Annotated in this window: 31 protein-coding genes (1 of these 31 running past the window's edge); 15 read left to right on the top strand and 16 right to left on the bottom strand. The window is 71.3% G+C overall.

Features of this window, described 5'->3' with window-relative positions; translation table 11 throughout:
- Positions 1 to 149: 149 nt before the first annotated feature.
- Genes ACZ41I_RS38075 through ACZ41I_RS38055 form a run of 5 tightly spaced genes read right to left on the bottom strand, consistent with a single transcriptional unit; the run spans position 150 to position 5811 of the window.
- On the bottom strand, positions 150 to 1460 hold the full coding sequence (locus ACZ41I_RS38075) for a DUF58 domain-containing protein (protein ID WP_468516299.1): 1311 nt from the start codon (positions 1458 to 1460) through the stop codon (positions 150 to 152).
- Positions 1460 to 2449 (bottom strand): AAA family ATPase, encoded by a 990-nt coding sequence (locus ACZ41I_RS38070; protein ID WP_363213829.1) that lies wholly within the window; start codon positions 2447 to 2449, stop codon positions 1460 to 1462. The genes ACZ41I_RS38075 and ACZ41I_RS38070 overlap by 1 nt, the downstream gene beginning before the upstream one ends.
- Positions 2449 to 3645, bottom strand: coding sequence for a DUF4350 domain-containing protein (locus ACZ41I_RS38065; protein WP_468516298.1), 1197 nt, complete (start codon positions 3643 to 3645; stop codon positions 2449 to 2451). Before ACZ41I_RS38065 ends, ACZ41I_RS38070 begins: the two co-directional genes overlap by 1 nt.
- Entirely contained in the window at positions 3642 to 4421 is a 780-nt protein-coding gene (locus ACZ41I_RS38060) for a DUF4129 domain-containing protein (RefSeq protein ID WP_468516297.1), read from the bottom strand. Before ACZ41I_RS38060 ends, ACZ41I_RS38065 begins: the two co-directional genes overlap by 4 nt.
- Before the next feature lie 4 nt (positions 4422 to 4425).
- The gene (locus ACZ41I_RS38055) at positions 4426 to 5811 is read right to left on the bottom strand and encodes a glycerophosphoryl diester phosphodiesterase membrane domain-containing protein (RefSeq protein WP_468516296.1); all 1386 of its coding nucleotides are present in this window, start codon (positions 5809 to 5811) and stop codon (positions 4426 to 4428) included.
- A 140-nt stretch (positions 5812 to 5951) separates the two neighbouring features.
- Here ACZ41I_RS38055 and mtnA point away from each other — a divergent pair, with 140 nt between their 5' ends.
- The 7 genes from mtnA to ACZ41I_RS38020 all read left to right on the top strand — a co-directional run bounded on the left by mtnA (position 5952) and on the right by ACZ41I_RS38020 (position 14665).
- A complete protein-coding gene (gene mtnA / locus ACZ41I_RS38050; protein WP_468516295.1) occupies positions 5952 to 7094 on the top strand; it encodes an S-methyl-5-thioribose-1-phosphate isomerase in 1143 nt (380 codons plus the stop codon).
- Positions 7095 to 7098: 4 nt separating this feature from the next.
- Complete coding sequence (gene mtrA / locus ACZ41I_RS38045; protein ID WP_191870552.1) at positions 7099 to 7788, top strand: two-component system response regulator MtrA; 690 nt, start codon at positions 7099 to 7101, stop codon at positions 7786 to 7788.
- Between the two features lies 1 nt (position 7789).
- Complete coding sequence (mtrB, locus tag ACZ41I_RS38040; RefSeq protein WP_399768470.1) at positions 7790 to 9904, top strand: MtrAB system histidine kinase MtrB; 2115 nt, start codon at positions 7790 to 7792, stop codon at positions 9902 to 9904.
- A complete protein-coding gene (locus ACZ41I_RS38035) occupies positions 9894 to 11726 on the top strand; it encodes an LpqB family beta-propeller domain-containing protein (RefSeq protein ID WP_468516294.1) in 1833 nt (610 codons plus the stop codon). The genes mtrB and ACZ41I_RS38035 overlap by 11 nt, the downstream gene beginning before the upstream one ends.
- A gap of 125 nt (positions 11727 to 11851) precedes the next feature.
- Positions 11852 to 12712 (top strand): ComF family protein, encoded by an 861-nt coding sequence (locus ACZ41I_RS38030; RefSeq protein WP_399768474.1) that lies wholly within the window; start codon positions 11852 to 11854, stop codon positions 12710 to 12712.
- A 312-nt stretch (positions 12713 to 13024) separates the two neighbouring features.
- On the top strand, positions 13025 to 13717 hold the full coding sequence (gene hpf, locus ACZ41I_RS38025) for a ribosome hibernation-promoting factor, HPF/YfiA family (RefSeq protein ID WP_399768476.1): 693 nt from the start codon (positions 13025 to 13027) through the stop codon (positions 13715 to 13717).
- A gap of 201 nt (positions 13718 to 13918) precedes the next feature.
- Complete coding sequence (locus tag ACZ41I_RS38020; protein ID WP_363213839.1) at positions 13919 to 14665, top strand: response regulator transcription factor; 747 nt, start codon at positions 13919 to 13921, stop codon at positions 14663 to 14665.
- A 29-nt stretch (positions 14666 to 14694) separates the two neighbouring features.
- On the opposite strand, the gene ACZ41I_RS38015 is transcribed toward ACZ41I_RS38020, so the two are convergent.
- Both ACZ41I_RS38015 and ACZ41I_RS38010 read right to left on the bottom strand, forming a co-directional pair.
- Positions 14695 to 15897 carry a winged helix-turn-helix domain-containing protein gene (locus ACZ41I_RS38015; protein ID WP_468516293.1) on the bottom strand — a complete coding sequence of 401 codons (1203 nt, stop codon included), beginning with the start codon at positions 15895 to 15897 and terminating at the stop codon, positions 14695 to 14697.
- A gap of 52 nt (positions 15898 to 15949) precedes the next feature.
- The gene (locus ACZ41I_RS38010) at positions 15950 to 16519 is read right to left on the bottom strand and encodes a GNAT family N-acetyltransferase (protein WP_468516292.1); all 570 of its coding nucleotides are present in this window, start codon (positions 16517 to 16519) and stop codon (positions 15950 to 15952) included.
- Between the two features lie 252 nt (positions 16520 to 16771).
- Between ACZ41I_RS38010 and secA the strand changes: the two genes are divergently transcribed.
- Positions 16772 to 19582: a preprotein translocase subunit SecA gene (secA, locus tag ACZ41I_RS38005; protein ID WP_363213842.1), complete on the top strand. Its 2811-nt coding sequence runs from the start codon at positions 16772 to 16774 to the stop codon at positions 19580 to 19582.
- Positions 19583 to 19704: 122 nt separating this feature from the next.
- On the opposite strand, the gene ACZ41I_RS38000 is transcribed toward secA, so the two are convergent.
- On the bottom strand, positions 19705 to 20292 hold the full coding sequence (locus ACZ41I_RS38000; protein WP_399768483.1) for an Rv3235 family protein: 588 nt from the start codon (positions 20290 to 20292) through the stop codon (positions 19705 to 19707).
- A 330-nt stretch (positions 20293 to 20622) separates the two neighbouring features.
- Between ACZ41I_RS38000 and ACZ41I_RS37995 the strand changes: the two genes are divergently transcribed.
- Together ACZ41I_RS37995 and ACZ41I_RS37990 are read left to right on the top strand one after the other, a co-directional pair.
- On the top strand, positions 20623 to 21135 hold the full coding sequence (locus ACZ41I_RS37995; protein WP_468516291.1) for a DUF6912 family protein: 513 nt from the start codon (positions 20623 to 20625) through the stop codon (positions 21133 to 21135).
- Positions 21136 to 21192: 57 nt separating this feature from the next.
- The gene (locus ACZ41I_RS37990; RefSeq protein WP_363213846.1) at positions 21193 to 21861 is read left to right on the top strand and encodes an HAD family hydrolase; all 669 of its coding nucleotides are present in this window, start codon (positions 21193 to 21195) and stop codon (positions 21859 to 21861) included.
- A 132-nt stretch (positions 21862 to 21993) separates the two neighbouring features.
- Here ACZ41I_RS37990 and ACZ41I_RS37985 read toward each other — a convergent pair whose 3' ends face one another.
- Complete coding sequence (locus tag ACZ41I_RS37985; RefSeq protein ID WP_363213847.1) at positions 21994 to 22560, bottom strand: DJ-1/PfpI family protein; 567 nt, start codon at positions 22558 to 22560, stop codon at positions 21994 to 21996.
- A 692-nt stretch (positions 22561 to 23252) separates the two neighbouring features.
- Here ACZ41I_RS37985 and ACZ41I_RS37980 point away from each other — a divergent pair.
- From ACZ41I_RS37980 to ACZ41I_RS37970, 3 genes are all read left to right on the top strand, one after another.
- Positions 23253 to 28190, top strand: a complete 4938-nt coding sequence (locus ACZ41I_RS37980; RefSeq protein WP_468319865.1) for an NAD-glutamate dehydrogenase — start codon at positions 23253 to 23255, stop codon at positions 28188 to 28190.
- 137 nt (positions 28191 to 28327) lie between these two features.
- Positions 28328 to 28807: a GtrA family protein gene (locus tag ACZ41I_RS37975; protein ID WP_363213849.1), complete on the top strand. Its 480-nt coding sequence runs from the start codon at positions 28328 to 28330 to the stop codon at positions 28805 to 28807.
- Positions 28788 to 30299, top strand: coding sequence for a hypothetical protein (locus ACZ41I_RS37970; RefSeq protein WP_468516290.1), 1512 nt, complete (start codon positions 28788 to 28790; stop codon positions 30297 to 30299). Before ACZ41I_RS37975 ends, ACZ41I_RS37970 begins: the two co-directional genes overlap by 20 nt.
- Positions 30300 to 30403: 104 nt before the next feature.
- Here the strand turns inward: ACZ41I_RS37970 and ACZ41I_RS37965 are convergent, their stop codons facing one another.
- From ACZ41I_RS37965 to ACZ41I_RS37950, 4 genes are all read right to left on the bottom strand, one after another.
- Positions 30404 to 32083 carry a glycosyltransferase family 2 protein gene (locus tag ACZ41I_RS37965; RefSeq protein WP_468319861.1) on the bottom strand — a complete coding sequence of 560 codons (1680 nt, stop codon included), beginning with the start codon at positions 32081 to 32083 and terminating at the stop codon, positions 30404 to 30406.
- Complete coding sequence (locus ACZ41I_RS37960; protein WP_363213851.1) at positions 32080 to 34299, bottom strand: CDP-glycerol glycerophosphotransferase family protein; 2220 nt, start codon at positions 34297 to 34299, stop codon at positions 32080 to 32082. Before ACZ41I_RS37960 ends, ACZ41I_RS37965 begins: the two co-directional genes overlap by 4 nt.
- Positions 34300 to 34449: 150 nt before the next feature.
- Entirely contained in the window at positions 34450 to 35271 is an 822-nt protein-coding gene (locus ACZ41I_RS37955; RefSeq protein WP_363213852.1) for an ABC transporter ATP-binding protein, read from the bottom strand.
- Positions 35264 to 36178 carry an ABC transporter permease gene (locus ACZ41I_RS37950; protein WP_363213853.1) on the bottom strand — a complete coding sequence of 305 codons (915 nt, stop codon included), beginning with the start codon at positions 36176 to 36178 and terminating at the stop codon, positions 35264 to 35266. The genes ACZ41I_RS37955 and ACZ41I_RS37950 overlap by 8 nt, the downstream gene beginning before the upstream one ends.
- Before the next feature lie 218 nt (positions 36179 to 36396).
- On the opposite strand from ACZ41I_RS37950, the gene ACZ41I_RS37945 reads away from it, so the two are divergent.
- Entirely contained in the window at positions 36397 to 37023 is a 627-nt protein-coding gene (locus ACZ41I_RS37945) for a TetR/AcrR family transcriptional regulator (protein WP_363213854.1), read from the top strand.
- Positions 37024 to 37077: 54 nt separating this feature from the next.
- Here the strand turns inward: ACZ41I_RS37945 and galE are convergent, their stop codons facing one another.
- The 3 genes from galE to ACZ41I_RS37930 all read right to left on the bottom strand — a co-directional run bounded on the left by galE (position 37078) and on the right by ACZ41I_RS37930 (position 41125).
- Positions 37078 to 38058 carry a UDP-glucose 4-epimerase GalE gene (gene galE, locus ACZ41I_RS37940; protein WP_399768498.1) on the bottom strand — a complete coding sequence of 327 codons (981 nt, stop codon included), beginning with the start codon at positions 38056 to 38058 and terminating at the stop codon, positions 37078 to 37080.
- A 99-nt stretch (positions 38059 to 38157) separates the two neighbouring features.
- On the bottom strand, positions 38158 to 39813 hold the full coding sequence (locus ACZ41I_RS37935; protein WP_468516289.1) for a glycosyltransferase: 1656 nt from the start codon (positions 39811 to 39813) through the stop codon (positions 38158 to 38160).
- A 43-nt stretch (positions 39814 to 39856) separates the two neighbouring features.
- Positions 39857 to 41125: a glycosyltransferase 87 family protein gene (locus ACZ41I_RS37930; RefSeq protein WP_468516288.1), complete on the bottom strand. Its 1269-nt coding sequence runs from the start codon at positions 41123 to 41125 to the stop codon at positions 39857 to 39859.
- 241 nt (positions 41126 to 41366) lie between these two features.
- On the opposite strand from ACZ41I_RS37930, the gene ACZ41I_RS37925 reads away from it, so the two are divergent.
- Positions 41367 to 41429, top strand: partial view of a glycosyltransferase family 39 protein gene (locus tag ACZ41I_RS37925; RefSeq protein ID WP_468516301.1) — the 5' portion only. The gene runs 1572 nt beyond the window's last position; the window shows 63 of its 1635 coding nt (coding positions 1-63); the start codon lies at positions 41367 to 41369; the stop codon falls past the right edge of the window.

Genomic DNA, 41429 nt, shown 5'->3' with positions numbered 1-41429 from the left:
TGGTACTGCAGGGGGGACCCTGTGGGAGAGTAGGACGCCGCCGAACAAATTTTGAGAAAACCCCCGCACCACACGGTGCGGGGGTTTTCTGCGTTCAGAACGCATACTGATGCATCCCCGAAGGGCGGCATAGCCGGAGCGATCAGTGATCAGAGCCGGCCCGCTGCCTTCAGAGACAGATACGCGTCCGCCAGAGCCGGTGCCAGCTCCTCCGGTGTCGCGTCCACGACCGTCACCCCGTGCCGTCGTAGCTGCTCCGCGGTGCGCTGACGTTCGCTCTGTGCCTGAGCCGCTGCCGCGGCCTCGTACACCGCCTCCGCGTTTCCTCGGGCCTCAGCCATGCGTGCGATGTACGGGTCGGCCACCGAGGCGACCAGGAGGGTGTGCCGCTGTGCGAGCTGCGGGAGTACGGGGAGCAGCCCCTGTTCCACCGGGGCCGCGTCGAGCGCCGTGAGCAGCACGATCAGGGAACGGCGAGGTGCCGTGCGCAGAGCCGCCGCGGTGAGCCCGCGGGCGTCGGTCTCGACGAGCTCCGGTTCCAGTGGCGCCATCGCGTTCACCAGGCCCGGCAGTACGTCTCCCGCTGAGCGGCCCTGGACCAGGGCCCGTACACGGCGGTCGTACGCCAGAAGAGCCACGCGGTCGCCGGCACGGGAGGCCAGTGCCGCGAGGAGGAGCGCGGCGTCCATGGAGGCGTCGAGGCGCGGGGCGTCGCCCACACGGCCGGCCGAGGTGCGGCCGGTGTCCAGGACGAGCAGGATGTGCCGGTCCCTTTCCGGGCGCCAGGTGCGGACGGCGACGGCGGACTGGCGGGCGGTGGCTCGCCAGTCGATCGAGCGGGTGTCGTCTCCGGGCACGTACTCGCGCAGGCTGTCGAACTCCGTTCCCTCACCGCGTGTCAGAACGCTGGTGCGGCCGTCGAGTTCACGCAATCGGGCGAGTTTCGACGGGAGGTGCTTTCGGCTGGTGAACGGGGGCAGAACTCGTACCGACCAGGGCAGTTTGTGGGCGCCTTGGCGGGAGAACAGACCGAGGGGGCCGTAGGAGCGGATCGTCACGCGGTCGGCCTGGCGGTCGCCGCGACGGGTCGGCCGCAGTCTGGTCGTCACGCGCCTGCGTTCGCCCGGCGGGACGGTCAGACGGTGGCGGGAGGCCTCGGTCTCGGTGCCGGGCTGCCAACTGCTGGGCGGCCAGGCGTCCCGCAACTGTGCCCGCATCAGGCGCCGGGAGGGGTTGGTGATCGTGAGCGTGACGTCGGCGGTCTCGCCGAGACGGGTGGAGGTGTCACCGGAACGGGACAGGACGAGCCGTCGTACGGGGGCGGCGAGTGCGTAGTCGCAGGCGCAGGCGAGGGCCAGTGGGCCGTTGACCGCGAGGATCCCCGTCCAGCCGGGTTCGAGGATGCCGACGGGGATGGAGCCGAGGGCCGCGAGGAGGGCGGCGCGTCCGGTGAGGGCCATCAGCGGGGGACCGGGACGTGGGCGAGGATGGCGTTGATGACGGAGTCTGCTGTCACGCCTTCCATCTCCGCCTCGGGGCGCAGCTGGACGCGGTGGCGCAGCGTGGGCAGGGCGAGGGCTTTGACGTCGTCGGGGATGACGTAGTCGCGGCCCGTCAGCCAGGCCCAGGCGCGCGAGGTGGCCAGGAGGGCGGTGGCACCGCGCGGCGAGACGCCGAGGGTGAGGGAGGGCGACTCGCGGGTGGCGCGGCAGATGTCCACGACGTAGGCGGTGATCTCTGGGGACACGGTCGTCTTGGCGACGGCGGCGCGGGCGGCTTCCAGCTCGGCGGGGCCGGCGACGGGGCGTACGCCGGCGGCGCGCAGGTCGCGTGGGTTGAAGCCGGAGGCGTGGCGGGTCAGGACGTCGATCTCGTCCTGCCGGGAGGGCAGAGGGACCGTCAGTTTGAGGAGGAACCGGTCCAGTTGGGCTTCGGGGAGGGGGTAGGTGCCCTCGTACTCGACCGGGTTCTGTGTCGCGGCGACCAGGAACGGTTCGGGGAGCGGGCGGGGGGTGCCGTCGACCGTGACCTGCCGTTCCTCCATGGCTTCGAGGAGGGAGGACTGGGTCTTGGGTGGAGTGCGGTTGATCTCGTCCGCGAGAAGGAGGTTGGTGAAGACCGGGCCTTCCTGGAAGGAGAACTCGGCGGTGCGGGTGTCGTAGACGAGGGAGCCGGTGACGTCGCTCGGCATCAGGTCCGGTGTGAACTGGACGCGTTTGGTGTCGAGTTCGAGGGCGGATGCGAGGGCGCGGACGAGCAACGTTTTGGCGACTCCGGGGACTCCTTCAAGGAGAACGTGTCCGCGGCAGAGGAGGGCGACGACGAGGCCGGTCACGGCGGGGTCCTGGCCGACCACGGCTTTGGCGATCTCGGCGCGCAGGGCTTCCAGGGATGCGCGGGCGGTGCCCGTGTCCCCGGTGTTCCCGGCGTTGTCAGTGGTCGGGTCCATCATGAACGGCGTACCTCTCTTTCGAGGGCGTCGAGTTGATCGGTCAGTGCGATGAGGGCCGCGTCGTCGCCGGGCGGCGGTCCGAAGAGGAGTGAGTGCAGGGCCTGTCCGTCGCCGGAGAGGTGGGCGGACAGAGCGGGGAGCAGGGCCTCGGGCGTGTGTGCCTGGGTGGCGGGGACGCCGACGAGGGGGGCGAGGCGGGTGCGGGTGCGGGAGCGAAGTGCGGCGGCGGCGCGGTCGCGGGCGTTGGCCTTGCGATAGAGGCGGGCGCGGCCTTCGGCGGTCTCGGAGGCGCGGATCGCGACGGGGAGTCGTTCGGGCACGAGGGGACCGAAACGGCGGGCCCGCCAGAAGGCGGCGAGGACCGCTGCGACGAACAGTTGCAGGGTGCCCCAGAGCCAGCCCGAGGGGAGCAGGTCGAGGAAGTCCTTCCGGTCGCCGGTGTCGGTGGCCGAGGCGTCGGAGAGCGAGGGGAGGTACCAGACCAGATGTGGGCGGGAGCCGAGGAGTTGGAGGGCGAGCGAGGCGTTGCCCTGCTTGTCGAGGCGGTCGTTGTAGAGGATGTCTGGCGCGCCGAGCACGACGGTGTCACCGCCCGCGGATGCCTCGGGGATGCGGAGCAGGGTGGCGAGGCGTGCGCTGAAGTAGCAGGAGTCGGCGTCGAGGTGGGTGGTGGTGTAGCGGATCCCGCCGGTGTCGGCGCTGCCCGCGCGCCGGGCTTCGGGCAGGGCGCAGTCGGGAGCGAGTGTCGTGCCGGTGCTGGTGGCGGGGTCCGCTGTCACTCCTGGAACCAGTCGCTGCACGGACGGGCTGCCGGCCGCGACGAGGACGGTGCGCCCGCCGGAGGCCGCGGTGGCCTTGTGCAGCTGGTCCTGCTGACGAGGGGCCAGCAGGTCGGGCACGGCGACCAGGAGGGTGGTGTCGGGGCCGGCGGCGGCGCGTGCCGCGCCGAGCGTGGTGACCACACGCGTGGAGACGCCTCGGTCGGAAAGGAGCCGGGCGACAGCGCGGCTGCCGTAGGGGTCGGCGGAGCGCGGGTCGAGTTCGCCGTGCCGGGCGGTGGAGCGTACGGCCGCCATGGCGACGGCCCCGGCCAGGATCAGCACGACGGCGAGGGCGATGCCTCGTGCACGCGTCCAGACCTGGCGGGCGGTGGGCGCGGTGGAGGTCGTCGGCAGCGTGGCCTCGGCGGTCACTCGGCGGCCCCCTGGTCGGTGCTGGGGGCCGTGCCGGCGGTGCTGTGGGCGAGGGCGGGCCTGGTGCGTTCCAGGTCGCGGTCGAGTTCGGCGATGCGGAGGTACGACTGCTCACCGGCCGTGCGTCCGCCGTATGTCACGTCGTCGAACTCGCGGGCAGCAGCGCGCAGCCGGTCCCTGTGCGCGGGCAGGGTACGGCCGGCTTCGTGGGCTGCTTCGTCGGCGGTGCGACCGGGACGGGCGTCGAGGAGTGTCCGCTCCTCCAGGGAGCGGACGATGGCCCGCATGCGTTCCTGCACGGCCTGGTTCCAGTGGCCCTGGGCGGCGTGCGCCTCGCTGGCCGCGCGGTGTTCGGCGGCGCTGCGGGGGCGGTCGTCGAACAGGACGGCGGCGGAGCCGGGTTGCCGGCGGGGGGTGCCGAGGCGCCACCACAGGGCGGCCAGGACGGCGACGACGAACAGGACGACGACGATCAGGCCGACCGTGCCGCCGGGTGTCGCGGAGGCGGCCGAGTTGAGCAGCCGGTCGAGCCAGTGCCAGAACGCGTTCAGTGCGCGCTGGAACAGTCCGGGGTCGTTCTCGTGGTACATCCGCTTGGACAGCTCGCGGCGGGCCGCATCCCGCGCGGGATCACGCGGGATGGTCACGGGCGGCTCGTCTCCCGAGCCGCCTGCTGCGCGGACGGTCGTGTCGGCAGCGCGCAGCAGGCCTCGTACGACCGTTTCAGCGGCGCCGGACGAGGCCGCCGCCGTGAGTACTCCCCCCGTGAGGCTCACCGCATCAGCTCCCCGGGACGGGACCGGGCGAGCCGGTGGCGGAGGCCTGGACGCCGGCGGCACGGGCCAGTTCGAGGTCGAGGGCCTCGCGGCGGATGCGCTGGTCGATGTAGAGGAGCACGGTGACGCCGGCACTGATCGGCAGGGTGAGTGCGCTGCCGATCAGGGTGCCGATTCCCTGGATGACCAGGGCCGTCCAGCCGGGGTGTCCGCCGCCGGTGCCGAGCAGGTTGTTGATGCCGTCGCCGCTCACGGCGGCTCCGACGACGGTGAAGGGGATGGCGATGAGCGCTTGCACGATCCGGACGATGAGTCCGGTGAGCAGCAGGATGCCGAATGTGCGCCACCAGGAGCCGCGTACCAGCTTCGCGGAGCGGCTCATGGCCTTCACGATGCTCTGCCGTTCCAGCATCAGGGCGGGAGTCGACAGACAGAATCGGATCACCAGCCACGTCGTGACGACGGTGGCTCCGAGGAGGCCCAGGAACAGCAGGCCCGCCCCTGCGACCACGTCGTCGCCGGCGAACATGACGAGGATGCCGGGCAGTGTCCCGGCGCACATGACTCCGACGACGATCAGTCCCAGCAGGAGGATCAGGCCGAACAGCCTCGGGAGTTGCGGGCGGGCGTCGCGCCAGGCCTCGCCGAGGGCGACCGGCCTGCCGAGGACGGCGCGGCTGGTGATGGTCGTGAGCAGGGCGGTCGCGATGATCACGGCGATCGTGGAGATCACAGCGACGATGCCGGTGCCGGCCATGACGTCGGGCAGGGCACGGAACACGTCGTCGGGGTTGGCGTCACGGCTGCCCAGTTGCACCTGGGCGAGGGCGTCGTTCAGGACGAAGCCCTGCATGAGGACGAGGGCGGTTGTCGTGACCAGAGCGACCCCGAGCGAGACGCCGAGCACCGTGCGCCAGTAGGTGCGCATGGTGGAGACGGCGCCGTCGAGGATCTCGCCGACGCCGAGCGGACGCAGCGGGATGACACCGGGCTTGGCAGCGGGCGGGGGGCCGCCCCAGCCGCCGCCCCAGGCTCCGTAGCCGCCGGGGGTGCCGTAACCGCCGTAGCCGGGCGGAGGGCCTGCGTAGCCGCCTCCGTGGCCGCCGGGCCCCGGGCCCATGGGCGGCCGGCCGCCCCAGCCCGGACCGGGCGGCGGGGGCGGAGGGGTCTGGTTCGGGCTGGGGGCACCGGTGGGCGCGGACCACTGGCCGGGGGGCGGCTGCTCCGTGGACCACTTCACGCCCGGGCTCTGCGCGTTCCCGTCCGCCTGCGGTGCGGGTGGGGTGTCGCCGGGGCGGTCTGCAGGCTCGGCGGGACGGGACGCGCCGGGTTCCCGTCCCTCGGACGACGGGGCGGATCCGGGCGAGGCCCAGCCCGGAGTGTCTGTCATCGAAGCTCCTTCTCGGTGCCCGTCCGCGGTCGCGGCGGCAGGTTGGCAGACATCGTGCCATGGGGTGGTCACCGGGGGATGGGCCGCGGTGGGCGCTGGATCCCTTCAATTGTCCGCCGGATCCGGGGCAGACTGACCGCATGGCTGATCAGCAGGCGCGAACCGACGGGGACAGGCGGCCGACCGAGATACCTGCGATCCGATGGGAGGAACCACCCGAAGGCCCTGTGCTGGTCCTTCTCGACCAGACGCGGCTGCCGGCCGAGGAGGTCGAGCTGGTGTGCACGGACGCGCCGGCGCTGGTGGAGGCGATCCGTTCGCTCTCCGTGCGCGGTGCGCCGCTGCTGGGGATCGCGGGCGCGTACGGTGTCGCGCTCGCCGCCGCGCGCGGCTTCGACGTGGCCGAGGCGGCAGGGGCGCTCGAGGGCGCCCGGCCCACCGCGGTGAACCTGTCCGTCGGCGTGCGCCGGGCCCGGGCCGCGCATCAGGCGGCGCTGGCCAGGACCGGGGATCCCACGGAGGCGGCCGCGGCGGCGCTGGCCGCGGCGCGGGCGCTGCACCGGGAGGACGCCGAGGCCAGCACCCGGATGGCGGCGCACGGTCTGGCGCTCCTGGACGAGTTGCTGCCCGGCGGCGGGCACCGGATCCTCACCCACTGCAACTCCGGTTCGCTGGTGTCGGGCGGCGAGGGCACGGCCTTCGCGGTGGCCCTGGCGGCGCATCGCGAGGGGCGGCTGCGGCGGCTGTGGGTGGACGAAACGCGTCCGTTGCTGCAAGGTGCTCGCCTGACGGCGTACGAAGCGGCCCGCAGCGGCATGGCGTACACCTTGCTCACCGACAACGCGGCGGGGTCCCTGTTCGCGGCGGGTGAGGTGGACGCGGTGCTGATAGGGGCGGACCGGATCGCGGCCGACGGTTCGGTGGCGAACAAGGTGGGGAGCTATCCGCTCGCTGTGCTGGCGAGGTACCACCATGTGCCGTTCATCGTGGTGGCGCCGGTGACGACGGTCGATCCGGACACCCCTGACGGGGCGTCCATCGAGGTCGAGCAGCGACCCGGCTTCGAAGTGACGGAGGTCACAGCACCCCAGGTGCCGGTGACAGGAGCAGGAGGCGGGATTCCGGTGGCACCCCTGGGGACCCAGGCGTACAACCCGGCGTTCGACGTGACGCCGCCCGAGCTGGTGACGGCCATCGTCACCGAGGAGGGAGCCGTTTCACCCGTGACGGCCGAGGCTCTTGCGGAGCTGTGTGCCAGGTCACGCCAGGTAACGATTAGCTAATGGGATGATGTCGTTTATGAAGGGACGAGTCCTTGTCGTCGACGACGACACCGCACTGGCCGAGATGCTCGGGATCGTGCTGCGTGGTGAAGGTTTTGAGCCGTCTTTCGTAGCCGACGGCGACAAGGCGCTGGCTGCTTTCCGGGAGACCAAGCCCGATCTGGTGCTGCTCGACCTGATGCTGCCCGGGCGGGACGGCATCGAGGTGTGCCGGCTGATCCGGGCGGAGTCCGGGGTGCCGATCGTGATGCTCACGGCGAAGAGCGACACCGTCGACGTGGTCGTGGGCCTGGAGTCGGGCGCCGACGACTACATCGTCAAGCCGTTCAAGCCGAAGGAGCTGGTCGCCCGGATCCGGGCGCGGCTGCGGCGGTCGGAGGAACCGGCGCCGGAGCAGCTGACCATCGGTGACCTGGTCATCGACGTGGCCGGGCACTCGGTGAAGCGGGACGGGCAGTCGATCGCCCTGACCCCGCTGGAGTTCGACCTGCTGGTCGCGCTCGCCCGTAAGCCGTGGCAGGTGTTCACGCGTGAGGTGCTGCTCGAGCAGGTGTGGGGCTACCGGCACGCTGCCGACACGCGGCTCGTGAACGTGCACGTCCAGCGGCTGCGTTCCAAGGTCGAGAAGGACCCGGAGCGGCCGGAGATCGTGGTGACCGTCCGTGGTGTCGGTTACAAGGCCGGGCCGAGCTGACATGTCCGGGGACAGCGCCGCTTCGGCCCCCGGCCGGTCCGGGGCCCGTCCGGGGCGGTCTGTCGGCCGGACGGCGGGTGCCCGGTTCAGGGGTCTTTTCGAGGGTGGGCTGCTCGAGGGCGGGGTCCACGGCAGCCCGGTCATCAGGCTGTTCCTGCGCTGGGTGCGCCGTCCGCTGCTGCCGGTGATGCGGCTGTGGCGGCGCAACATCCAGCTGCGGGTCGTCGCCACGACGCTGGTGATGTCGCTGGGCGTGGTCCTGCTGCTCGGCTTCGTCGTGATCGGGCAGGTCCGCAACGGCCTGCTGGACGCGAAGGTGAAGGCCTCGCAGAGCCAGGCCACGGGCGGCTTCGCGGTGGCCAAGCAGAGGGCCGACGAGGCGGCCAGCGGCGCCGCTACCGGTGCCGGCGCCGGCGCGGCCGCCGGGAGCGGCACCGCCGACGGCACCGCCACCGTGGACGGCCGGCAGTCGCAGAACGTCATCCAGTGGATGAGTGACCTCGTCGAGTCGTTGTCCAGCGGCGGCGCGGGCGCCTTCGACGTCGTCACGCTGCCCGTGGGCGACGACAGCGGCGGTGGGCGCAGCCCGCGCGGTTCCGGGAACGTCAATCCGACCTCCAGCGTGCCCGCGGACCTGCGCGAGAAGGTCAACGGCAATATGACCGCCGCCCAGAGCTACACCCGGATCGTGTACTCCAACGGCAAGGAGTCGCAGCCGGCGCTGGTCATCGGCAAGCAGGTCAACGACCCCAACGGGCGGCCGTACGAGCTGTACTACCTCTTCCCGCTCACCCAGGAGGAGAAGTCGCTGAGCCTGGTCAAGGGCACGCTCGCGACCGCCGGGCTGTTCGTCGTCGTGCTGCTCGGTGCCATCGCCTGGCTGGTGGTGCGGCAGGTCGTCACGCCGGTGCGGATGGCGGCCGGGATCGCGGAGCGACTGTCCGCCGGGCGGCTGCAGGAGCGGATGAAGGTCACCGGCGAGGACGACATCGCGCGCCTGGGCGAGGCCTTCAACAAGATGGCGCAGAACCTCCAGGTGAAGATCCAGCAGCTGGAGGACCTGTCGCGGATGCAGCGCCGGTTCGTGTCGGACGTCTCGCACGAGCTGCGGACTCCGCTGACCACGGTGCGCATGGCCGCCGACGTCATCCATGAGGCGCGCGAGGACTTCGACCCGGTGACCGCGCGGTCGGCCGAGCTGCTCGCCGACCAGCTGGACCGGTTCGAGTCACTGCTCGCGGACCTGCTGGAGATCAGCCGCTTCGACGCGGGGGCGGCGGCGCTGGAGGCCGAGCCGATAGACCTCAGGGACGTCGTCCGGCGTGTGGTCAGCGGCGCCGAGCCGCTCGCCGAGCGCAAGGGCACGCACATACGCGTGGTCGGCGACCAGCAGCCCGTCGTCGCCGAGGCCGACGCCCGCCGGGTGGAGCGCGTGCTGCGCAACCTCGTCGTCAACGCCGTCGAGCACGGCGAGGGCAAGGACGTCGTCGTCAAGCTCGCCGCGGCCGGTGGCGCGGTCGCCGTCGCGGTGCGCGACTACGGCGTGGGACTCAAGCCCGGTGAGGCGACGCGTGTCTTCAGCCGCTTCTGGCGCGCGGACCCGGCACGCGCGCGTACCACCGGCGGTACGGGCCTCGGGCTGTCGATCGCCCTGGAGGACGCGCGGTTGCACGGCGGCTGGCTGCAGGCCTGGGGCGAGCCGGGCGGCGGCTCCCAGTTCCGGCTGACGCTGCCCCGGACCGCGGACGAGCCGCTGCGGGGCTCGCCGATACCGCTGGAGCCCAAGGACTCGCGCCGCAACCGCGGCCTCGACGAAGCGGGGCTGCCCGGAGGGGCCGAGGAGAAACGGGCGACCGTCCCGGTGCAGCACGGTGGCGCCCAGGCGCCCGCGCTGCCGCCGCGCGCCCCCATCGCGCCCCGGCTGGTCGCTGCCGACCCGGCCGCGCTGCCCGGCAACGGCAACGGCGCGCGCGTGGTGTCCCGGCCCGCCGGCGGCCCGCAGCCCGCGGACGGCAAGTCCGCCACACCTCCGGCACCCGAAACGGGCGCGACCCGGCCCGATTCGGCCCAGGTGGAGGACTCGACCGAGCCAGGGGAGGCATTTCGTGGGCGCTGACCGCAAGGGGGGCGCCCGGCCCAGGCCTGGGCGCGCGGTGGCGTACGCCGCCTTGGGGGCCGTACTGCTGGCCGGGTGCGCCTCGATGCCCGACAGCGGGGATCTGCGGAACGTGGAGTCCACACCGCGGCAGGACACCCGGGTCCGGGTGTTCGCCATGCCGCCGGCCGAGGGCGCCGGGCCCGCCGAGATCATGCAGGGCTTCCTGGAGGCACTGACCAGCGACGACCCGGACTACGACACGGCCCGCAAGTATCTGTCGTCCGATGCGGCGCGCAGCTGGCGGCCGGAGCGGTCGACGACGGTCCTCGCGGGCGGCCCGAGCATCGAGCCGGACTGCCGGGCGGGCGCGGAGCCGACCAGTACCGTCACCTGTGTGCTGGCGGGCAGCAGGGTCGCGACGGTGGATGCCCAGCTGGCGTACGAGCCGGCCGGCGGCGCCTACCGCAAGAAGGTCCACCTCACGCGGAGCTCCAAGGACGGCCAGTGGAGGATCGACGGGCTGCCCGACGGTGTCGTCATGGGCAAGTCGGACTTCCAGCGCAACTACACGTCCGTCGACAAGTACTACTTCGCCTCCGACACCGCGGTCGGGTCGACGGGGCAGCCGGTGGCGGTCGCCGACCCGGTGTTCGTGCGCAGCAAGGTGGACCCGATGACGCAGATGGTCCGCTCGCTGATCGGCGGTCCCACCCGCTGGCTCCGGCCGGTCGTCAGGTCCAGCTTCCCGACCGGTACGGCCCTGCAGAAGGACGCGTCGGGGCTGGCGCCGGACGACCAGAACAAGCTGACCGTGCCGCTGAACCTCCAGGCGTCCCAGGTCGCGCCGCGCAAGTGCACCGAGATGGCGACGCAGGTGCTGTTCACGCTGCGGAACCTGGCGCCGACGCTGGAGTCCGTGGAGCTGCAGGGCGCCGGCGGGCACCGGCTGTGCGATCTGAGCGAGGAGCGTGCCGAGGCCGTCGCATGGCGGGGGTCGGCCAAGAGCCCCGAGAACCTGTACTTCCTCGACGGCAAGCACCGACTGGTGCGCATACCGACGGGAAGCACGAGCACCAACGCCGTTCCGGTACCGGGTCCGCTGGGCGAGGGCGGCAAGGCGCTCGATTCGGTGGCCGTGTCGCGGGACGAGCACACCGCGGCCGGTGTCGGAGACCAGGGCAGGTCGTTGTACGTGACGTCGCTGGCGTCGGGCGGTTCGCTCGGGGACGCGCTGGTGACCAGCCAGGGTGCGACACCGGCCGACCGGCTGACGACACCGAGCTGGGACGCCCGGGGCGACCTGTGGGTGGCCGACCGTGACCCGCACCGCCGACGGCTGTACGTCATGGCACAGGGCGTGGCCAAACCGCAGGAGGTCGCGGTCCCGGACCTGTCCGGGACGATCCTGGATGCGCGGGTCGCCGCCGACGGGGTGCGGATCGCGCTCGTCGTGAAGAAGGGCGACAAGCGGTCCCTGCTCATCGGCCGGGTCCAGCGCGACGACGGGACCGGGGAGGGTACGTCGGTCGTCGAACTGCGCTCGGCCGCACCGGACTTGGAGCAGGTCAGCGCCCTGTCGTGGGCCGGGGACAGCAGGCTGCTCGTCGTCGGCCGGGAGCAGGGCGGGGTGCTGCAGATGCGGTACGTCCAGGTCGACGGCTCCACGCTCGACGGTCCGGCGCCGGGCGCGCTCACCGGCGTGAAGTCGATCGCCGCGTCCGAGGACGAGCGGGTGCCGCTGGTGGCCTACTCGGAGGACGACGGGATCGTGCGGCTGCCGTCCGGGGCGCAGTGGCAGAAGGTGGACAAGGACGGGTCGGCACCGGTCTATCCGGGCTGAGCATCGCGCCACGCACCGCCCGTTCCCCCGTGCGGGTGACGGGCGGTGTGCGGTTCTCCGGGTTGTCCACAGGGTGTTGTCCACAGGAGTGGCCGGACGGCTTCGGTGTTGGCACAGTGGTGGACATGCGGGGGTGGTGGCGAGACCTCACCGACCTGGTGCTGCCGGCCGACTGCGCGGGCTGCGGGGCACCTCGTACGGTGCTCTGCCCGCGCTGCCGGGCCGCGCTGTGCGGTCGCGCGCCGCGGCGGGTGCGGCCGGTACCGGAGCCGGCCGGACTGCCGGTGGTGCATGCGGCGGCTCCGTACGCGGAGGAGGTGCGCACGCTTCTCCTCGCCCACAAGGAGCGGGGCGCGCTGGCCCTCACGGGAGAGCTGGGCGCCGCTCTGGCGGGGGCTGTGCTTGCGGGGCTCGGCGGGTGCGGTGCTGATGCGGGTGAAAGGGGGTCCGGGACCGTGCTGCTCGTCCCCGTGCCCTCCGCCCGGTGGGCCGTTCGGGCGCGTGGGCATGATCCGGTGCGGCGGATGGCGCTCGCGGCGGCCGGGGAGCTGCGGCGCAGCGGGACGCCGGCCAGGGTGGCCGCCGTGCTGCGCCAGCGGCGGCCGGTGGCGGACCAGGCCGGGCTCGACGCACGGCGGCGCCTTGCGAACCTGGCGGGCGCGCTGGAGGTGACGGCGGGCGGCGGCCCGTTGCTCGGGGCGGGACACGTCGTGCTCGTGGACGACCTGATCACGACGGGCGCCAGCCTCGCGGAGGCGGCACGGGCCCTGCGAGACGTGGCAGAGGAGCGAAGTCGAGTGAGAACAGCCGTGTACGGGGCCGTAACTCGGGAAGGAAGGGATGAACAGCGGACCGGAGCACGGACGGAGCGCGAGAAGTGGGTGCATGGTGCACCGGAAAAGCCGTCACCGAACACCGTCGGGCATGCGCTCCGTGCGGCCGTGATCGCCGCTCCGCGGGATTCTTTCGAAATAAACAGGAACTGATCGCCGACTTGCGTCGTTGCAGGCAGGGAGAGGGGTAATTCACCTGAACGGAGGTACGCCGGAGTAGAGGGTGACGACATCCGTCCGGGCGAGATATGTTCGGTTGTGAGGAAAGGCGCAGGCCACACCTCTCATATCGGAATGCCGTGCCACGGGTTTTCCGCAATCACCCGTGGCGGTGGGGTGGAGATCTCGCCCATGGGGGAGGAGGAGGTGGAAGTCACCGAGTCCGAGGTCCGGTGCTCACCGGACCTGGTGCGAAAGGGAGATGCTCCGCCGACCGAGCGGAGTGATCCGGGAACGGAGTTCTGCGTGGACATCGTCGTCAAGGGCCGCAAGACCGAGGTGCCCGAGCGGTTCCGCAAGCACGTGGCCGAGAAGCTGAAGCTGGAGAAGATCCAGAGGCTCGATGCCAAGGTGATCAGCCTCGACGTCGAGGTGTCCAAGGAGCCGAACCCCCGACAGGCCGACCGTTGCGATCGAGTGGAGATCACGCTCCGCTCCCGCGGTCCGGTGATCCGGGCGGAGGCAGCGGCCAGCGATCCCTATGCGGCACTCGACCTGGCGGCGGAGAAGCTGGATGCCCGGCTGCGCAAGCAGCACGACAAGCGTTTCTCGCGCCGAGGCGCACGCCGGATCTCGGCGGCCGAGGTGGCCGACCACGTCCCGGGCGCGGCGACGCTGAACGGCACCGGCCTTGCCGTCTCGGAGGAAGAGACGGAGGGAGTGCCGACGAAGAAGATCGGCTCGCTGGAGGTCAAGGGTGACGGCCCTCTCGTCGTCCGCGAGAAGACCCACGTCGCCTCCCCGATGAGCCTCGACCAGGCCCTCTACGAGATGGAGCTGGTCGGCCACGACTTCTACTTGTTCGTCGACGCGGAGACGAAGGAACCGAGCGTCGTCTACCGGCGGCACGCCTACGACTACGGCGTGATCCACCTCAGCACGGATCCGATGGTCGCCGAGGCGCAGGCCCCCGCGGCAGGTGGCACGCTGGGCGGCTGACGTCCGGCCCACGCCGGTCCAGTGCCCCTGGAAGCGCGTGTGCGCCCCCAGGGGCACCTGTGTGCGACCACTTCACGCCCCGCACGTCACCTCCGTGTCGCCCGGGCATGAAATCATGACCGGACCGGCCCAACCGGTGGGCCGCTGCCTTGGGTTGGCGATGGCACAGGACCACGGGCCACAGCCTCAGGGGGAGGAACGATGGCGGACACCTTCGGACCGATGCGGGACGAGGACGGCGACGACGGCGTCATCGGCATGCGGCCGGACGCGGGCGCCGTACGCGCGGAGCCGATCAGAGTCCTGGTCGTGGACGATCACGCCCTCTTCCGGCGCGGCCTGGAGATCGTGCTCGCGGCCGAGGAGGACATCCAGGTCGTCGGCGAGGCCGGCGACGGCGCCGAGGCCGTGGACAAGGCCGCCGACCTGCTGCCCGACATCGTGCTGATGGACGTCCGCATGCCCAAGCGCGGCGGGATCGAGGCCTGCACCTCCATCAAGGAGGTCGCACCCAGCGCGAAGATCATCATGCTGACGATCAGCGACGAGGAGGCCGACCTCTACGACGCGATCAAGGCGGGTGCGACCGGGTACCTCCTGAAGGAGATCTCCACGGACGAGGTGGCGACCGCCATTCGCGCGGTGGCCGACGGGCAGTCGCAGATCAGCCCGTCCATGGCGTCCAAGCTCCTCACCGAGTTCAAGTCGATGATCCAGCGCACCGACGAACGCCGCCTGGTGCCCGCGCCGCGGCTGACCGATCGGGAGCTGGAGGTCCTCAAGCTCGTCGCCACCGGGATGAACAACCGGGACATCGCCAAGGAGCTGTTCATCTCGGAGAACACCGTGAAGAACCATGTCCGCAACATCCTGGAGAAGCTCCAGCTGCACTCCAGGATGGAAGCCGTGGTCTACGCGATGCGGGAGAAGATCCTCGAGATCCGCTAGCGGCGGCGCGCCGGGCGCGCCGGGCGCGGCTAGGTGAGGATGCGGGCGAGTTCTCTCGTCAGGGGCTCGCGCAGGGCGGGCGTGTCCACCCGCTCCACCCGGACGTCCGTGCAGTTCACCCAGGTGGCCGCCTCGACCAGGGCCTGGGCGACCGCCGGAACCGCCTTCGGGCCGTCCAGGGTGACCTGCTTGGCCACCAGCGTGCGGCCCTCACGGGCCGGGTCGACCCGCCCGACCAGCCGGCCGCCCGCGAGCACCGGCATCGCGAAATAGCCGTAGACCCGCTTCGGCCTGGGCACGTACGCCTCCAGGCGGTGGGTGAAGCCGAAGATGCGCTCCGTGCGCGCCCGCTCCCAGATCAGCGAGTCGAACGGCGACAGCAGCGTGGTCCGGTGACGCCCGCGCGGCGCCGTGGCCAGGGCCCCCGGGTCCGCCCAGGCGGGCTTCCCCCAGCCCTCGACCTCGACCGGCACCAGCCCCGAGTCGGCGATGACCGCGTCGACCTGCTCGCCCTTGAGGCGGTGGTAGTCGGCGATGTCCGCGCGCGTGCCGACGCCGAGGGACTCACCGGCCAGCCGGACCAGGCGGCGCAGGCACTCGCCGTCGTCCAGCTCGTCGTGCAGCAGCGCTTCCGGGACGGCGCGCTCGGCGAGGTCGTACACCCGCTTCCAGCCGCGCCGCTCGACGCACACCACCTCGCCGTACATCAGCGCGCGCTCCACGGCGACCTTGGTGCCGGACCAGTCCCACCACTCGTTCGTCTTCTTCGCGCCGCCCAGTTCCGTGGAGGTCAGCGGGCCCTCCGCGTGCAGTTGCTTGATGACCTGGTCGTAGGCGCCCTCGGGCAGCTCGTGGTTCCAGTGCGGGCGGTCCCGGTAGGCGCGGCGGCGGAAGGCGAAGTGCGGCCACTCCTCGATGGGCAGGATGCACGCCGCGTGCGACCAGTACTCGAAGGCGTGCGGGAGGGCCGGCGACACACCCGTGGACGCGCCCTTCCAGTAGGCGGCCTCGACCGCCTTGCGGCCGACCGCACCGAGCCGGGCGTAGGCCACGAGTTCATGGGAGCGGGCGAGGACCGAGATCGTGTCGAGCTGGACCGCGCCGAGATGGCGCAGCACCCCGCGGACTCCGGCCCGCCGGTCGGGCGCGCCGAGGAAGCCCTGGGCCCGCAGGGCGATACGGCGGGCGTCGTCCGCGGTGAGTGTGGTGGTCGGGCGCGGCAGGGTCGTCATGCCCCGGACGATAGAGGGTGCCACTGACAGTCCCGGCTGACCTGCGGTTTCGCTAGACGCGCGCGGGCAGGTACGGCGCCGTGGACGGCAGGCCCAGGTCCGAGGGCAGCAGCGAACCGACCCAGCAGTCCCGGCGTACGCCCTTGTTGTTGACCGCGGAGCGCAGGGTGCCCTCGATGGCGAAACCCGCGCGTTCGGCCACCGCGCGGGAGGCGTGGTTGCCGACCTCGGCACGCCACTCGACCCGGTCGACGCCGACCTCGGTGAAGATCCACCGGCAGGCGGTGAGCGTGGCCTCGGTGACGTACCCCTGGCCGCGATGCTCCGTGGCCGCCCAGAAGCCGACCTCCGCCACGCCGAGCGAGCGCATGGTGAGACTGAGCATGCCGGCGAGTTCCCCGCCGGCGAGGAAGACACCGAAGGTGAACATCGAACCCGCTGCCCAGCCGTCGGGGACGAGCTGCTCGGTGAAGCCGCTCGCGTGCTCGGGCAGATACGGCGACGGCACGGTGGTCCAGCGCTGGATGTCGGGGTCCTGCACGGCGTCGTACACCGCCTGCGTGTCGTGCGGGCCTACCGTGCGCAGGACCAGGCGGTCCGTGGTGAGTGTGACGGGGTCCATCGGCCGATTGTGCTCGGCCGCCCGCGGTCGGGCCATCCGTTTTCGCCATCCGTGAGCACGCGATCACAGTTCGCGCAATTCCTCCCGCCGATGCGGCACTATCGCCGTGGCCCGTCCGTTGTCCTTGATGAAGCAGCCGTCGGGCCGCCAGGCCTCCCGGCCCAGCCGGGTCCTCGCATACGATGGCCGTTGCTCAGTACGTCAAATGGAAACCGACCGTCCCAGGCCCGACCGGCAAGGAGACAAACCCCCGTGTCCGTCCTCTCGAAGATCATGCGTGCAGGCGAAGGCAAGATCCTGCGCAAGCTGCACCGCATCGCGGACCAGGTCAACTCCATCGAAGAGGACTTCGTCGACCTCTCCGACGCCGAGCTGCGAGCCCTCACCGAGGAGTACAAGCAGCGCTACGCAGATGGTGAGAGCCTGGACGACCTGCTCCCCGAGGCGTTCGCCACCGTGCGTGAGGCCGCCAAGCGCGTCCTCGGCCAGCGCCACTACGACGTGCAGCTGATGGGTGGCGCCGCCCTCCACCTCGGCTACGTCGCCGAAATGAAGACCGGTGAGGGCAAGACCCTCGTCGGCACGCTGCCCGCGTATCTCAACGCCCTCTCCGGAGACGGCGTCCACATCGTCACGGTCAACGACTACCTGGCCGAGCGCGACTCCGAGATGATGGGCCGCGTCCACAAGTTCCTGGGCCTGAACGTCGGCTGCATCCTCGCCAACATGACGCCGGCCCAGCGCCGCGAGCAGTACGCGTGCGACATCACCTACGGCACGAACAACGAGTTCGGCTTCGACTACCTGCGCGACAACATGGCGTGGTCGAAGGACGAGCTGGTGCAGCGCGGCCACAACTTCGCGATCGTCGACGAGGTCGACTCCATCCTGGTCGACGAAGCCCGTACGCCGCTGATCATCTCCGGCCCGGCCGACCAGGCCACCAAGTGGTACGGCGACTTCGCCAAGCTCGTCACGCGCCTGAAGAAGGGCGAGGCGGGCAACCCCCTCAAGGGCATCGAGGAGACCGGCGACTACGACGTCGACGAGAAGAAGCGCACGGTCGCCATCCACGAGTCCGGTGTCTCCAAGGTCGAGGACTGGCTGGGCATCGACAACCTCTACGAGTCGGTGAACACCCCGCTCGTGGGCTACCTGAACAACGCCATCAAGGCCAAGGAGCTCTTCAAGCGCGACAAGGACTACGTCGTCATCGACGGCGAGGTCATGATCGTCGACGAGCACACCGGCCGTATCCTCGCCGGCCGCCGCTACAACGAGGGCATGCACCAGGCGATCGAGGCGAAGGAAGGGGTGGACATCAAGGACGAGAACCAGACGCTCGCCACGATCACCCTGCAGAACTTCTTCCGCCTCTACAACAAGCTCTCCGGCATGACCGGTACGGCGATGACCGAGGCCGCCGAGTTCCACCAGATCTACAAGCTCGGCGTGGTCCCGATCCCGACCAACAGGCCGATGATCCGCAAGGACCAGTCGGACCTGATCTACCGCACCGAGGTGGCCAAGTTCGAGGCGGTCGTCGACGACATCGCCGAGAAGCACGAGAAGGGCCAGCCGATCCTCGTCGGCACGACGTCCGTCGAGAAGTCGGAGTACCTCTCGCAGCAGCTCTCCAAGCGCGGCATCCAGCACGAGGTGCTCAACGCCAAGCACCACGAGCGCGAGGCGTCGATCGTCGCCCAGGCCGGCCGCAAGGGCGCGGTGACCGTGGCCACCAACATGGCCGGCCGTGGTACGGACATCAAGCTCGGCGGCAACCCCGAGGACCTCGCCGAGGCCGAGCTGCGCCAGCGCGGCCTCGACCCCGAGGAGCACATCGAGGAGTGGGCACACGCCCTGCCCGCCGCCCTGGAGAAGGCCGAACAGGCCGTCAAGGCGGAGAAGGAAGAGGTCGAGGCGCTCGGCGGCCTCTACGTGCTGGGCACCGAGCGGCACGAGTCGCGGCGCATCGACAACCAGCTGCGCGGTCGTTCCGGCCGTCAGGGCGACCCCGGCGAGTCCCGTTTCTACCTCTCGCTCGGCGACGACCTGATGCGCCTGTTCAAGGCCCAGATGGTGGAGCGCGTGATGTCCATGGCCAACGTGCCGGACGACGTGCCGATCGAGAACAAGATGGTCACGCGCGCGATCGCGTCCGCGCAGTCGCAGGTCGAGCAGCAGAACTTCGAGACCCGTAAGAACGTTCTGAAGTACGACGAGGTGCTCAACCGGCAGCGCGAGGTCATCTACGGCGAGCGCCGGCGCGTGCTGGAGGGCGAAGACCTGCATGAGCAGGTCCAGCACTTCATGGACGACACGATCGACGCGTACGTCGCCGCCGAGACCGCCGAGGGGTTCCCGGAGGACTGGGACCTGGACCGGCTGTGGGGAGCCTTCCGGCAGCTGTACCCGGTGAAGGTCACCGTCGAGGAGCTGGAGGAGGCCGCCGGCGACCGGGCGGGTCTCACCGCGGAGTTCATCTCCGAGTCCATCAAGGAGGACATCCACGAGCAGTACGAGGCCCGGGAGGCCCAGCTCGGCTCTGAGATCATGCGTGAGCTGGAGCGCCGGGTCGTGCTGTCGGTCCTCGACCGCAAGTGGCGTGAGCACCTCTACGAGATGGACTACCTCCAGGAGGGCATCGGCCTGCGCGCGATGGCGCAGAAGGACCCGCTGGTCGAGTACCAGCGCGAGGGCTTCGACATGTTCACCGCGATGATGGACGGCATCAAGGAGGAGTCCGTCGGCTACCTGTTCAACCTGGAGGTCCAGGTCGAGCAGCAGGTCGAGGAGGTCCCGGTCGAGGAAGCCGAGCCGGTCGGCGAGGGTGTCCACGACACGGTTCCGGCGCAGGCCGGGGCGCGTCCGGAGATCCGCGCGAAGGGGCTGGACGTTCCGCAGCGGCGGGATCTGCACTTCTCGGCGCCGACCGTGGACGGTGAGGGCGGCATCGTGGAGCGTGACCTCGAGGACGACGAGCCGGTGCGGTCGGAGTCGGACGGGCTGACCCGGGCCGAGCGGCGGCGGCAGGCCAAGGGCGGGCGGCGTCGTAAGAAGTAGCGGCTGCCCGCGGCGCGGTTGCCCGCGGCGCGTCGGCCGTTGAAGGGCCGGGTCCTTTTCGGGGCCCGGCCCTTTCGTGTTGCCTGCTTCCCGGTGCCCCGTGCCTGTGGCTGGGCGGTCGGTCAAGGGCGGGGGCCGGTTTCCACCGCTGTGCAGCGCCAGCGGAGGTCCTGGCCGAGTTCCAGGCGGAAGGCCAGGGCGCGGAGCCGGTCGCCGGCGGCGATGCGGGCGAAGACCTCCAGGGCGCCGTCGCGGGGGACGTAGTAGCCGATGTCGTGGACCTGGGGGCGGGAGCCTCGCGTACGCAGGGGGCCGCGTTCGGCCAGGCGGACCAGGTCGTCGTAGGCGCGGCCCGCGGTGTGGCGGAGCATCCAGTGCACGGGCCGTTGACCGCTCAGGACGGCCAGCAGGCGGTCGGCGAAGAGATCGGTGGGGCGGGGCTGCCGTACCGACCTCCGGGGCGTTGTGCGGGCCGTTTCCGGAGCATCGGGCAGCGGGGCCGGTGCCGGCTCGGGGCTCGTGGTCGGGCGGGGCCGGGCTGGTTGCGGGGTGGTGGCCGGCTGGTGGGCCGTCGGGCGGTGGGGCGGGATCCTGGGCGGGGCTCCTGCCGGGCGGCGGGTGTCGTGACGGGTGGGCGGGCGGTGGCGCGGGCGGGGCTGGGAGACGCGGCTCGTCGCCTTGTTCGCGGTGCGGCTCATGACCTTGTTCATGAAGTCCCCGTTCGCCGGGCCCGGTTGATACCGGGCGGTAACTCGCTGGTGGGGATCTTGTACGGGGACCGGGAGCGGGGTGGCAAGGGCGGCGGGGAGCGCTCGGGAGGGGCGGAGAGGTTCACCTATCCGGGGGATGCCGGACGGGGGGACGGTGGAGATGTGGCGGGTGCTCCGGGTGAATTCACGGCGCGGAGTCGACGGCTTCCGGGGCGTGGGCACAGACCCGAAAGGGGACGGGCGCACGTATCCTGAAGGCCCTCCGGGAGACGCGGCAGCCGGCCTTCCCGGGGCCCCAGCGGAGCCTTTGAGCAGGAAAGAGCGGCCAGCATGCGCGTCTACGTCCCCCTGACCCTCCCCCGTCTCGCCGAGGCGTACAAAACGGGTGAGCTGGGGACCGGCCCCTTCGCCGCGTATGCGGTGACGCCCGCGTTGCGCGAGTGGTATCTCTCCGAGGACGTCGAGGAGCTGGAGTACGCGGCGCTCAGCCGGGCCGCGCTGGCCTCGCTGCGGCTGCTCGCGGCGGACCCGGGTGCGGTACGGCGCCGGGTGGTGGTCGCCGTGGACGTGGCCGACGGCGCCGCCGGTGTCGACCCCGGCCGCGGGCTCGATCCGGCCGCTCTGGGCGAGGTGACCGTGACGGCGACCGTGCCGCTCGCCAAGGCGGCCGCGGTCCATGTCGACGCCGATGACGCGGAGCAGGACGTGGCCGCGGCGGCGGAGGCGCTGGCGGCGGCCGACGGCGGGGACGACGACGCGCAGTTCGTCGTGGACGGAGCGGACGACCACGAGCTGCTGTGGTACGCCACGCAGGAGATCCCCAACCTGGTCGAACGGGCCTGACCTGGTCGTATCCGCTCGCAGAGGTCGTTGTCAGTGGGGGCGGGTACGGTCTTTGGCATGGGGATGCAGGCAAGCGCGCACATCGTCTGGGACTGGAACGGCACGCTGTTCCATGACAATGACGCGATCATCGGGGCGACGAACGCGGCCTTCGCCGAGTTGGGGCTCGCGCCGATCACGCTGGAGCAGTACCGGTCGCTGTACTGCGTGCCGGTGCCGAAGTTCTACGAGCGGCTGATCGGCCGGCTGCCGACCGATGCCGAGTGGGAGCTGATGGACGGGGTCTTCCACCGGTACTACGCCGAACACCGGGTGCGGTGCGGTCTGACCGAGGGGGCCGCGGACCTGCTCGCGGGGTGGCGGTCGGCGGGGCGCAGCCAGTCGCTGCTGAGCATGTATGTGCACGAGGAGCTGGTGCCCCTCGTGCGGGGCTTCGGCATCGAGACGCACTTCCTGCGGGTCGACGGGCGTACGGGCCCGTCCGGGGGCAGCAAGGCCGAGCACATGGTGCGGCATCTGGAGGCGCTGAGCGGCGTGGTGGAGCCTGCGCGGACCGTGGTGATCGGGGATGCGGCGGACGACGCGGTCGCGGCCGGGCGTGTCGGGGCTCGGGCCGTGCTGTACACCGGGGGCTCGCACAGCCGGGCCAGTCTGGAGGAGGCGGGGGTGCCGGTGGTGGACACGTTGGCCGAGGCGGTGGAGGAAGCGGAGCGAATAGCGGCTTAGCGGGGCTTGGCGGACGGTGTGCGGCGGCTGCAGTTCCCCAGGGGCGCGGGGAACTGCGCGACCAGCCACGACGGGCCGCCATCCGGCGGCTCACCGCAAGCGCAACGACGAGACCCGCCGCCGTCCCGTCGCTCAGCTCACCGGCGCCTTCGAGCGCAGCACCCTGAGGAACTCCCGCATCCAGGCCGGGTGGTCCGGCCAGGCCCGGGACGACACCAGGGTGCCGTCGACCACGGCCTCGGTGTCCTGGAAGCCTGCTCCGGCCGCCTGCATGTCCGGTTCGAGTGCGGGGTACGCCGTGACCCGGCGGCCCCGCAGGCTGTCGATCGCCGCGGTGAGCAGCGGGCCGTGGCAGATCTGGGCGACCGGCTTGTCGGAGTCGAAGAAGGCCTTGAGGATCTTGCGGAGTTCGGGGTCGTTGCGCAGATACTCCGGGGCCCGGCCGCCGGGGATGACGACGGCCGCGTACTCGCCGGGGTCCACATCGGCGAAGGCCAGGTCGGCGGGCCAGGTGTAGCCGGGCTTCTCGGTGTACGTGTCGTAGCCGGGTTCGAAGTCATGGACGACGAAGCGGAGCGTCTTGCGGGAGGGGGCCGCGATATGGACGTCGTAGCCTTCCTCAAGCAGACGCTGGTACGGGTAGAGGACTTCCAGGGACTCCGCCGCGTCGCCGGTGACGATCAGGATCTTCGCGGGCATGTCGGCTCCTCCGGGTACTCCGGTACTCCTGGGCGGGACGCACTGTCCCTGGGCAAGGTGCCAACACCGGGCGGGCTTGCCAAGAGGGCCGTCGCGGTTCCGGCGACGGCTTCGGAGCGTTGCCGGATGTCGGTATGCCCTGTTCTCAGAGTGGGCTCGGGGCTCTGCCCGCGCGACCGGACGCCGCCGCCCGCCCCTGCCGCCCGCGCCCCCGGTGACCCAGGGGCCGCACCCGCCCGAATACGTCACCGCCCCCCGGCCGACCGCTGTGCAGAACGTCAAACTTCACCCCTCGGTTTTGTACACATACGGCTCATGACGTGCCCGGGGTGAGGAGCGATAGCCTTGTGGCGTGATCAGCGCGATATCTCGCGGGGGCGATCCTGCCCCTGCCCTGCGCCCGGGTTGCACGGAACACCTCCGTGACCGGGCGGCGGTCGCTGGTCTTCGCGGGCGGGACGGGGCCGCAGGAGCCCCCGGGACGCCGAGGACAACCCTGGACACGGCGGCGCCGAGAGCAGCGTCACACCCGACGGACGTGTCGAGAATGGCCGAATTCCCCCCGCGCATCTCACCTCGCGGCATAGCGTCGACACGGACCGGACACCCCGGGCCGTGGCGTCGAGCCGGAGGGAAAGAGACCGTACTTCCTTCTACGTCACGCAACGGCGCGCGACAGGAGTCAGAGGACAATGCAGACCAAGCTGGACGAAGCCAAGGCCGAGCTGCTCGAGAGGGCCGCCCGGGTAGCTGAGAACAGCCCGGTCGGGGGCCACCTTCCGACCGGGACCACGGGCGAGGGCTCCCCGGACACCCCGGACAGCGAGTCCGTGCTCGCGTTCCTCCAGCGCTACTACCTGCACACCGCCCCGGAAGACCTCACCGGCCGTGACCCGGTCGACGTCTTCGGCGCCGCGCTCTCGCACTACCGGCTCGCCGAGCACCGCCCCCAGGGCACGGCGAACGTGCGGGTCCACACCCCGACCGTGGAGGAGAACGGGTGGACCTGCAGTCACTCGGTCGTGGAAGTCGTCACCGACGACATGCCCTTCCTCGTCGACTCGGTCACCAATGAGCTGACCCGGCGCGGGCGCGGCATCCATGTCGTCGTCCACCCGCAGTTCGTCGTCCGGCGCGACCTGACCGGCAAGCTGATCGAGGTCCTGCCGACCCCGCCCGCCGGTGACCTCCCGCACGACGCGCACGTCGAGTCCTGGATCCATGTCGAGATCGACCGGGAGACCGACCGCGCCGACCTGAAGCAGATCACCGTCGACCTGCTGCGCGTGCTGTCCGACGTCCGCGAAGCCGTCGAGGACTGGGAGAAGATGCGGGACGCGGCGACCCGGATCGCCGACGGGCTGGAGAGCGAGCCGCTGCCCGGCGACCTCCCCGCGCCCGAGGCCGAGGAGGCCCGCGAGCTGCTGCGCTGGCTGGCCGACGACCACTTCACCTTCCTCGGCTACCGCGAGTATCAGCTGCGCGACGACGACACGCTCGCCGCGGTGCCCGGCACCGGTCTCGGCATACTGCGCTCCGACCCGCACCACGCCGAGGACGAGAAGCACCCGGTCAGCCCCTCCTTCGAGCGGCTTCCGGCCGACGCCCGCGCCAAGGCGCGCGAGCACAAGCTGCTCGTGCTCACCAAGGCCAACAGCCGGGCCACCGTGCACCGGCCGTCGTACCTGGACTACATCGGCGTCAAGAAGTTCGACGAGCAGGGCAACGTCGTCGGCGAGCGGCGGTTCCTCGGGCTGTTCTCCTCGGCCGCGTACACCGAGTCCGTGCGCCGCGTCCCCGTCATCCGCCGCAAGGTCGACGAGGTGCTGGAGCGCGCCGGGTTCTCGCCCAACAGCCACGACGGCCGGGACCTGCTGCAGATCCTGGAGACCTACCCGCGCGACGAGCTGTTCCAGACGCCCGCCGCCGAACTGCAGTCCATCGCCACGTCCGTGCTGTACCTGCAGGAGCGCCGCAGGCTGCGGCTCTACCTGCGCCAGGACGAATACGGCCGCTACTACTCGGCCCTCGTCTACCTCCCGCGCGACCGCTACACCACCGGTGTCCGGCTCAGGATCATCGACATCCTGAAGGAGGAGCTCGGTGGCATCAGCGTCGACTTCACCGCCTGGAACACCGAGTCGATCCTCTCCCGGCTGCACTTCGTGGTCCGTGTTCCGCCGGGCACCGAGCTGCCCGAGCTGTCGGACGGCGACAAGGAGCGCATCGAGGCCCGTCTGGTCGAGGCGGCCCGCTCCTGGGCCGACGCGTTCGCCGAGGCGCTGACCGCCGAGTGCGGCGAGGAGCGCGCGGCCGAGGTGCTGCGCCGCTACAACAACGCCTTCCCCGAGGGTTACAAGGCCGACCACACCCCGCGCGCGGCGGTCGCCGACCTGGTCCACCTGGAGCAGCTCAGCGAGGACAAGACCTTCAGCCTGAGCCTGTACGAGCCGGTGGGCGCCGGGCCCGAAGAGCGCCGCTTCAAGATCTACCAGAAGGGCGGCACCGTCTCCCTCTCCAAGGTGCTGCCGGTGCTCAGCCGCCTCGGCGTGGAGGTCACCGACGAGCGGCCGTACGAGCTGCGCTGCGCGGACCGCACCACGGCCTGGATCTACGACTTCGGTCTGCGCATGCCCAAGGCGGCCGGCGGCGGGGAGTACCTCGGCGACGACGCCCGCGAGCGCTTCCAGGAGGCCTTCGCGGCCACCTGGACCGGCAAGGCGGAGAACGACGGCTTCAACGCGCTGGTGCTGAGCGCCGGGCTGAACTGGCGGCAGGCGATGGTGCTGCGCGCCTACGCCAAGTACCTGCGGCAGGCCGGTTCGACCTTCTCGCAGGACTACATGGAGGACACCCTCCGCAACAACGTCCACACCACCCGGCTCCTCGTGTCGCTGTTCGAGGCCCGGATGTCGCCGGACCGGCAGAAGGCCGGCCTGGAGATCACGGACGCCCTGCTGGAGGAACTGGACGCGGCCCTGGACCAGGTGGCGAGCCTGGACGAGGACAGGATCCTCCGCTCCTTCCTCACCGTCATCAAGGCGACCCTGCGCACGAACTTCTTCCAGGCCGCGCAGGGCGGCGGGCCGCACGACTACGTCTCCATGAAGTTCGACCCGCAGGCCATCCCGGACCTGCCGGCGCCGCGCCCGGCGTTCGAGATCTGGGTGTACTCGCCGCGTGTCGAGGGCGTGCACCTGCGCTTCGGCAAGGTCGCCCGAGGCGGTCTGCGCTGGTCCGACCGGCGTGAGGACTTCCGCACCGAGATCCTCGGCCTGGTCAAGGCGCAGATGGTGAAGAACACCGTCATCGTGCCGGTCGGCGCCAAGGGCGGCTTCGTCGCCAAGCAGCTGCCGGACCCGGCCAAGGACCGCGACGCGTGGCTGGCCGAGGGCATCGCCAGCTACAAGACGTTCATCTCGGCGCTGCTCGACATCACCGACAACATGGTCGCCGGCGAGGTCGTGCCCCCGCAGGACGTGGTCCGGCACGACGGCGACGACACCTACCTGGTGGTCGCCGCCGACAAGGGCACCGCGACCTTCTCCGACATCGCCAACGGGGTCGCCGAGAAGTACAACTTCTGGCTCGGCGACGCCTTCGCCTCCGGCGGCAGCGCGGGCTACGACCACAAGGGCATGGGCATCACCGCGCGCGGCGCCTGGGAGTCCGTCAAGCGGCACTTCCGCGAGCTGGGCGTGGACACGCAGAGCCAGGACTTCACGGTCGTCGGCATCGGTGACATGTCCGGTGACGTGTTCGGCAACGGCATGCTGCTGTCCGAGCACATCCGCCTGGTCGCCGCCTTCGACCACCGGCACATCTTCATCGACCCGACCCCGGACGCGGCGACGTCGTACGCCGAGCGCCGCCGTCTGTTCGAGCTGCCCCGCTCCAGCTGGGCCGACTACAGCACCGAGCTGCTGTCGGCCGGCGGCGGGATCTTCCCGCGCAGCGCCAAGTCCATCCCGGTCAACGCCCACATCCGCGAGGCCCTCGGCATCGAGGACAAGGTCACCAAGATGACCCCGGCCGACCTGATGAAGGCGATCCTGCAGTCGCCGGTCGACCTGCTCTGGAACGGCGGCATCGGCACGTACGTGAAGTCGTCGGTGGAGTCCAACGCGGACGTCGGCGACAAGGCCAACGACGCCATCCGCGTCGACGGCAAGGACCTCAGGGTCAAGGTCGTCGGCGAGGGAGGCAACCTGGGCCTGACCCAGCTCGGCCGGATCGAGTTCGCCATGCACGGCGGCAAGATCAACACCGACGCGATCGACAACAGCGCCGGCGTGGACACCTCCGACCACGAGGTGAACATCAAGATCCTGCTGAACGGCCTGGTCGCGGACGGCGACATGACCGTCAAGCAGCGCAACAAGCTGCTCGCCGAGATGACCGACGAGGTCGGCGCGCTGGTCCTGCGCAACAACTACGCGCAGAACACCGCCCTGGCCAACGCCCTGTTCCAGGCGAAGGACATGCTCCACGCCCAGCAGCGGTTCATCCGCCACCTGGTGCACGAGGGCCACCTGGACCGGGCGCTGGAGTTCCTGCCCACCGACCGCCAGATCCGCGAGCGCCTCGGCCAGGGCCAGGGCCTCACCAGCCCGGAGACGGCCGTCGTCCTGGCGTACACGAAGATCACGGTCGCCGAGGAGCTGCTGCACACCTCGCTGCCGGACGACCCGTATCTGCGCAGCCTGCTGCACGCGTACTTCCCGACGGCGCTGCGCGAACGCTTCGCCGACGCCATCGACCACCACCCGCTGCGCCGCGAGATCACCACGACCGTGCTGGTCAACGACACGGTCAACACGGGCGGTACGACGTATCTGCACCGTCTGCGCGAGGAGACCGGGGCCTCCCTGGAAGAGATCGTCCGCGCCCAGACGGCCGCCCGCGCGATCTTCTGCTCGGCACCGGTGTGGGACGCGGTCGAGGCCCTGGACAACCAGGTCGACGCCGCCGTCCAGACCCGCATCCGGCTGCACTCGCGCCGCCTGGTGGAGCGCGGCACGCGCTGGCTGCTGAACAACCGGCCGCAGCCGCTGGAGCTCGCCGAGACCGTCGAGTTCTTCGCCGAGCGGGTCGAGCGGGTGTGGCAGGAGCTGCCGAAGCTGCTGCGCGGCGCGGACCTGGAGTGGTACCAGCACGTGTACGACGAGCTGTCCGCGGCCGGCGTCCCGGACGAGCTCGCCACGCGCGTGGCCGGGTTCTCCTCCGCCTTCCCGGCGCTCGACATCGTGTCGGTGGCCGACCGCATGGGCAAGGAGCCGCTGGACGTCGCCGAGGTGTACTACGACCTCGCCGACCGGCTCAGCATCACCCAGCTGATGGACCGCATCATCGAGCTGCCCCGCAACGACCGCTGGCAGTCCATGGCCCGCGCCTCCATCCGTGAGGACCTGTACGCGGCGCACGCGGCGCTCACCTCGGACGTCCTCGCGGTCGGCAACGGCACCTCCACCCCCGAGCAGCGCTTCAAGGCCTGGGAGCAGAAGAACGCACCCATCCTGAGCCGGGCGCGCACCACCCTGGAGGAGATCCGCAGCTCGGAGACGTTCGACCTCGCCAACCTCTCGGTGGCGATGCGTACGATGCGGACGCTGCTGCGCACGCACTCGTAGCCGTACGGCGCTGAGAACGCCCCGGGCCGACGTCGAATCGGCCCGGGGCGTTCCGTTTCTTGCCGGCCCTTAGCCAAAAAAGATCTGCGAATTTACCGTTTCCTGCTTATCGGTGGCCTTCGGCTAGGGTCTGGGTTGTGACTGTTCAACTCACCGAGACCCGCCCGGCAGCACCCCCAGCGCCGGCTCCGGCCCGGCGGCCCGTCACCCGTGTCGTGCTGGAGATCGTGAAATTCGGGATCGTCGGCGGCAGCGGCGTCCTGGTCAATTTCCTGGTCTTCAACCTGCTGCTGCACGGCCCGGCTTGGCCTGCGATGACCGCGACGGTCCTGGCCAGCTGTGTCGCGATGGCGACCAATTACCTGGGGTTCCGCTATTTCGCCTATCGGGACCGGTCTGCGCGCACCCGCAGCCAGATCCTGCTGTTCTTCGTCTTCAGCGGCCTCGGCGTCGGGATGGAAATCGGCCTGTTCTGGGTCGGTTACCAGGGTCTCGGCCTGCACGGCGTGGTCGGGTCGAATGTGGTGAAGGCCCTGTCGATCGCGCTCGCCTCCACCTTCCGTTTCCTGGTCTATCGCACGTGGGTGTTCCAGCAGGATGCACGCCGCACCGTCTGACACCGAGCCGTTGAGCCGCACCACGCCGCCGGCCGGCGCCGCGCGGACGGGCCGGATACTGCCGCATGCCGCCGCCGCGCTCGTCGTGGTGCTGCTGCTCCTGGTCATCGTCCGGCTGCCCTGGGCCGGCGACCTCGGCATGCACGCGGCCACTGTCCAGCGCCTGCGCCACAGCCTGCTGCATCCCGGCAACCCGCTGGTCGACGCGGACACGCCGAGCCCCTACTACTCGCCGTGGATGCTGGTCCTGGGCGTGATCGCCAAGCTGACCGGCCTGTCGGTGTTCGTGGTGCTGCGGATCGCCGCGCTCGCCGGGCTGACCCTGCTGGTCACCGGGGTCTGGCGGTACGTCCGTACCCTGAGCCCGCACCGTGCGGCCCCCGCCCTGGCCCTGCTCAGCCTGGTCTTCCTCTGGGGCCCGCTGCTGTTCAACTGGTCCGGCTTCCTGGGCCTGAACTCCCTGGCGCTGACGGTGTCGTACCCCAGCGTCTTCGCGCTCGGCCTCACGTTCCACTTCTGGGCCTGGCTCACGCGGGCGACGCGGGAGGAGGCCACATGGGGCAGGTGGCTGGGGCTCGGTGTGCTGTGGGCGCTGATTCTGCTGTGCCACCAGTTCACGGGCGTCGTGGCCTCGTTGGGCGCGTTGGCGACGGTGATCGCGGCCCGGCCGGCCCGGCCGGTGCTGCCGCGGCTTGCCGCCTCGTCGGCCCTGGGCATGCTCCTGCTGTGGCTGTGGCCGTACTACGACTTCTTCTCCCTGTTCTCCGCGGGTGCCGACCTGGAGGCCATCCACCGGCCGCTGTACGAGCACCTGGCCGCGCGGTTCGGTCTGGTCCTGCTCGGGGTGGCGGCGCTGGTGCTGCGCGTCCGGCGCGACCGCTGGGACCCGTTGGCGCTGTTCTTCGTCCTCGGCGCGCTGGTGTTCGCCGCGGGCGGGCTGACCGGCCACTACTCCTGGGGCCGCGCCCTGCCGGCCGCGCTGATCCCGGCACAGCTCGCGGCCGCGCTGGAGGCCGTGTCGCCGGGGCGGCGTGCCGTACGGGCGGGGTGGGCGTGTGTGCTGGGCGCCGCGCTGGCCGTGGGGGCGTGGACGCAGGCCGGGACGCTCGGCTATGTGACGGGGAAGAGTGCGCTGCCGTCGGTGGTCGCGGCGAAGTACCACACGCCGTGGGTGGGGTATCACTGGATCACGCCGTGGGTGAAGTACGGCGATGTGGTGATGGCTCGAAGGTTTCCCGCGCGGCAGATCCCCGCGTACGGGCCGTACACCGTGGCGCCGGGCTATCCGGATGTGTTCCTGCGGGACGCTGCGCGGCGGGAGGCGGCGGTGGAGCGGTACTTCGCCGCGGGGACGTCCGGCTCCGGCCGGGCCGGGATTCTGCGCGAGTACGACGTGAAGTGGGTCGTGGGGCCGGAGGGCATGACGGGACCCGGGTTGCGGAAGGTGACTGTGGGCCCGGAAGGCCAGGTCCTGTACCGAGTGGTGCGCTGAGCTGCAGGCGCCCCGCAGGGGCGGGGGGAACTGCGTGAGCAGCCCGCCCCGCGCCCGTCGCCGGGCATCCGCCTGCAGCGCAACGGCGCTTCGGACAGGCCCTCCTACCTCAGCACGCTCGCCACCAGCTTCGCCGCCCTGCGGACGCGCGGGCGGGCGATCTTGCGGATGACCGGGCGGATGACGCTCGCCGTCACACCGACGGGATGCCAGCGGATCTGGAGACGGCCGGGGTTGCGGCCCTCCGGTTCGACGGTGACCTGGTGCGGGGTCGCGCCGGAGTGGTAGTCGACGCGGGCCGTGGCCGTGGGGAAGTCGAGGGGGGCCAGGAGCAGGCCCGAGTGCGACAGGCCCTGCTGGTTCAGGACGACCAGGGGGTGACGGACGCCCTCGAAGCCCTGCAGGGGGATCGGTGCGGCGGCGAGGTCCAGGTGCACGGTGCCTTCGAACAGACCGGGCCGGACCGGGTCCAGCCGGAACGGCACGGCCATGCGGCGCCGGCCGGGCGACAGCACCAGGCGGGCGCGCTGGGGGCCGATGGGAAGGCGGAGGCCGGGGTCGTATGTGCGGATGGACAGGGTGAGCGTGGCTCCGGGGCCACGCGTCAGTTCCGTGATCTCGTGGCGGAACTGCGCGCTCGGGAACGGACGTGTGTCCAACTCCAGGTCGGACACGTCCAGTTCGCGGCGGGCGCGGTCGTCGGTGGGGACGCTGTCGCCCCAGTACGGCACTCCGGACGCGTCGGTCGTGATCTGCCGCGGTGCCACCCCGTGACTGAGGCCGCGCGCCGCGAGCTGGGCGTCGGCCGGACGCCCGTCCCGCAGCAGCTCCAGCACCACCCGCTCCGGGCGGGGCAGACGGGCGTACGCGCCGGGAGACAGCGTGTCCAGGTACGGGTTCATGATGTCCGCGAAGGCGGCCAGCCACTCCGCGTCCCGGTAGGGCAGGTCGCCCGCGTAGAGCCTGAAGTCGTGCTTGAGGAACTTGAAGTCCTTGGCCTCCCGCAGCCCGGCATGCCCGCTCTTCTCCAGGAAGTCGTCGATCATGCGGTGCACGCGGATACGGTCCTGGACGTTGGAGATCTTGTGCCGCTGGTTGGAGATCGTGGCCGACTCCGCCGCCGCGAACGGCTCGATGTGCCAGACGTACACCGGGTCCGGGATGATCGTGAACGCCTTCGCCAGGCAGAACGCCTGGATCGAGAACAGCTGGTCCTCGTAGTGGACGCCCTCCGGGAAGCGGAGGTTGTGGCGGTTCAGGAAGTCGCGCGTGTACATCCTGTTCGTCGACAGCGGCCAGAAGAGCAGCTCGGTGTCCGACGCGATGTCGTCCAGGGTGCGCCGCTCGGCGAACAGGTGCGGCATCCACGTCGTACGGCGGCCGGTGTCCACCCGGAGGCGCTGGCAGGCGCCCATGGCGAAGTCCACCTCGCGCTCGCGGTGCGCGGCGAGCAGCAACTCCACGGCGCGCGGCGGGAGTTCGTCGTCGCTGTCGAGGAACATCAGATACGGCGCCCGGGCGATCTCGATGGCCCGGTTGCGCGGGGCGCTGCAGCCGCCGCTGTTCTCCGGCAGGCGGAGATAGCGGATGCGGGAGTCCTGCGCCTCCAGTTGACGCGCCACCGTCGGTGTGTCGTCCGTGGAGTGGTCGTCGCTGATGATGATCTCGATGTTCGCGTGCGTCTGCGCGCGCAGGGACGCCACCGCCCGGGGCAGGCGCGCCGCGTCGTTGTAGACGATGACGGTGACCGTGACGTCGGGGGTCGTGGTCGTCGTGGTCGTCATGCCGAGGCCTCCTCGGGGGTCGGGGCGGGGGTGCGTTCCTCCAGCGGGATCACCGGGGGAAGTGACTCCTCCGGTTCGCCCAGGAACACCCGTCGTACGACCCGTTCGGCGGCGCGTCCGTCGTCGTACTCGCAGAACCGGCGCCGGAACGCGGTCCGCGCCTTGGCCGCGTTCTCGTCGCGCCAGGCGCCGGAGACGAAGATCTCCGTCAGCTCCTCCTGGGTACGGGCGACCTGGCCGGGATGGTCGGTCATCAGGTCGAAGTAGACGCCCCGGGTGGTGCGGTAGGTCTCCCAGTCGTCGGCGTAGACGATGATCGGACGGTCGAGGTTGGCGTAGTCGAACATGATCGACGAGTAGTCCGTGACCAGCGCGTCGGCGGCCAGGCACAGCTCCTCGACGGGGTCGTAGGAGGAGACGTCGATGATCCGGCCGGAGCGGCGCAGGCCGGTGAGCGGGGAGGCCGCGCCGCCGTAGAAGTAGTGGGCGCGGACCAGGAGCACGGTGTCGTCGCCGAGCCGGTCGGCGAGGGCCGCGAGGTCCAGGCGCGGGGTGAAGCCGGCCTCGTAGTCGCGGTGGGTGGGCGCGTACAGGACGGCCGTCTTGCCGCGCGGGATGCCGAGGCGTGCGCGGGCGGCACGGACATCGGCGGCCGTGGCCGAGTAGAAGACGTCATTGCGCGGGTAGCCGTGGTCCAGCGAGGTGTAGCGGGCCGGGTAGGCGCGCTCCCACATGCGTGTGGAGTGGCTGTTGGCGCTGACGCTGTAGTCCCACTTGTCGATGCGGCCCAGCAGGGCGTCGAAGTCCAGGCCCTTGGCGGCGGCCGGGTGTTCCATCTGGTCCAGGCCCATGCGCTTGAGCGGAGTGCCGTGGTGGGTCTGGAGGTGGATCGCGCCGGGGCGCTTGACCACCGCGTTGGGGAAGTTGACGTTGTTGACGAGGTACTTGGCGGTGGCCAGGGTCTCCCAGTAGCGGCGGGTGCCGGGGATCACATGGTCGGTGCCGGGCGGCAGCAGGGCCTCGTTGCCCTTCGCCACCACCCACACCGGGTGGATGTGCGGGGCGAGTTCGCGGAGTTTCGCGGCGATCGCGGCCGGGTTGCAGGCCACTCCGCGCTCCCAGTAGGCGGCGAACACGGCCAGGTCCGGGTCGAGGGGGCGGGTCAGGGCGCGGCGGTACTGCTGCTCCCGGAGCAGGGCGCCGACCTGCTTCTTACGGGTCCGTACGGCCTTCTTGGCGGCGCGGCGGGCGCGGTTGGCGGCCTGGAAGGCGCGGTACTTCGTGTACGCGCCCTCCTCCAGCAGCGCGTGCCGTACGCCCTCCACGCCCGCCGGGCGCTCGTGGTTCTCGGGGCGCCAGCGGACCGCGGCGAGGGAGGCGCGGCGGAAGAACTCCCGGGCCACGTCGTCGGGCAGGCTCTCACCGGCGAAGGTGCGCACGAGGTCGCGCATCATCAGGTCGTACAGCACCGTGCGGGCGGCGCGGCGGTCCTTGGTGAGCGCGAGCAGCGACTCGTAGCGCTCGATCAGCGCGAACCGGTCCTCGGGGGCGCGCGGCGGCAGGCTCTCGGGGCGCAGTTCGCGGTTCTCGTACGCCACCTGGTTCAGGCAGGCCACGCGGCCGGTGTGCAGCAGGGTCGCGTACGCCGCGTGCGGTTCGTCGTCGGTGGTGAACCGCTCCTCGTGCGCCTGCCAGAACTGCGCGCGCAGGGCGCGGTTGCCGAGCAGCGGGGCGAGGCGCAGCAGGTCGGCGGACTCGTCCAGGGGCAGGCCCGCACGGCCGACGGCGGCGAGCAGCCGCCCGTCTCGCGAGGGGGTGGCGGCGGTCTGCCAGGTGGTCGTGACGTGGTCGAAGAGGAGCACGTCCACGGGGGCGGCACCGTCGGTGCCGGTGGCGGCGTCCAGTTCGGCGGTGCGTTCGGCGATCAGCCGGGCGGCGCCGGCCGGCAGGCCGTCCTTGGCGTGCACGAAGTGCAGCCAGCGGCCGGTGGCGCGGGCGGCGCCGGCGGCCCGGGCCGCCGCGTCACCGGTGCCGTCGGGCAGCGGTACGACGATCGTGTCGGGGGCGTGGCCCTCGGCCGTCTCCCGCGCCCAGTCGCCGACCGCGGCGACGATGACCTCGGCGTCGGGGAGCGGGTGGGCCTCCAGGGAGCCAAGCAGCTCTGTCAGATGCCCCTGTGCGTTCGGTCCGTAGACGATGACGCTGAGTTGGGGCATCGCAGTGGACTCCTTCTGCTCGTTCAGCTCGGGGCACCCTTCATAACATACTGTCACTAAGCGGATGAAAGGGATGACCGCGCTCGGGGTGAGAGACGCTCAGGAGGGAAGAGGAGGTTCCGCGACTCCTGGTTTCCCTCCCTGTCACTTTTACGCCGCTTTCGTGGCGCCGGCCTTCTTGTCGCTCTTGTCGCCGGTGAAGGTCTCGTACTCCTTCATGACCTCCTCCGTCGGCCCGTCCATGCGCAGCTCGCCGCGCTCCAGCCACAGGACCCGCTCGCAGGTGTCGCGGATCGACTTGTTGTTGTGGCTGACCAGGAAGACCGTGCCCGCCTTCTCGCGCAGTTCGCGGATCCGCTCCTCGGAGCGCATCTGGAACTTGCGGTCGCCGGTGGCCAGGGCCTCGTCGATCAGCAGGACGTCGTGGTCCTTGGCGGCGGCGATGGAGAAGCGTAGCCGGGCGGCCATGCCGGAGGAGTACGTGCGCATCGGCAGGGTGATGAAGTCGCCCTTCTCGTTGATCCCGGAGAACTCCACGATGTCCTGGTAGCGCTCCTTGACCTGTTCCCGCGACATACCCATGGCGAGACCGCCGAGGTGGACGTTGCGCTCGCCGGTGAGGTCGTTCATCAGGGCCGCGTTGACGCCGAGCAGGGAGGGCTGGCCGTGGGTGTAGATGTGGCCGTTCTCCACGGGGAGCAGGCCGGCGACCGCCTTGAGGAGCGTCGACTTGCCGGAGCCGTTGGTGCCGATGAGGCCGATCGCCTCGCCCTTGTAGGCGATGAACGACACCTTCTTCACCGCGTGCACCCGGCGCACGCCCGCCGCCTTCTCGGCCTGCTTGCGGCGCAGGATGCGGTTGAGGGCGGCGGTGGCGCTGCCGCGGCCGGCGCCGGTGCCGTGGACCCGGTAGACGATGTCGACGTTCTCGGCGATGACGGTGGGGATCTTCGCTTCGGTCTGCTCAGCCACGGCCGTACCTCTCCTCAGCCTTCCAGAAGTAGATGAAACCGCCGATGCCGGCGAGCAGCGCCCAGCCGGTGGCCGCGGCCCACACGTGCGGGGGCAGCTGGTGGGCGTGGAAGCTGTCGATCAGCGCGAACCGCATGAGGTCGATGTAGACCGCGGCCGGATTGGTCTCCAGCAGGACCGTGACGATGTGCGGCAGGTGGTCCTTCTTGGTGAGCTTGTCGATGCTCCACATCACGCCGGACACGTACATCCAGGTGCGCAGGATGAAGGGCATCAGCTGGGCGATGTCCGGGGTCTTGGCGCCCATCCGCGCCATGATCAGCGACACGCCGGTGTTGAACACGAACTGCAGGACTAGGACCGGGATCGCCAGCACCCAGGAGGCGGCGACCGGGACGCCGAAGCAGAGCAGGATGACGATCAGCGCGGCCATCGAGAACAGCAGCTGCTGCAGCTGCTGGAGGCAGAAGGAGATCGGCAGCGCGGCGCGCGGGAAGTGCAGGGCACGGACCAGGCCGAGGTTGCCGGAGATCGCGCGGGTGCCGGCCATGATCGAGCTCTGTGTGAACGTCCAGATGAACACGCCCGTGACCAGGAAGGGGACGTAGTCCGGGACATGCTGCTTGGTGCCGAGCAGGACGCCGAAGATGAAGTAGTAGACCGCCGCGTTCAGCAGCGGGGTCATGACCTGCCAGACCTGGCCGAGCTTCGCCTGGCTGTACTGCGCGGTGAGTTTGGCGGTGGCGAAGGCGGTGATGAAGTGGCGGCGGGCCCACAGCTGCCGGACGTACTCCGGCAGGGAGGGGCGGGCGCCACTGACCGACAGGCCGTGCCGGGCGGCCAGCGCCGCGAGGTCGTCGTCGGCCGGGGCCTGGGTGGGGGGCGGTGTGTCGAGGACCTGGCTCACATCCGCTGCTTTCGCTCGGGGGAGGGGGTGGCGCGTCCGGCCGCCGGCCGGGGCGCGTCGGGTCGGTCCGTCGTCCGGCGCTTCCTCCGCTGCGCCTTCCTTACGCTTCTCTTCACGTTCTCTTACGTCGGAACGGGACCGTATCGTCGCAACGTGAGCGTAGAACCAATCGACGTCGGAACGCAACCGTATCGTCGTAACGGCCTATGCTGTGCGTCATGACGACGAACGCCGACGAGCCGCCGACGCGTACGCGCCGCCGGACCCCCGCGGGGGCCGCCGTACTCCGGGAGGACGTGACCGAGGCCATCCGCGCGGCGGTCTTCGAGGAGCTGGCGGCGGTCGGATACGCGCGCATGTCCATCGAGGGCATCGCGCGGCGGGCGGGCGTCGGCAAGACGGCGGTGTACCGGCGCTGGCGTTCGAAGCTGCACCTCGTGCTGGACGTGGTGTCGGCGATGGCGGTCCTCGGCCTGCCCGTCCCCGACACGGGTTCCCTGGAGGGCGACCTCCGCCTCCTTTACGAGGTCACCTCCCGCGCCCTGCGCCACCCCGTCGCCTCGCAGATCATCCCCGACCTGCAGGCGGAGGCGGCCCGCAATCCCGACATCGCCGACGCCTTCCAGAAGGCCCTGCGGGACGGTCAGGAGGGCGTGGCCAGCAGGATCATGGCCGCGGCGGAGGAGCGGGGCGAGGTACGGGCGGGGCTCGACCCCGACCTCGCGCTCGATCTGATCTCCGGCCCCCTGTACTGGCGCGCGGTGGTCATCCGCTCCCCGAAGCTCCCCAAGGGCTACCTGGAAAACCTGGCCCGGGCCGCGGCGGGGGCACTGAAGGCGCTGTGAGGGCCGGGTGCGCTGCCCGCCCCAGGTCGCTGCGGCAACGTTCACCGGCGCAGACTACGACCGCGCCGCCTCCGGGTGGTGGTGTACCCAGCCCTCCCAGGCCGAGGTGATCATGTCCTGGACGTCGTACTTGGCCTGCCAGCCCAGCTCGGTGGCGATGCGGGTGGCGGAGGCGACGACGCGGGCGGGGTCGCCGGGGCGGCGTGCGGTGACGGTCGGCGGGTGGTCGTAGCCGGTGACCGCGTTGATGCGGTCGATCATCTCGCGGACGGACACGCCCTCGCCGCGCCCGATGTTGAGGGTCAGGTCCGTGCCGGGGGAGGAGGCCAGGGCGCGGGCGACGGTGACGTGGGCCTCGGCCAGGTCGACCACGTGGATGTAGTCCCGGACGCAGGTGCCGTCGGCGGTCGGGTAGTCGTCGCCGAAGATGCGCGGGGCCGCCCCCTCGGTGAGCTTCTCGAAGACCATGGGGATCAGGTTGAACACGCCGGTGTCGGCGAGTTCGGGGCCGGCCGCGCCCGCCACGTTGAAGTAGCGCAGGGAGGCGGTCGACATGCCGGACGCCCTGCCCGCGGCGCGGACCAGCCACTCGCCGGCCAGCTTCGTCTCGCCGTAGGGGGACATCGGCCGGCACGGGGTCTCCTCCGTCACCACGTCGACGTCCGGCATGCCGTAGACGGCGGCCGAGGAGGAGAAGACGAAGGACGGGATCTCCGCCGCCGTCACCGCCTCCAGGAGGACCCGCAGGCCCTCGACGTTCTCGTGGTAGTAGTGCAGCGGGCGCTCCACGGACTCGCCCACCTGCTTCTTCGCCGCCAGATGCACGACCCCGCTGATCTCGTGCTCGGCGAGCGTGCGGGCCAGCCGGTCCGCGTCCAGGGTGGAGCCCCGCACCAGGGGGACGTGTGCCGGTACGCGTTCGGCGACGCCCGAGGACAGGTCGTCGTAGACGACCGCGCGCTCGCCCGCCTCGGTCATCGCCCGTACGACGTGAGCCCCGATGTATCCGGCACCGCCGGTGATCAGCCAGGTCATGGCGGCTGTCTCCTCGTCAGTCGGCCCGCTGCGCCGCGTGGTGCGGCGCCGGGCATCTCTCGGTCGGGCAGCGGGCGCGTCGGTGACGCGCCGGGCGGCTCAGCGCAGCAGGCGCCGGAGCCGGCCGCGCAGCACCTGGACGACCCCGCGCACGCCGGTCGCCACACGCACGGCCAGCGCGCCGGAGTGCGTGGCGTACGGCTGCACCAGGAGCACGCCGTACCGGGCACTCGGGACGGCGCGCCGGCGCAGCCGGCCGGCGCCCGTCAGGGCGTGCGCCGTGACCTCCCGTTGCGTGCCGTCCGCGAAGCGCACGGTCAGCTGCAGGTCCCAGGTGCCCGCGCCGAGCGCGGCCAGGTCGACCGGCAGCTTCGCCGACCAGCCGTCCGTGCCCGAGGGCGCGAGCGGCACCGTCGTGCGCCCCCGCGTCCGCTCGTCGTCGCGCGAGACCCACTCCACATCCACCTCCCGCGGGCTGCCCTCGGCCACTCTGCCGTACATCTCGTGCAGCCGCAGGCGCAGCAGCGAGGCACGCGCGCGTGGCTCCAGTGCCGCGTCGACGGCGAGCGGGAGGGCGGCGACCGGGCCGGTCAGGTACGGCGCGAGGGTGACCTGGGGAAGGTCGGCGGACCAGACGGGGACGCCGTCGGGGGTGCGGGCGTACGGCGGCAGGAGGCGTGCCGGGCGGGCGGCCAGTTCGCGCAGCCGGGGCAGGTCGCGCGGCTCGGGCGACTCCAGGACGACCCGCGCGAGCACCCGGCCGGCCGCCGTCGGGTTCAACTCCCAGTCGGGGGCTTCGTAGTGCGCGAGGTACTCCCGGGTGTGCGCCCACCATGCGCGCTGGTAGTGCACGTCGCGCAATCCCAGCTCGCGCGCGTACATGCGCACCTCGTGGTCGAGGAACTTGGCCCGCACCGCCCGCGCCAGCTCCTTCTGCCCGGAGCTCAGCAGGATGTCGTACGCCTGCGCGCACGCCTCCACGCGCGCCTGCCAGTTGCCGATGTGCTCCCGGTCCAGCGAGAGCGACAGCCGCTCGGCACTGCGGCGCACGTGCCACACGTACACACGGTCCGGTACGAGCGCGATGCGCGGGCCGGCGGCCAGCACCCGTGCGGTGAAGACGATGTCCTCGTAGAGGAAGCGGCCCTCCGGGAAGCGGATGCCGTGCTCACGCAGGAAGTCGGTGCGGTACAGCTTGTTGACGCACAGCGTGTCGTGGACCAGACGCGGCCGCTGGGAGGGGTGCGGCAGGGTGGTGTGCGCCGTGTAGAGGGGCGCCTGCCAGGGTTGTTCGCGCCCCGAAGGCAGCTCCCGGCGCACGCACAGACCGCTCGCGACCTCGGCGTGCGCCCCCGTGGCCGCCGCCAGCAGCGCGTCCACCGCACCGGACGGCAGCACGTCGTCGCTGTCCAGGAACATCACGTACGGCGTGGTCACCGCGTCGATGCCGGTGTTGCGCGGGGTGCCGCAGCCGCCGCTGTTCTCGCGCAGGCGCACCACCCGCAACCGGGGCTCGTCGGCGGCCAGCCGGTCGAGCAGCTCGGCGCTGCCGTCCGTCGAGCGGTCGTCCACGGCGACGACCTCGGCGACCGCCGGCCCCTGGGCGAGTGCCGAGCGCACGGCGTCGGCGACATGCGCACGGTCGTTGTAGCCGATGACGACGACACCGACCCGCGGCACGGGCGCGGGCTCGGCGGTGTCCGGCCTGACGGGCGGATCTGGCCGGTCGGGTCTGTCGGGCTGGTCAGGTCGCATGGAATCCACAGGCCGAAGCGTAGAAATGGAGGGTAATAGTCCGTTAAGAGCTGCTTAGCAGTCGTTCCGGAAGACGGTCGGAATCGGGTCGGGGTTGCGTCGTTCGCAGGTTCTTTCCGTCCGCTCCCGCGGCCCGCCACAACCGGAGGAAGGACAGCACGGCGGCGGCCGCCAGGACCCCGTTGCGGATCAGCATCAGCAGACAGCCGGTCCAGGTGCCGCCGATCACCTCGCGGTAGTACATCGGGTACACCACGGTGCTCAGCGCGGTCGCTGCCAGGACCAGCGCCGCGACCGGCCGTTGGCCGGTGTGCCGCGAGGTCAGGCAGACGGCGGCTAGACCGAGCAGCCAGACCATGTACTGCGGACTGATCACCCGGCTGGTGACCGTGAACAGCAGCACCGCGCTCAACGCCGCGTCGTACGGCGTGGCCTCGGTCCAGCGCCGCGCCCGCACCCGCCACAGCACCAGCAGCGCGAAGGCGACCGCCGTCAGCGCGAGCGAGGCGGTGGCCACGGCGTCCACGTACGGGCCGGCCAGTTCGACGGCGCCGTACCGGTAGCGCGTGCGGCCCCGCCAGCCGGCGTGCCGCGCGAGATTCAGCGCCGTACCGCCGAGCGACTCGATCTGCACCCCGCGCCCGCCCTGCTGCCGCACAAAGGACAGCGGGTGGTCGAAGAACACGGCGAGGACACCGAGCGAGCCGGCCCCGGCGGCAACCGCCCACCCCCACGCCCCGCGCGTCACCCGCCCCCGCGGCGTGCCCAGCAGCACCAGTGCCGGCCACACCTTCACGAGCGCGCCCAGCGCCCCCAGTACCCCGCCCGCACGCGGGGAGCGGGCCAGCGCCAGCAGGGAGAGCACCGCCAGTCCGGTGACCTGGACGTCGTACCGGGCGAGCGGGACGTGCAGCAGCAGCGGCAGCCCGCCCGTCCACACGAACGCGCCGAGCAGACTGCGTCCGGCAGCCGCGCCCGCGCGGGTCAGCGCCGCCGTGACCAGCGCGTCCACGGCCAGTGTGAGCGCCACGAACGCCTGAAAGTACGTCAGCCGCGGCAGCAGGCCCGGCGCCAGCAGGACCACGCCCGCGCCCGGCGGGTACTGCCACAGCGTGTCGTGTGCCGGGAAGGAGCCGTGCGCCAGTACGCCGTACCAGCTGAAGTACAACCGCCATACCTCACGTGCCACCGACCCCCCGCCGAGCAGCGGGGCGTTGTCGTGGGCGAGCAGCCACAGCATCAGGGCGCGCGTGGTGAGCCAGAGGGCGGTGACGGAGAGGACCGGGCCGGGGGTGACACGGGGACGGTTCATCACATGGGAGCCTAAGCCGCACGGATGGTGTATCCGTGCTGATACGCCGTCATGACCGCTGAATGGTTGGTTAATCGCACAAGATCGGGCCGTGGTGAACCTCGGGCTTCCTGTGAGACCGCAGTCGCGCAAGACGGCTGCAACGACAGCCGTCGCGGCGGCCGGTGGGGCGGGGCACGCGTCGCGGGGGCACCCGGCGCGGATCCACCGCCGCGTCGCCGTCTGCCTGCCCGCGCTGGTGATGCTCGGCACCGGGCTCTGGGGGCTCGACCGGGGCGGGATGTGGCGGGACGAGGCCGTCAGC

The sequence above is a fragment of the Streptomyces sp. NPDC030799 genome, from assembly GCF_055572255.1.
Note: the sequence above shows the minus strand (reverse complement) of the source record. Positions and strands in the feature narration are given on the sequence as shown.

Bases quoted from the DNA above. Each gene is read 5' to 3' on its own strand.
- ACZ41I_RS38075 (WP_468516299.1), bottom strand. From the start codon at position 1,460: ATGGCCCTCACCGGACGCGCCGCCCTCCTCGCGGCCCTCGGCTCCATC.
- ACZ41I_RS38070 (WP_363213829.1), bottom strand. From the start codon at position 2,449: ATGGACCCGACCACTGACAACGCCGGGAACACCGGGGACACGGGCACC.
- ACZ41I_RS38055 (WP_468516296.1), bottom strand. From the start codon at position 5,811: ATGACAGACACTCCGGGCTGGGCCTCGCCCGGATCCGCCCCGTCGTCC.
- mtnA (WP_468516295.1), top strand. From the start codon at position 5,952: ATGGCTGATCAGCAGGCGCGAACCGACGGGGACAGGCGGCCGACCGAG.
- mtrA (WP_191870552.1), top strand. From the start codon at position 7,099: ATGATGTCGTTTATGAAGGGACGAGTCCTTGTCGTCGACGACGACACC.
- mtrB (WP_399768470.1), top strand. From the start codon at position 7,790: ATGTCCGGGGACAGCGCCGCTTCGGCCCCCGGCCGGTCCGGGGCCCGT.
- ACZ41I_RS38030 (WP_399768474.1), top strand. From the start codon at position 11,852: ATGCGGGGGTGGTGGCGAGACCTCACCGACCTGGTGCTGCCGGCCGAC.
- ACZ41I_RS38020 (WP_363213839.1), top strand. From the start codon at position 13,919: ATGGCGGACACCTTCGGACCGATGCGGGACGAGGACGGCGACGACGGC.
- ACZ41I_RS38015 (WP_468516293.1), bottom strand. From the start codon at position 15,897: ATGACGACCCTGCCGCGCCCGACCACCACACTCACCGCGGACGACGCC.
- ACZ41I_RS38010 (WP_468516292.1), bottom strand. From the start codon at position 16,519: ATGGACCCCGTCACACTCACCACGGACCGCCTGGTCCTGCGCACGGTA.
- ACZ41I_RS38000 (WP_399768483.1), bottom strand. From the start codon at position 20,292: ATGAACAAGGTCATGAGCCGCACCGCGAACAAGGCGACGAGCCGCGTC.
- ACZ41I_RS37995 (WP_468516291.1), top strand. From the start codon at position 20,623: ATGCGCGTCTACGTCCCCCTGACCCTCCCCCGTCTCGCCGAGGCGTAC.
- ACZ41I_RS37990 (WP_363213846.1), top strand. From the start codon at position 21,193: ATGGGGATGCAGGCAAGCGCGCACATCGTCTGGGACTGGAACGGCACG.
- ACZ41I_RS37985 (WP_363213847.1), bottom strand. From the start codon at position 22,560: ATGCCCGCGAAGATCCTGATCGTCACCGGCGACGCGGCGGAGTCCCTG.
- ACZ41I_RS37980 (WP_468319865.1), top strand. From the start codon at position 23,253: ATGCAGACCAAGCTGGACGAAGCCAAGGCCGAGCTGCTCGAGAGGGCC.
- ACZ41I_RS37970 (WP_468516290.1), top strand. From the start codon at position 28,788: ATGCACGCCGCACCGTCTGACACCGAGCCGTTGAGCCGCACCACGCCG.
- ACZ41I_RS37965 (WP_468319861.1), bottom strand. From the start codon at position 32,083: ATGACGACCACGACGACCACGACCCCCGACGTCACGGTCACCGTCATC.
- ACZ41I_RS37960 (WP_363213851.1), bottom strand. From the start codon at position 34,299: ATGCCCCAACTCAGCGTCATCGTCTACGGACCGAACGCACAGGGGCAT.
- ACZ41I_RS37945 (WP_363213854.1), top strand. From the start codon at position 36,397: ATGACGACGAACGCCGACGAGCCGCCGACGCGTACGCGCCGCCGGACC.
- galE (WP_399768498.1), bottom strand. From the start codon at position 38,058: ATGACCTGGCTGATCACCGGCGGTGCCGGATACATCGGGGCTCACGTC.
- ACZ41I_RS37935 (WP_468516289.1), bottom strand. From the start codon at position 39,813: ATGCGACCTGACCAGCCCGACAGACCCGACCGGCCAGATCCGCCCGTC.
- ACZ41I_RS37930 (WP_468516288.1), bottom strand. From the start codon at position 41,125: ATGAACCGTCCCCGTGTCACCCCCGGCCCGGTCCTCTCCGTCACCGCC.